This is a genomic window from Streptomyces sp. NPDC001292, assembly GCF_042896465.1.
Lineage (GTDB): Bacteria > Actinomycetota > Actinomycetes > Streptomycetales > Streptomycetaceae > Streptomyces.
Map to the genome: position 1 here is coordinate 113283 of NZ_JBIAXG010000005.1, position 56683 is coordinate 169965.

The following is a 56683-nucleotide window of genomic DNA, read 5'->3' on the forward strand; positions in this document are numbered from 1 at the left end:
GGGCGAGTCCGCCGAGGCCCGAGGCCAGCAGCATCGACTCCGCGCGCGAGAGCCCGGTGTCCTCCGCGATGACGTCGCAGATCGCCTCGGCGCACTCGTTGGTGACCTTGTCGACGCGCTCGCGCACCGCCGGCTCGTTGGTCAGGTCCGACTCGAAGACCAGCCGGAAGGCGCCGCCGTCGTCCTCGACGTAGGCGAAGTACGCGTCCATCGTGGCGCGCACGCGCTGCTTGTTGTCGGTGGTCGAGGCGAGCGCGCCCCGTACCGACTGGATGAGCGACTCGCAGTGCTGGTCCAGCAGTGCGAGGTAGAGGTCGAGCTTGCCCGGGAAGTGCTGGTAGAGCACCGGCTTGCTGACGCCGGCGCGCTCGGCGATGTCGTCCATGGCGGCCGCGTGGTAGCCCTGTGCCACGAAGACTTCCTGGGCGGCGCCCAGCAGCTGGTTCCGTCGGGCACGGCGCGGCAGGCGCGTGCCTCGCGGGCGTGCCGCCTCTGTCTGCTCGATGGCTGTCACGCCGCCTCCCAAAGTCGTCCACATGCGGTGTGCGCCGCGCCGCCATCGTACTTTTCGGTAACCGTGGTGTGCGCGGTGCGAGCGCAGGATTTCACGGACCGGACGGCGACAAAAGCGGCATAGAAGGTTTTAAACGGGCTCAAGGTGGGCACAAAGCTTTGCTCCTGCTCAGCGGCGGTCTCTCCCGTCATGCGTCCCCAGCGTCGCCTCACGCGCCACCTTGCACGCCTCGTCCCTCACCGGTAGTCGTCCTCGTCGATGGAGACGACCCGCGCCTGTTCGATGAGATCGGCCTCGTTGGCGCGGTCCGGGTCCCCGGTGAGGGGTTCGTCGTGGTCCGGCGCGACGTCCGCGTGCTGCTCGGCGGCGTCGCCCTCCGGGGCCTCGACAGCGATCTCCGTGGCGTCGTCGTCCTCGAACGTCTCGGGATCGGTGGGGTCGAATGCCATGCTGGGCTCCCTTCCTGCGGAATGCTGCGGAATGTCCCTGCGGGTGTCCCTGAAGGAGCAGGGGCCATGTGCGGGTGCCCTCTGTATGAGCGTAGGAGACACCCGATCGCGACGCTATGCGATCCGCGACCCGATCGGCGGTCCTGTGCGCGCACAATCTGTGACGGCGGACACAGGCGAACACATGAGTCACTACGTGATCGTCTCGTAACATTGCCCGCATGTCTTCGACCGAGCTGCCCTTCGTGCCGCCCGCCAACGTTCTTCCGAGGGTGACGCCCGTCGGGGTCGAGGAGGGCGAACGGCTGCGCTCGGTCGAACTGCCCGGCATCACGCTGACGGTGCGCTCGCGGCCGCCCGTGCGGGAGGGACTGCCGCCCGCGCTGTACGTGCACGGTCTCGGTGGCTCCTCCCGGAACTGGTCCGCCCTGATGCCGCTGCTCGACGGTGTCGTCGACGGCGAGGCGGTCGACCTGCCGGGCTTCGGCGATTCCCCGCCACCGGACGACGGCGACTACTCCGTCACCGGACACGCGCGTGCGGTGATCCGCTTCCTGGACGCCTCCGACCGAGGCCCGGTGCACCTGCTGGGCAACTCGCTGGGCGGCGCCGTGTCCACACGTGTCGCGGCGCTGCGGCCCGATCTCGTGCGGACGCTCACGCTCGTCTCGCCCGCGCTGCCCGAACTCCGGGTGCAGCGCACCGCCGTGCCGACCGGCCTGCTCGCGGTGCCCGGCGTGACCGCCCTGTTCAACCGGCTCACCCGGGAGTGGACGGCGGAGCAGCGGGTCCGCGGGGTCATGGCCCTGTGCTACGGCGACCCGGGGAGGGTGACGCCCGAGGGGTTCCGCAACGCGGTGTGGGAGATGGAGCGGAGGCTCCGACTGCCATACTTCTGGGACGCGATGTCGCGCTCCGCGCGCGGGATCGTGGACGCGTACACGCTGGGTGGTCAGCACGGCCTGTGGCGGCAGGCCGAGCGGGTCCTCGCGCCCACGCTGCTGATCTACGGCGGCCGTGACCAGCTCGTCGGCTTCCGCATGGCCCAGCGTGCGGCCCGTGCCTTCCGCGGCTCCCGTCTCCTCACCCTGCCGGACGCCGGCCATGTGGCGATGATGGAGTACCCGGAGACCGTGGCTACCGCGTTCCGCGAACTACTGCTGGACACGGGAGAGTTGGAGGCCGGATCGATGACGGAACCGGGAGCGGCCACCGGGGCCGAGGGCGGCGCACGGACCGGCGTCGAGTCCGCCGGGGCCGAAGCCGAGCGTGGGGCTTCCACGGGCGAGACGGCCGGCCGGGCCTCCGGTGCGGACACCGGCGGTGGCGCTCCGGGTACCGGGACGGTCGGCGGTGCTTCCGGCTTGGAGGCCGGCGGTGGAGCCTCCTTCCGCGCGGGTGCGGGGGGCTGAGGGCCGACGTGGGACGCCACAGCCGCCGCGGGCCCGCGCCCAAGGGCACGACCGCGAACACGAGCACCGGCCGGGACGACAGCGAACCCCAGGTGGGGTACGGGCCACGGGACGGCCGCGAGTACGGGGGTGACGCCGAGCCCTGGCGCGGCCCGGGCGGGCGGCCGGGGCAGGGGTCGGGGGCGAGGCTGGATTCCGGCCCGGTGCCTGGACAGCGGACCGAAGCCCCAGGCCCGGCCTACGGAGGGCCCCGCTTCCAGGACGGCACGCCGGCCCACGGCACACCGCGCTTCGACGGCGGAACCCCTCCCCATGGGATGCCGCACTTCGCGGACGGGACGCCGGCGCGGGGAGTTCCGCGGGCGGCGGGCAGGGCCCCTGGGCCTGACGGAACCCCGGCCGGCGGGACTCCGCGGGTACGGGGTGGGCACCCGGAGCAGCGCGAAGCCGGTGGTGGCTGGGGCCGGTTGGGAGCGCATGCCAAGGAGGGGAACGGAGCGCAGGGGCCGACGGCCGCCGGTCTCGGCAGCTCGAGGGGTCTCGATGGCTCCGCCGCTCCCGCAACCGCCTCCGTGCGTGCCGGCGCTCCCATTCCCCGGCAGCGGCGGGCGTCACCCCCCGGGCCGCGGCAGGACTATCTCGACGCCTTCGACGAGGACGACGACGTCTTCGCGCCCCGGCCCCGCGGTGGCGCGCGCACCACGAACCCGGCCGTGGCTCCGCCGCCCGCCCCGGCCGGGCGGGCCGAGGTGGTCGGCGTGCAGGACGACGCCGCGCGACCGGGCGGCGAGCCCGCGCGGGACACCGCGACCAAGGGGAAGACGTTCACCGGCATCGCGGCCGCCGCCGTCACCACCGTGCTCGCCGTCGTCGTCGCCGGACAGGTCGCCGAGGACCAGTCCGGCGCCGGGGTGCTGTCCCAGTCCGCCACCGACCAGGCGGAGCCCGACGCCGCTGACACCGCCGGTGCCGCGGGCACGGACGGCAAGGCGTCCCCGCCGAAGGTGTCGGCACTGACGTACGACCAGAAGATGAGCACGAAGTACCCGCTCAGCCCCACTCTCGAGGGCTCCGGCCGGTTCGACGCCGTCCCGGGCCTCGCCAAGGCGCCCGGCAAGGGGCGCAAGTACACCTACCGCGTCGACGTGGAGCAGGGCCTCGGCCTGGACGGCGAGCACTTCGCCGCGGCGGTGCAGAAGACGCTCAACGACGACCGCAGCTGGTCCCACGACGGCGCCCGCACCTTCGAGCGCGTCTCCTCCGGCAGACCCGACTTCGTCATCACGCTCGCCAGCCCGGGCACCACCGCCACGTGGTGCGCCAAGTCCGGCCTGGACACCACCGTGGACAACGTCTCCTGCGACTCGGCCGCCACGGAGCGCGTGATGATCAACGCCTACCGGTGGGCGCAGGGCTCCCGGACCTACGGCGACGAGATGTACGCCTACCGGCAGATGCTGATCAATCACGAGGTCGGCCACCGGCTCGGCTACGGCCACGTCACCTGCGACAAGGACGGGATGCCGGCGCCCGTCATGCAGCAGCAGACGAAGTTCCTGGACCACGACGGAATCCACTGCCTGCCCAACGCCTGGCCCTACCCGGGGAGTTGACCTCGGGCCTGCCGGACCGGCCGCCGGCGTGACGGTTCGTGTCCGGTTGACCTCTTTGATCTCCTGACGCGACGGAACGCCGCCCGCACGGGAAAGTTACGACCGTTCACCCCTTTTGGTGGCGCGATGGACAACCGTCCATCGCGCCACCGCCATGTCCGCATACGTTCGTCCCGCTGCGAGCCGTCGGTGCGACGGCGGCTCCCCATACGGGACAGACGGGAGATCGGGGGTGCACGCGTGCGCATCGGATTGGTGACGGAAGGTGGCTATCCGTATGTGAGCGGTGACGCCGGACTCTGGTGCGAACGGCTCGTGCGCGGGCTCGAACGGCACGAGTTCGACCTCTACGCGCTCAGCCGCAGCCGGCAGCAGGAGGACGAGGGCTGGGTGCCCCTGCCGCCACAGGTCAGCAGGGTCCGTACCGCGTCCCCGTGGGCGGACGAGGACGACGGGGCCACGTACGGACGGCGTGCGCGCCGGCGCTTCGCCGAGTGCTACGGGGAACTGGCGTCGGCGCTGGTCGCGGCGAGTGGCGGCGATCTGCGCGAGTTCGGCGAGCCCGGCAGGGCGGCGGGCGCGGACGGCGCCGGAAGTGAGGCGGACCGTTTCAGCAGCGCGCTGTACGGGCTGGCCGAACTCGCCCGCGACGAGGGCGGCCTGGCGGGCGCACTGCGCTCGGAAGCCGCTGTCCGCGCGCTGGAACGCGCCTGCCGCGCGCCCGGCGCACCGCGGGCGGCGCGTGAGGCCCGCGTCCCCGATCTGCTCGCGGTCGCCGCGCATCTGCGGCAGGCGCTGAACCTCCTGTCGCTCGACTGGTACGAGGACGACGGCCTCGGCGCGGCCGACCTCTGCCACGCGGCGGCCGGCGGCACGGCGGCCCTGTCCGGACTGCTCGCCCACCACTTCACCGGCGTGCCCCTGCTGGTCACCGAGTACGGCGTACAACTGCGCGCGCACTACCTCGCCGCCGGTGCCGACGGGACCGCCCCGGCCGTACGGGCCCTGCTCGCCGCCTTCCACGGCACTCTCGCCGCCGAGATCTACCGGCGGGCCGCCGTCGTCACCCACGGCAACGCGCACGCCCGCCGCTGGCAGGAGCGCTGCGGCGCCGACCGCGCCAAGCTGCGCACCGTTCACCCCGGCATGGACGCGGCTCCCTTCGCCGAGGCCGGGGAGTCGCCGGAGGCCGCCGACCCCGACACCCTCGTGTGGGTCGGCCGCGTCGGGCCCGCCAAGGACCTGGTGTCCCTGCTGCACGCCTTCGCGGAGGTCCGCAAGCAGGAACCGAAGGCACGGCTGCGGATCGTGAGCGCGGGAACCGGCTCCGACGGAGCCGCCTACCTGGGCCACTGCAGAGCGCTCGCCGCCCAGCTCTTCCCCGACGAGGCCGAAGGACCGCACACCGTCGGGGACAACCCGGTGTCCTTCGAGGAGATCGGCGGCCCGGAGGTGCCGAGCCTCGCCGACGCCTACGCCTCGGGCGCCGTGGTCGTCCTGTCGAGCGTGGTCGAGGGCTTCCCGCTCGGCCTGGTCGAGGCCATGCTCTGCGGCCGTGCGACGGTCTCCACCGACGTCGGCGCGGTCGTCGAGGTCGTCGGCGGCACCGGAGTGGTCGTGCCCCCGCGCAATCCGCGGGCGCTCGCCGAGGTGTGCGTGAACCTGCTTCGCGACCCCGAGCGCCGTGCGCGCCTGGGCGCCGCCGCCCGCACCCGCGCGCTCGAACTCTTCACCATCGAGCAGAACGTCGTGGCATTCCACGGCATCTACCTGGAGGTCGTCTCGCACTGTCCGGTCCAGCGGGTCCTTCTCGACGAGACCGGCGAGCCCCTTCCGTTCGCCGCGCCCGCCGAGGCCCACGTGCCCGGCCGCTGGACCCGGGCCGCGGACCGCGTCGCGGCACGCTCGCGCCCCAGCTGGGCCACCACCGGCTCACCGACGGGGTGCGCGGCCCCCACGACCACCACGGAGGCTCCCCGATGACCGGCCCGCGAACCGGAGACCACCTCGGCACCCCGACCGGCCGGAGCGGTACGGGCGACGGCTTCGGCGGGCCCGCCCTCGACCAGAGCCCCTCCGTGCCCTCCCGGCGCGGTGCGGCCGACCCGGTCAAGGTGCTGATGCACCGTCACCGCGAGATGTGCGAACGGGCCGTCGACCCCCTGGAGATCGCCGCGGGCCTGGAGGCGCACGGAGTCACCGACCGCACCGCCGCCCGCTTCCGCCACCGTGACGTCTTCTCACTCGCCGAGGAGATGTACGCCCGGATCAGCCGAGACGCCGAGACACCACCGCGGCACGAGGCCGCGGCCGTACCCCGGCTGGGCCTCGGCCTGGTCGCGTTCGGCCTGCTGCCCGGCGCCCTGTGCGCGGCCGCCGTGGCCGGGCTGCGCCTGACCGGGGGCCGGACGCGGCTGGGCGTCGCCGCGCTCGGCGTCGTGGCCATGGGCCTGGCACTGCGCGCCGTACTGCGCCGCGGCCCGCTGAGCGCCGAACGGCGTACGTCCCCCGGCCCGCACACGCCCGGCACCCGCACATGGACGTGCTGGCTCCTCGGCTACGCCCTCCTCGGCGACGGCCTGCTCGGCGCGGCCGTCGGCGGCGGGCCCGACGGACTGCCCGACGGCACCGCGGCCGGGGCCTGGCCCCTGACCACCGCTCCCGTGCTGGCCCTCGCCCTGGCCTGCGGACCGGCGGCCTGGACCGCGCACCTCTTCGCCGTGGGCGCCCGGCGCAAGGTGACGGTCAGCCGGGGCCTCGAGGAGTTCGCCGCGTCCGTACGTCCCCTGCTCCTCGGCACGTTCGGCCTGTTCCTGTGCGCCCTGGCCGTCCTGCTCGCCGCGTGCGGCGCGGTCCTGAACGAGCCCGTCGGCTACGCCCAGGCCCTCACACTGGGCGCGCTGCTGCTGCTCGCGCGCCTCCTCACCACGCACGGCTTCACGCACGCCCCGGCCGTCGCCCTCGGCGCCGCGGCCGCGGCCGAAGTGACGGCCCAGGCCACCGTCCTCACCGCCCGCCTGCCCGGCTGCGGTGCCCTCGCCACCCCGGTCGACACCCTCGTGGCCGCCTGGGGCCCCGGTGGCGTACCCGCCATCGCCTGCGGAGCCGCCGCCGTGGCCCTCCTCCTGCACGCGACCCGCACGCTGACCCGGGCCTCCGCCCATGCGGGAGCGGAGCGGCAGCCGTGAGGAACGCGGGGCCGGTCCCGGCCACCCCTGCGTGCCCCTCGCAAGGCCGCAGCCACGGGCGCCGCCCGCGTTCGCCCGCCGGCCACAGGCGCCCGACCCAGTGCAGGCCCGCGACCCACCGCCGGAGCCCGTCGCACCATCCCCTAGAAGGAGAACACCAGATGATCACCGCCCGATCCGGAGCGTCCGAAGCATCCGGAGCCACCGGAGCGCACACCCCGGGAGCCGCCCGATGAGGGTTCTGCTGATCGGAGCCAACGGATACCTCGGGCGTTTCGTCGCCGATCGCCTGCTCGCCGACCCGGCCGTCCAGCTCACCGCGCTGGGCCGCGGCGACGACGCCGACGTCCGCTTCGACCTCGCGGCAGGCAGCCCCGGAGCGCTCACCCGCTTCCTGGACGCGGTCCACCCCGGCGTCGTCGTCAACTGCGCGGGCGCCACCCGCGGCGGCGCCCGCGAGCTCACCCGCCACAACACCGTCGCCGTCGCCACCGTCTGCGAGGCCCTGCGACGCAGCGGCTGCGGTGCCCGCCTGGTGCAGATCGGCTGCAGCTCCGAGTACGGCCCCAGCCAGCCCGGCTCCTCCACGGCCGAGGACGCCGTGCCCCGCCCCGGCGGCCCGTACGGCGTCAGCAAACTCGCCGCCACCGAACTGGTTCTCGGCTCCGGCCTCGACGCCGTCGTGCTCCGGGTCTTCTCGCCCGCCGGACCCGGCACCCCGGCCGGCTCGCCCCTCGGCCGGCTCGCCGAGGCCATGCGCCGCGCCATGCAGTCCGGCGACAGCGACCTCAAACTCGGCGGTCTCGGCGTCCAGCGCGACTTCGTCGACGTCCGCGACGTGGCCCGCGCCGTCCATGCCGCCTCCCTCTCGGCCGCCCAGGGCGCCATCAACATCGGCTCGGGCCGCGCCGTCCGGCTGCGTGACGCGGCGGCGATCCTCGCCCGCGTCGCCGGATACGGCGGCGCCCTCCACGAACTCGACGGCCCGCCCGGCGGCCACCTCAGGCCCGCCATCGGGCACCCCCGGACCGAGTCGGACCACCCCGCCCCGGTCGCGTACCCGTACCCCGACGGCTGCGGCAGCTGGCAGCAGGCCGACGTGCGCACCGCCCGCGACCGGCTCGGCTGGCGGCCCCGGATCAACCTCGAAGAGTCCCTCGCCGACATCTGGATGGAGGCGGCATGCCGTATCTGACCAGCACCGCCATGGGCATCTCGAGCACTGGACTGCGCACCGGACTCGGAGTCCCCGGCTGGGCCCACCCCCTTCTCGCCCGGGCCGAGTGGGGCGAACCCACCCGGCCCGGCACGCCCCTGCACTGGGTCGTCCTCAACGTCGCCGACGGCCCCGGCGTCCAGCCCGACCCGCACTGCCTGGAAGCGGCGGGACGGCTGCGCAACGCGGGCGTCCGCGTCCTCGGCCACCTCGAAGCCGCGTACGGCGCCCGGTCCTTCACCGATCTGATCTCCGAAGCGCGGCGGTACGTCGAGTGGTACCGCGCCGACGGCTTCCTGCTGGACCGCTGTCCCGCCGACCGCGCCGGGCTGCCCGAGGTCCGCCGTACGATCGGCGCGCTGCGGGCCGTGCGCGACGATGCCCATATCGTCCTCGGCCACGGCACCCACCCGCATCCCGGCTACGCCGAGAACGCCGACCAACTGGTGACCTTCCGCGGCCCGTGGTGCGACTACCGCTGGTCGCAGGCCGCGGAGTGGACCGCCGACCATCCGCCCGAGCGCTTCTGTCACTTCGTGCACGGCCTCCCGCGCGGTCACCTCGACGAGGCGCTGCGCATCGCCCGCTGGCAGGGGGCGGCGACCATCTGGTTCACCGACCGCTCCGACCGCGACGGCACGGCTGGCCCCTGGGAGGACATGCCCGGTTACTGGGACGAAATCGTCTCGCGGATCGGACGAGGTGTCTCGGAATGAAGAAGGCCGTGGCAGTGTTACGACAAGAACAACCGTAGTGTTTGACCGACCAACGGAGTCCCCGTGTCGCTGCCACCCCTGGTCGAGCCGGCTCCCGAGCTCACCGTAGACGAGGTCCGCAGGTACTCCCGCCACCTGATCATCCCCGATGTGGGTATGGACGGGCAGAAGCGGCTGAAGAACGCCAAGGTGCTCTTTGTGGGTGCCGGCGGGCTGGGTTCGCCGGGTCTGATGTACATGGCCGCGGCCGGCGTCGGCACGCTCGGCATCGTGGAGTTCGACGAGGTGGACGAGTCGAACCTGCAGCGCCAGGTGATCCACAGCCAGTCCGACATCGGCCGCCCCAAGGCCGAGTCCGCGCGCGACACCATCAAGGGCGTCAACCCGTACGTGAACGTGGTCCTTCACCAGGAGCGGCTCGAGGCCGACAACGTGAAGGAGATCTTCAGCCAGTACGACCTGATCGTCGACGGCACGGACAACTTCGCGACCCGGTACCTGGTCAACGACGCGTGCGTGCTGCTGAACAAGCCGTACGTGTGGGGTTCGATCTACCGCTTCGACGGCCAGGCCTCCGTCTTCTGGTCCGAGCACGGCCCCTGCTACCGCTGCCTCTACCCGGAGCCGCCGCCCCCCGGCATGGTCCCCTCCTGCGCCGAGGGCGGCGTCCTGGGCGTGCTGTGCGCGTCCATCGGCTCCATCCAGGCCAACGAGGCCATCAAGCTCCTTACGGGCATCGGCGAGCCGCTGGTCGGCCGCCTGATGATCTACGACGCCCTGGAGATGCAGTACCGCCAGGTCAAGGTCCGCAAGGATCCCGACTGCGCGGTCTGCGGCAAGAACCCGACCGTCACCGAGCTCATCGACTACGAGGCCTTCTGCGGCGTCGTCTCCGAGGAGGCCCAGGCGGCCGCCGCCGACTCGACGATCACTCCCAAGCAGCTCAAGGAGTGGATCGACGACGGTGAGAACATCGAGATCATCGACGTCCGCGAGCCGAACGAGTTCGAGATCGTCTCCATCCCGGGCGCCCGGCTGATCCCGAAGAACGAGTTCCTCATGGGCTCCGCCCTGGAGAGCCTCCCGCAGGACAAGAAGATCGTCCTGAACTGCAAGACGGGTGTCCGCAGTGCGGAAGTTCTCGCCGTGCTGAAGTCCGCGGGCTTCGCGGACGCCGTGCACGTCGGCGGCGGCGTGATCGGCTGGGTCAACCAGATCGAGCCGCACAAGCCGGTCTACTGATCACGGGTCTCGCTGACCAGCGAGGCTGAGGAAGCCCACGGCTCTGACCAGTTCAGATGCCGTGGGCTTCTGTCGTTGTTGGTTGGCGTCGGCTGACCTTGGACGGCCCAGAGACGGCCCGGGCCCAGGTAGTCCCACGGGAAACCGCAGTGCGGCAGCACTCAGCCCTGATCTACGATTACCCTGCCTGCGTCGGCCGGCAGCTGTAGACCCGCAGCACCGGCCCGTTGTGGAGGGGGCCAGCCCGTTCGAGCCGGGCCAGGTGGGCTGACATCCGCTTTAGGAGTTCGATCAACGGCCTCGCGCCGCCCTGCTGGACCGGGCCCATCTCGCGACGAAGGGGCCGTCCCGATACGCCCGCTGCCACGGTCATCCGCTGTCGTTGATGTCATCCGTGGATGTCAATTGCAGACGTGACCTCCTTGGATGACCTGCAGACGCCTGGAGTTCGCCAGCGCACCCCGGTCATCCGAGCGACGAGAACAGCCGGTCAGCCCCCAACAGCCCCAAAGCCAACCCGGCGGCGTTGGCACACACGAAGAGTACGTTCTGCCCCGTGGACAACGGCTCCCCCTCGGGATCGGTCGCCAGCACCCTGAGCCGGTCCCGGTTCAGCCCCCACACCATCCCCCGAACACCGACTGGCTTGCGGAAGGCGAGGAGAACCCCAACAGCCGCCAGCAACTGGGCTGCGCCACCCAGTGGGACATCCGCTGCGAACAATTCCACAGCGCCAGACGCGAGCAGGAGCGGCATGACGAGCCGGTACGCCTCGTGCCCTCGGCGGTAGGGACGGAAGACAACCCCGTTCAGGAACAAGACACACGCGATTGAGGCCGGCAGCAGTACGAGGGCCGCGATGACGTGCGCTGACTGCTTTGCAGAACAGGTCACGCCGTACCGTGATCCGCAGCCCCCGGCGATCGCCATGTCCCGGTAGATCAGGTAGAGCGTCGCCAGCAGCAGGGCCGCGACGCCGGTGCATATCGCCATGAGCACATACGTGCCGACCGTCGGCCGCATGGGCACAGTCTGGACCGGCATACCTGCTCCCCCGCCTTCAACATGGGCCAACCCGCCCTCCACCCCACCGCCGATCATTAAATCCAGGGGAGGGCGGGGTGTCGACCTCTTCGTCCCGAAGCAACTTGGGTAAGCGTCTGCCCTTGGGGCGCTGTGCCCCTCACCTGCTGCAATGGTTCGCAGGCGTCCGCGCGTGTCCGCCGCTGTGCGCCTGCGTTGTCACGCAGTTAGACACTCAGCGACGCTGCCGGACCGTCCAGTTATCGATTGTCGACGATGACCTCGATCGCCAGGAGCCGCACAAGTTCAATGTCAGGATAGAGCCTCAGTGCCTCGTGGCTGAGCGGTAGCAGCACCTTGGACTCGGCGTAGCGAACGTCATCCTTCGCATGCACAATTCTATTTCTGAGGGCGTAAATCCTTTTAGCCACCTGGGAAGCCAAAGACTCTCCGCTCTTCGGATGGATGGCAGGAATTCCGGATATCGGGCCGCTCTTGCCGAAGTGGCCACCATGATCCAGTGAGAAGAATTCTTGGAGCTTGCTTTCCGAGATGCACTCCTCGATTAGGGTTTGGAGTTGCTCGCCCTCGCTCGCTCCGCGCGATCGTTCCACGGAATTAAGGATCTGCAGCACGGACGAGTCTTTTTCTTCGTCGAAATCCAGCGATCGCAATATCCTGCGCACTTTTCTCACTGTCTCCCGTTTGTGAACCGCAGGTAGATAATGCTCCAGGATTTGATAGTAGGAGAGGTGGAACAGGGTGTGGTTGCCGCGCATTGCGAAATCGCTAGGTATGGAGAATAGTGTAGCGATATTGTCAGGTATCGGGGTTTTTGGAAATCTAACCGTGTAGCTTATCGGTGTGCCGCGGCGCCTATAAGAAGGGCTTTCCAGTCTGGGGCGCAAAGAGTATGGGCACCTGTGGCGAACGTTGAGCTCGAAAAGGAAAGAATTTGCCAACTCCCGAGATTTGCGTACGAGTTCCGCTTTCTCTGTGGCCCCTGCGAGGTAGACCTTCAGGGTTGTCTGGGTGCGGGTGCGTCCTCTGGCCTCTACGTTCAGGGGCATCAGGGGGAAGCAGAGGGCAGAGTTTCGTGATATTTCGATGCAGGTTGAGCCGTCATTTGAAGAGACGCGAATTACTGTAGAAACGAGGTCGCGGTCTTCGTTGTGCATGAATGGCGGAACAAATGCGTGTGTGTGGGTGCATGGATGAAGCTCAAATGTGAACTGATCGATGGTGGAACTTCTAAAGGCGGTCATCCCTTGTTGTCTGACCTCGAATTCAGCGAACCCTCTTTGGGGGTCGATCCATCCTTCATACTCTTCCATCCTCTCAGCCCCACGTTCAATTGCTTCAAGGATTTCTGAGGCCACATCGAAGGGTATGGCTGCCTCCCGCTGACGCAGCCCGTTCCTTTCTGGAGAGTCGAAGACCAGAAAACCTTCGTCTGTGTCGACGTGCCTCAGGTTAAGAGACCGTTCAATCTTGGAGATTTCGTCTGGTTCGAAAGGCATCGACTGGTTCTCGGTTGCTTCCGACATGAGAGCCCCCTCGCTGCTCTGGCGTTCAGTAACAGCAGGCTAAGGGATCATCCGCCTGCGTAAGGCGAACTTGCGTAGGTCGGTGGAGCGGCTTTGGGCTGGAGCTGCTTTGGGGCGAGTGATCATGGCCCCGTAAGCTTCCGGCGAGTCGGGCAGTCTGTGGACCTGCCCGTTAAAGCACGACGTTGGGGCCATGATCTTCGAGGCTCGCCCCAAAGTGGCTGCCTAAAGCCGTGGAGCCGACCGCCCCAGCCACAGAGGGTGTCTCCCGCTTCATGCCCGTGTGCCTGCCTCTTGGGCGGGGGCGGGCGGCCGGCGGTGCCGAGCGGGGCGGAGACATGAGCGCGGGCGCCGCCGGCCGCCCGCGCCCGCCCGGAGGAGCGAAGCGACGACGGGTGCTTGATGAAGTAGAGAAAGTCTTACCGCGCTTCTGGCTGTTGGCCGTCTCCATCGGGGCTACCTCCTCACGTGAGTAGGTGGCTACGCTTGGATCGACCAAGACAACTAGGCAACGGGAGCGTGCTCAGCGGATGGGACCCAAGTCGGAGCGGGTGTACCGCACGATTCGCGAGTGGATCGCGACGGGCAAGTACTCGTCAGGTTCCAGGCTCCCGTCCGAGCGGACCCTGTCAGAAGAGTTGAGCATCGGCCGTACGGCACTGCGCCAGGTGTTGGCCAAGCTCGTGGCTGAGCACGTCGTCGAGGTGCACGGCCGCAGTTCCTACCGTGTCCCTGATCGGTCCGTGACGACCGAGGCGCCGACAGATGTCGAGCCCTGGCAGATCCATGGTGAGCGGACGCTGTACGACAACCGTTGGGTGAAGCTCGCACTCGTCGACGTCGAGCCGCCCGGCGTGAACCGCTTCGAACATCACGTCGTACGCCTGCACCACGTGGCCATCGCCGCCGTCATCGACGACCAGGACCGCGTCCTGATGATGTGGCGCTACCGCTTCGTCCCGCAGTCCTTCGGCTGGGAGCTCCCCGGGGGGATCGTCGACGAGGGAGAAGATCCCTTGCAGACGGCCATGCGTGAGTTCGAGGAAGAGACCGGCTGGCGGCCCAACTTCCTGGAGCACGTGGTCACCTATCAGCCCATGGTCGGCATGGTCGACTCACCGCATGAGATCTACGTGGGCCAGGGCGCGAAGCTGGTAGGCGAACCGACCGACCTCGAGGAAGCCGGGCACATCGCCTGGGTACCCCTCGCCGACATTCCCGGTCTGATGGCACGCGGCGAACTCATGGGCTCGGGCACCCTCGTCGCCCTGCTGCACGTGCTCGTCTCCCGAGGCGCCGGCGCTTCGCCTACAACCACTGCGTGAGCTGCTCGATCCGCCGTCGATGGCGCACTGACCCGGTCCGGCTCGCCACCAATCGGGCCTGCCGCAGATGCTCGTGCGCCTGGTCGTACTCGCCGCGGGCAAGGTGGGCCTGCGCGAGATCGCAGCGCAGTCCGGCCGATGCCCGTATGAACGTCGGGTCGGCCGTCTCCAGCGCGGAGTAGAGGTTGCTTACCGCGTCGTCATCACCTATCAGCGCCAGCGCGTTACCGCGCCACCTGGCAAGGTGCCCCGCGTTCAGGAAAATGCTCAGCATGTCTGGGTCCCGGGCCTCCTCTCCCGGCGGCAGGCACCGCACTGCGTTGTCAAGCGCCCGTCGGCACTCGTCCTGGAGCCCGGACCGGGCACAGATCTCGGCTTCGGCGGCATACAGCCAGGCCCTGAGACGTGGGGACATGGCCTTGCCGCCGAGTCGCTGCGCGTCCCGTATCAGCCCGATCGCCAGGGATGGGCGTCCGGCGTCGCAAAGTACGTACGCCTGCTCTGCCGTGGCGTGGGCCAGGTACATCGGTTCTTCGGCTTCCTGAGCCGCTCGCTTGCCCAGCTCGTAGTGCCGCCAGGCTCGTTCAACCGCGCCGACGTCGAGCGCCTGCCAGGCGGCCAGGGTCGCCGCCCCGGCCAACGCTCGGGCGACCGGGCGTCGAGCCTCGGGAAGCACGGCGAACGTGAGAGCGTCCTCAAGGGTCGACAGATGCGCGGTCATCTGGTCGACCAGACTCGCGGCACCCAGCTGCCGGTCCATGGTCCGGAGTAGCTCTGTTTGGTCCATGAATGCCTCGACCATCGTCAGACTGACGCTGCGGGCCGCATCGATACGGCTCATGAGTTCGTCGTAACCGTCAGCCGCGGGGACGGCAGGCGACGCCTCCGGCTTGCCGGTCAGCTCGTTGTCCGTGACACCGAGCAGGACACGAAGGATCTTCGCGTACCGCGCGGAGATGGGGCGCCGGCCGTTCTCCCACTCCGAGACGTACACCCGCAGACTCGCCGTCGATGCCACGGTGAGCATGTGTTGGCGCGCATGGCGTTCGATCTCTCGAACTAGGCGCTCCTGTGACCACTCACGCGCGGTCCTTGCTGACTTGAGCCCGTTCATCGCCTAGTGCCGTCCTGCGTATGGGTGTTGAGCCGTAACAGCAGCATGCCTCACATCAACGCAGGTCGTCAGGGGTTAACCGGACTCCTGTTAACCCCTGTTGGCTACCGGGGCGTTGGCGTGAGCGCTTCCCTGGAACTGTCGCAGCAAGGGCAGTTGAAGCGCCCGAGCTGCGACAGCGCTTGACTTCTGGCGCGCACCAGATGCAACCTACTGGTGCGCACCAGATGAGAGCGCGCAAAGCCTGCGGCTGCGCTGCGGGCTTCCGCCAACGCACAGGAGCGGCGACCCACCGCCAAGCAAGTACGCCGCTCCCACCCCTCCGAAAGGGAGTTCCATCATGCGTCAGATTCCCGTCGACACCTCCAACGCCACCGTGATGGTGGCCAAGGCCCCGCAGCCCAAGGTCAAGGACCGCCGGACCGGTGAGATCGCCACCGACAAGGACGGCGTCACCCTGATGGTCGTCGAGGTCATGTTCTCCACGCCCGACGAGGTCGAGATCCTCAAGCTCACCGTCCCGCAGCCCGGCGTCTCCGAGGACCTGACCATGGGCACTCCCGTGGCCCTGACCGGCCTGGTCGCCTCGGCGTGGGAGAACGAGTTCAACGGCCAGAAGCGGCACGGGATCGCCTTCCGTGCGGTCGCTGTCACCTCGCTGGCCGCTGCGGGCTCGGCCTCGAAGGCGGCCTGAGCCGTGACGTGGCCGACGGTCTTACTGCTGGTGGTCGTCGCCGCTGCGGGTCTCCTGCGGTGGCGGCACCCCGCCTGGTACTGGCTGACCTTCGGAGTTACCCTCGCCGTCCTGCGGGTCCTGATCCGCTACGCCACGGTCATGGACGCCTGCGGCCTGACGGTCCCGCCCCCGCGCTGGCGCCTGACGCTGGCCCGGATGACCAACCGTCCCGCGCCGGAGTCCCGTCCGCCGCGCATCCTGCGGCTGCGGCCCACCCGCACCGGCCTGGTCCTGCGGCTGGGACTGCGCCCGGGACAGGATGCCTTCGACGTCGCCGCCGCCTCGGACCGGCTGCGCCACTCCTTTGGGATGTACGGCGTGACCTCCCGTGAGCTGCGCTCGGGCATCGTCGAGGTACGGATGACCGGCTACGACGTGCTCAAGCGGGTCCAGATGCCCGCCCGCCTCGACACCCGCCCGATGCGCGTCCCGGTCGCGCTGCGGGAGGACGGCTCGGTCCACTACCGCGACTACCGGGCCGTCCCGCACGGCCTGACCCTCGGGGCCACGGAATCCGGCAAGTCCGTCTACCAGCGCAACCTCGTCGCCGGTCTCGCCCCGCATGATGTCGCCCTGGTCGGCATCGACTGCAAGCAAGGAGTCGAGCTGTTCCCGCTGGCCCGCCGGTTCTCCGCCCTCGCCGACAACCCGGACACTGCGCTGGAACTGCTGGAGGCACTGGTGTCCCACATGGAGAGCGTCTATCAGCTCATCCGGGCCGAGCAGCGGATCAGTGTCGCGGTGCCGGATGCGGAGATCGCCGCCGACATCTGGGACCTGCCCGAAGATGTGCGGCCGGTGCCGGTGGTCGTCCTGGTCGACGAGGTCGCCGAACTCGCCCTCTTCGCCAGCAAGGACGAGGAGAAGCGGCGGGACCGGATCATCACCGCCCTGGTTCGCCTGGCCCAGCTCGGCCGCGCCGCTGGCATCTACCTGGAGATCTGCGGGCAGCGCTTCGGCTCCGAACTCGGCAAGGGCATCACCATGCTCCGCGCCCAGCTCACCGGCCGCACCGCCCACCGCGTCAACGACGAGACCTCCGCCAACATGGCCTTCGGCGACATCGCCCCGGACGCCGTCCTGGCCGCCATCCAGATCCCGGCCGAGACGCGCGGTATCGCCATCGCCGGGGACTCCACCGGCGGCTGGCACCGCATCCGCGCCCCGCACACCTCGCTGCGCCAGGCCGTCAACATCTGCAACAAGTACGCCGACAACACCCCCGACCTGCCCGCCCTGGCCGCCTACCGGCCCGTGGCCGCCTCGCTGCCCTCGGCCCGCGTGCCGCTGTCCAAGACAGCCCCCGCCACCGCCTGACCCATCCCCTTCCACGGTCGGCGCGACCGCCCTTCGCGCCAAGTCCCTACCCCCGCCATGCCTCATCACAGGAAGGAGCCGTGATGACCCGCCCCGCTCTCCGCGTCGACGCCGTGCTCGTCCAGGCCGTCATAGCCGGGGCGCTCTCCTTCGCCCACCTGCACGACCTTGCCGCCGCAGCCGGACAGGACGGCTGGAAAGCCTGGGCCTACCCCATCTCGGTGGACCTGCTGCTGGTCGCCGCCTGGCGTCGGCTGCGCACCGACGGGCCGTCCCGGCTGGCCTGGTGCTGGTTCCTCATCGCCCTGGTCGCCTCGCTCGGCGCGAACGTCGCCACCGCCGGACTGCTCGACCTGAACGACGTTCCCGCCTGGCTGCGCATCCTCGTCGCCGCCTGGCCCGCCCTGGCCTTCATGGGCGGCACCCTCCTCGCCCACTCACCCACGGACCGCTCCTCCACTCCGCCGGCACCCGCCACCCCGGATCCGGACCCCGTGCCCGAGGTGGAGCCCGGACCGGCCGCCGTCGCCGAGCCGGACCCGGTGCCCGAACCCGTCGCGGTCCCGGCGCCCGGGGAACCCCCGGCCCTGCCCACAGCCGAACCGCCCCCGGCCGTGCCGGTCCCGGCCGCGCTGGTCGACCACGCCCGCAAGGTCGCCGACGACCACCACGCCCGCACCGGCGCCCGGATCGATACCGACACGCTGCGCGTCCGCCTCGGCGTCCCGCCGCACCTGGCCGACGCCATCGCCGCCCAACTCGCCTGACCCAAGGGAGGAACAGCTGATGGTCCGTGACCCGGCCGACCTGACCGCCGCCGACTACCTCGACGGCGCCCGCGAGATGACCGCCGCCAACCGGCCCTACCTCGCCCACCTGCTCGCCGAGGAAGCCGCCCAGCGCACCACCGACCCGGCCACCGCCGCCGGTATCCGCGCCAGCTTCCCCAACCCGGCCACGACCCGAGAGGAGACCGACTGACATGCCCGCCCGCGACTTCTTCCACTCCGTGATGCGGATCGGCCCGGTGCAGATCGGCACCCACCGCGACCGCCACGGCACCACCAAGCACGCCGCCGTGTGCAGCTCCGACGGCTGCGGCTGGTCCGCCGACTACACCAGCCAGTCCGCCGCCCAGCTCGCCGCCCGCACCCACCGCTGCAAGGTCCGCTAGGAGGCCACCGCCATGCAGGTCCCGCTCTGGCTCGCCCTGCTCTGCGTCGGAGCCCTGGGCGTCAAGCTCATCCGCCCGCCCTGGTGGCTCGTCGCCGTCCTGCTCCTCGGTGGCTACCTCCTCGCCGACAGCCTCCTGGCCCCGGTCATCGACACCGCCGTCAAGTAACCCGCGAAAGGAGACCCGCTCATGCTCCGGCCCAAGCTCCCGACCATGCCTCAGCCCACCGGCACGGTCACCCCGCCCGTCGTCGTCGAGCCGACCACCATCACCCCGGGCACCCCGCCCCCGCCGCCCGTGGTAGCCCCGGCGCCGTCCCGCCCGGTCGTGCAGTTCACCCCGGGCACCGTGCTCGCCCTGGTCGGCGGCGGCACCGCCGTGGTCCTGGTCGTCGGCGCCGTTCTGGTCTCCATGCTCCTCGCGGTCGCCGTCACCGGCGCCTCGGTCGCCGTGTGCGCCCTGGTTGTCCGCTCGCTCGCCTCCGCCCAGCACCGCCGCTGACCGGCCGCCGGGTGGCGCACAAGCCGCCAAGCACGCCGCCACTCGGGGCCGTTCCTTCCAACCGCCATCGCCAAGGGAGAGCACCCATGGACTTGCAGCTCGCCGCGAGTCTCGCGCCGTTACTGGGCTGGGCCGTGCACAGCGGCATCCTCACCCGCCGCCTCGCCTCCGCCCGCCGTGACCCGCTCACCGGCCTGCACACCCGCGCCGGATGGACCGCCCGCGCCGAACACTGCATCCGTCGGCACCCGCACGCCGCCGTCCTCCTGGTCGACCTCGACCACTTCAAGATCCTCAACGACACCCACGGCCACGCTGCCGGGGACGCCGCCCTCGTCGCCACTGCCCACCGGCTGCGCGCCTGGTGCGGACGCCACGGCACCGCCGGACGCCTGGGCGGAGACGAATTCGTCGCTGTCGTCCAGGACCTGACCGCCGCCGACTTCGACACGCTCACCACGGCACTGCACCGGCCGCTGGACTACGAGGACGCGTCGCTGCCGCTGGCCGCCTCGGTCGGCACCTGCCTCGTCGCCGAACTGCCGGTGCCCGCCCTGACCGATGCCCTCGCCGCCGATGCGGCCATGTACGCGGCCAAGGGCCGTGGCCGCCGGGGCTCCCGCGCCCCTCGCTGACCGGCCGCCGGGTGGCGCACAAGCCGCCAAGCACGCCGCCACCCGGGGCCGTTCCTTCCAACCGCAATCGAAAGGAACCACCATCATGACCCAGCACACCCCGCCCGCGCCGAGGATCTGCCCGGCCTGCGACGGCTTCGCCTCCGTCGCCATCACCCTCGGCGGCCGCGACCCGCGTGGCCACCTGCGCACCATCACGGCACACTGCCCGGCCTGTCAGGGCACCGGCACCGTCCCCGCCCGCCGCGACCGGGAGGGCGCCCGTGCCTGATCTGCTGCTCGACCCGACCACCCTCGGCGACCTGCTGAGGGTGGCCTCGGCCTCCGACTACCACCGGTGGGAAGACCAGATCCGCCGCACCGGCGGCTGCGCCGACCCCATCCACCTGCGCGGCTGGGTCCTGCACAAGGACAAGACCACCGGCGAGGTGCTGCACCACTACTCCACCGAGAACGAGCCGGGCGGACGGCTCCGCGTCGCCTGCGGCAACCGCCGCGCCTCCCGCTGCCCCGCCTGCGCCTGGACCTACGCGGGCGACACGTACCACCTCATCCGCGCTGGCCTGGTCGGAGACGACCGCCGCGACATCCCCGCCACCGTCCGCGATCACCCCCGTGTCTTCGCCACCCTCACCGCGCCCTCGTTCGGCCCGGTCCACAACCGGCCCGACCGGGGCGCCTGCCGCTGCGGCACCCGCCACCCCCCGGACGCCCGGGAACTGGGCACCGCACTCGACCCAGCGACCTACGACTACGCGGGCGCCGTGCTGTTCAACAACCACGCTGGGCAGCTGTGGCAGCGCTTCACCAACCGCCTGCGCCGCGAGATCGCCGCCCGCGCCGGCATCACCCAACGCGAGCTGAAGGAATCGGCCCGGCTGTCCTACGGCAAGGTCGCCGAGTTCCAAAAGCGCGGCGCCGTCCACTTCCACGCCGTGATCCGGCTCGACGGAGCCGACGGGTCGGACACCCCGCCACCAGCGTGGGCGACCGTGGACCTGCTCGCCGACGCGATCCGCGCCGCCGCCGCGCACTCCTACACCTCGGTCTCCCTCCCCGCCGCCGACGACCAACCGGCCCGGACCTTCCGCTGGGGCCGACAGCTCGACGTACGGCCGGTCAAGGCGTTCGGGGACGGCTCCGACATCACCGAGCAGGCGGTCGCCTCCTACGTCGCCAAGTACGCCACCAAAGCCGCCGAGAACACCGGCACCCTCGACCGCCGCATCGGCGAGCTGTCCGAGCTCGACCGCCACGGCGTCCCCGACCACACCCGCCGCCTGATCGAAGCCTGCAAGAAGCTCGACCCCCTCTACCCGGACCGGCGGCTGTGGGCCTGGGCTCACATGCTCGGCTTCCGCGGCCACTTCTCCACCAAGTCCCGCCGCTACTCCACCACCCTCGGCGCCCTCCGCCAGGCACGCGCCGACTACCGCGCCGCCCAGGAACACGAAGCCCTCGGCCTCGACGACACCGAGCCGGACACCGTCCTCGTCCTCGCCGACTGGCAGTACGCCGGACACGGCCACACCCCCGGCGAATCCGCCCTCGCCGCCACCATCGCCCGCGACCTCCAGCTCAACCGCGAAACCGCCCGCGAAGCCCTACGCGACCAACTCACCGACGAAAGGGAGTCCTGACCATGGCCGCAAAGCTGCCGAACCGGTTCCTCACCCCTGAGGACCTGGTCGAGATGTTCGAGCTGCCCAGCGTCGAGACGGTCTACCAGTGGCGCCGTAAGCGCACTGGTCCCCGCGGCTTCCGCGTCGGCCGGCACCTCCGCTTCGATCCGACCGACGTACGGTCATGGATTGACTCCCAGCTCGGGGAGGCCGCCTGATGGCTGGCCACATCCAAGACCGCTGGTATCGGACCGAGACCGGCCCGGACAGCAAGACCCGCAAGGTCAAAACCGACCGCCACGGCGTCGGCCTGCGTTACCGCGCCCGGTACGTCGGCCCGGACGGCACCGAGAAGTCCAAGAGCTTCCCGGACCGCCAGAAGCGGCTCGCGGAGCAGTGGCTTGCGCAGGTTGAGGCGGACATGGCGCGCGGGCAGTACATCGACCCGCAAGCCGGTCGCCTCACGGTTCGACAGCACGCGGAGCGGTGGTTGGCGTCGCTCACCATGGATCCCGGTACCTTCGTGGGTACCGAGCGGCGCATTCGCCTGCACATCCTGCCGTACCTGGGGAGTCGCACCCTGGGCTCGCTTCGGCCGACGCACATCAGGGAGTGGCTGCGGAAGCTGCAGGATGGGGGAGTTGCGCCCGCCTATCAGCGGGTGATCTTCGCGAATCTCTCCACGATGCTCACGGCGGCTGTCGATGACCGAGTGATCGCCGAGAACCCTTGCCGTTCGTCGTCGGTACGGGCTCCGAAGCTCGATCCCCGCCGGATCGTTCCATGGTCGCGTGACCGTGTGTTCGCGGTTCGCTCGGCTCTACCGGAGCGTCACCGGGCCATGGTGGATCTGGCCGGTGGTTGCGGCCTGCGTCAGGGTGAGGTGCTGGGACTGGCGGTCGAGGACGTGGACTTCATCGAGGGAACGGTTCACGTGGTTCGGCAGGTCAAGCTCATCCGTAACCGCCCGGTGTTCGCGCCGCCCAAGGGAGGCAGGACACGCACAGTCCCGCTGCCCGAGAGCGTCGCCCGATCGGTCGAGGAGCACATCAGCCAGCATCCGCCGGCCGCTGTGACCCTGCCATGGCGGGCGGTCGACGGAGAGCCGGTTACGGCATCACTGCTCTTCCATCGAGATGGCGGCCGCCCGGTCAACCGCAACGACTTCAACCGCTGGGCTTGGCGACGGGCTCTCGAATCGGCGGGTGTGCCCCACGGCCGGGCGAGCGGGATGCACGCGCTGAGGCACTTCTACGCGTCCGTCCTCCTGGACGCGGGGGAGAGTGTCAAGGCTCTGTCCGAGTACCTCGGGCACCACGACCCGGGCTTCACGCTGCGCACGTACACCCACCTGATGCCCAGTAGTGAGAAGCGGACCCGGGAGGCAGTGAACCGTGCCTTCGCGGACGGCCCCGACACCGATGACGGCCCCACGACGGCCCAGGAGGGGTGAGGATGTAGGAAACGCACAGGTCACACCACAAGTGGCCTGACTTGCCGGTCTACTGAGCCCCGGCTCGCCCTGTTCGTTCGACGGCGAGGGCTTCGCGCACCACGGGTGTCCGGAGTCCCCGCCGTCGTCATGAACAGACCTTGCCGTCCTTCGGCACCGTGCCGTGCAGCAGATACGCGTTCACCGTCGAGTCCACGCAGTCGCTTCCGCTGCCGTACGCCCCGTGGCCCTCGCCCTTCCAGGTGAGTTCCACGCCGACGCCCTTGCCGAGTTCGTCCGCCATCCTCCGGGCCCCCTCGTAGGGTGTCGCCGGGTCGCCGGTGTTGCCGATCACCAGGATCGGCGCCGCGCCCGGCGCGCTGACCCGAGGGGTGTCGTACTGACCGGGCACCGGCCAGTCGTGGCACCAACCGGCCGTGTCCCAGGCCATGAAGGTGCCGAACACCGGCGAGATCCTTTCGAACTCGGGCAGCAGCTTCCTCGCCTGCTCCGGCGTCGGCCGCTGCTTGGCGTCCAGGCACGATATGACCCGTTGGGCGTGGGTTGTCGTGCCGTAGTGGCCCGAGCCGTCACGGTCGTTGTAGGCGTCGGCGAGGGACAGCAGCTCCGAGCCGTCGCCCTGTTCGGCCGCGGTGAGGGCACTGGTCAGGGCCGGCCAGCCGCTCTTGCTGTACAGCGGCAGTGTGATGCCGGTGAGTGCCAGCGTCTGCGTCAGCTTCCTTCCGGAGGAGGTGGGCAGCGGTGTGGCGTCGATTCGCCGCAGCAGGTCCGCGATCTTCCGCGAGCCGCGCTCGGGATCCTGCCCGGTGGACTTCAGGTAGGCGTCCAGCGCCCGCTGGAAGCCCTTGGTCTGATTCAGCGCGTGGCCCACGGAGTCCGCGGTCGGGTCCACCACCGCGTCCAGTACCAGCCGCCCGACGCGCTGCGGGAACAGGTGGGCGTACACACCGCCGAGTTCGGTGCCGTAGGACATGCCGAAGTAGTGGAGCTTGGTGTCGCCGAGGACGTGACGGATCAGGTCCATGTCCCGGGCGGTGTCGGTCGTCGAGACGTGCGCGAGCAGCTTACGGGCCGCGTTCCGGCAGCCCTGGCCGAAGTCGGCCGCGTCCTGGAAGTAGGCCCGCACCTCGGACGCGGTGTCCGGTGTCACGTCGATCGCCTCGGCGGCCTGGATTTGCCGGTCGCCGCGGCAGCGCACGCCGGAACTGCCGCCGACCCCGCGCGGATCCCAGCTCACCAGGTCGTATCGCTGCCGCAGGGCGGTGACCTCTGAGGCGTACGACGGCAGTGCGGCCACGCCCGAGCCGCCGGGTCCGCCGAAGTTGAACAGCAGGGAACCGGTGCTCTCCGCGGTGGCGTTGGCGCGGATGAGGGCGAGGCCGATGGTCTCGCGGTCCGGCCGGGACCAGTCCAGCGGGGCCTTGAGCGTCGCGCACCGCCACTCGTCTCCCGGCGCGGGGGAGCCGGCCGTGGCCTCGCAGCGGCCCCAGTCGAGCCGCTGCGAGGTGAGCGAGGAGGGCAGCCGCGCGGACGGCGTGCCGTCCGGTGCGGCCGGCGCCGCAGCGGACCGGTCCATTCCGTCCTCCGCGCTTCGGCCTCCCGGCCCGCCGCCGCACCCGGCCAGCAGCACCGCGGCGGCGACCGCGGCCGCCCACTGCGTCAGACGCGCCATGCGTTTCCCCCCTCACCGGCTCTCCGCGGATCGGCCGCAGGAAGCGTTCAGGCCATGGTAGGCAGATCCCACCACCCTCGTGGGATCCTGTGGATAACCATCTGACCTGCAGCTTTACCGGTAAGACCGGTGAGATGCGGGAGGATGCGGCCGTCGGCGGCTACGTGCAGACCGTCCCGGCCGGTGGCACCTTTCCATCGAGCAGATAGCTGTTCACCGCGTTCTGCACGCACGGGTTCTTGCGGTTGTACGCGCCGTGCCCCTGCCCCTTCCAGGTGAGTTCGACGCCTACGCCCTTGCCCAGCGCTTCCGCCATCCTCTTGGCGCCCCCGTACGGAGTCGCCGGGTCGCCGGTGTTGCCCACCACGAGGATCGGCGCCGAACCGGCTGCGCTCACGTTGGCGTGCGTTGCCGCACCCGGCACCGCCCATTGCGTGCAGCTGAGCATGCCCCAGGCGAGGAAGTCCCCGAACACCGGCGAGGCGGCCCGGAACTCGGGCAGCTTCTGCTCCACGAAGGCGGGCGTGTACCGCTGCTTCTGGTCGGCGCAGTTGATGGCGGCGTTCGCGGCGGTGAGGTTGCTGTACTCGCCGTTGGCGTTGCGGCCGTTCAACGCGTCGGACAGCAGCATCAGGATCTGGCCGTCGCCGGCGTAGGCCCGCTGGAGCCCCTCGGTGAGCGGGGCCCAGAGCTCCTTGGAGTACAGGGCCTGGGCGATGCCGTTGGTCGCGGCGGTCCGGGTCAGGCGGCGCGGGAAGATGCCGGGGATCGGATTGCTGTCGAGCTTCTTGAGCAGAGCGGCGATGCGGTCCTCGACGTCCCGGACGCCGCTGCCGATCGCGCACTTGGTGCCCTTCGAGACGCAGTCCTTCGCGAAGTTGTCGAGAGCGAGCTGGAAGCCCCTGGCCTGGCCGAGCGAGGTCTGCTCGGGGGTCTGGGTGGGGTCGACGACCGCGTCGAAGACGGCGCGGCCCACGTGCGTGGGGAACAGATGGGCGTACACGCCGCCGAGTGCGGTGCCGTAGGAGATCCCGAAGTAGTGGAGCTTGGAGTCGCCGAGTACCTGGCGGATCAGGTCCATGTCGCGGGCGGCGTCGGTGGTGCGCACATGCGGCAGGATCTTCCCGGAGTTCTTCTCGCAGGCGGCGTTGAACTGCTTGGTGTTGTTGACGAACGTGGCACGTTCGGCGGCGGTTTCGGGTACCGCGTCCTGCTGGAAGTACTGGTCGAGCTGTGCGTCGGTCTTGCATTTCACGCCGGCGCTGCGCCCCACCCCGCGCGGGTCGAAGCTCACCAGGTCGTAGCGGGTGCGCAGCTTGGCGTAGTCCTGGGCGAACGCGGGCAGCGCGGTGATGCCGGAGCCGCCCGGACCGCCGAAGTTGAAGAGCAGCGAGCCGATGCGCTTGCCCGGCCCGGTCGCCTTCGCGCGGATCAGCGCGATGCCGATCGTGTCGCCCTGCGGTTTGCTCCAGTCCAGCGGCGCCTTCAGGGTGGCGCACTGCCACTTGCCGCCGTTGGGCGGCGCCGAGGGTGCCGCTCCGCCGCCCTCCGCCGCGGACGGCGCCGGGCAGTCCTTCCAGTCCAGCCCCGGGTCCGTCGCCCCCCCGCCGACGGAGAGCCCGCCGCAACCCGCCGTCAGGGCGCTCAGCAGGACGGTGGTCGTGGTCAGGGCGGCGGCGCGCAGCCCGTGGCGCTTGTGCATGCCCCCATCCTCACGCCGTCGGCGGCCTCCCGCGCGGGACGCGGGCCGTTCGGGGTACGTCCGGGACGTGCCCTACAGGGCGCCCTTGCGGGTCAGATGGTTGAAGGCCAGCCAGCCGGGCAGGACCGGCAGCCACAGCGTCAGCAGCCGGAACATCAGCACCGCGGGTGCGGCCACTTCCTTCGGCAGGCCCACCGCGATCAGGCCGACGGTGAGGGTGGCCTCGACCGCGCCCACGCCGCCCGGGGTCGGGGCGGCCGAGCCGAGTGCGTTGCCGGCGAGGAAGACGACGGCGACGCTGGCGATGCTGAGCGAGGTCGACTGGTCGCCGAAGGCCCGGATCGAGGCGTCCAGGCACATCACGAAGCAGGCCGTCAGCAGCAGCATGCCGCCGATGCCGGTGACGAGCTTCTGCGGCCGCTGGAGGACGTCCAGCATGCGCGGCACGACACCCGCGAAGAGTGAACGCACGCGCGTGACGACGAACTTCCGCAGGAACGGCACCGAGGTGACCACCAGCACGAGCACCGCGACCGTCAGCAGGCCTGCGATGACCGTCCGGGAAGGCGACAGGGACGGCGTCTTCTCGGTGCCGGTCAGATAACCGAAGGACAGCAGCATCAGGATGTGGCAGCCGAGCCCGAACAGCTGCGAGGCGCCGACACTGGCCACCGCGAGCCCGGGGCGCACGCCCGCGCGTTGCAGGAAGCGCGTGTTCAGGGCGACGCCGCCGACCGCGGCCGGTGCCACGATTTTCACGAACGAGCCGGCGACCTGCGCCGCCACGGTCCGCACGAACGGGACGCGTTCCGGCACGAAGCCCAGCAGCGCCATGGCCGCCGCGACATAGCTGAGCGCCGAGAAGAGCACCGCCGCGATCACCCAGCCCCACTGGGCGTGGGCGAAGAGCGTGCCGAACTCGATGTGCGTGAGCTGGGTCAGCAGGTAGTAGGCGCCGATGGCACCCGCGATGAAGCTGATCAGCGTGCGGGGCCGGACCCGCTCCAGCCGGGCCGGTTCGACCGGTGCCTGCGGCCTGATCCGCAGCACCTGGTGGCGGATCTGGGTGAGCAGATCCTCTTCGCGGGCCTCCTCCAGGGCCTCGCCGATGGCCCGCTTCTCCGCCCGCGCCTCGGCACGCTCGGCCTTTTTGTCCTTCTTGTCTGACCTCTCCGGCCTTTCTGGCTTCCCCGGCTTCTCCGGTTTTTCCAAGCCGACCGGGCCGGTGCCGCCGGTGGCACCACTGTCCTGGGCGGCCTGTTCCAGGCGGGCCTGCCCGGCCTGCCGGGACGCCTCCAGAACTGCCTCGCGTTCCCGCTGCGCCCGCTCCCGGGCCAGCCTGCGCAGTGTCGCGCGCGTGGAGCGCGTCAGAGCGATGGGCTGGAGCATGGGCAGACAGTCGGCGACCGCGTCGGGTCCCAGGACGCCGACCGCGGAGGCCACGGAGCGCTCCGCGCCCACCCGCAGGCCGAGCGTCGTCAGCAGTTGGGCGATGTCCATGCGCAGCAGCAGATCACCGGCCGCGATCTCGCCGCCGCGCAGATCGGTGAGAATCACCCTGCCGGAACGATCCACCAGAATCGCGTCACCGGCCAGCCTGCGGTGCGCGATGCGTCGTGACTGCAACGCCCGCACCTGCTGCCAGGTGTGGTGCAGCAGCTCGTCGGTGATCTCCTCGTCCGCCAGCGCATCGAGCGTGCGCCCGCCGGTGTGCTCGTAGACGAGCATCACGGCGTCGGGGCCGAGCTCGGAGGTCGCGATCAGCTTGGGCGCGTTGGCGCCGGCCGCGATGGCCGCGTAGGCGAGCAGCGCTTCCTGCTCCAGGGCCTGGCGCAGCGACTGCAGGCTGCGGCGGGTGGCGAAGCCGCGCAGCGTGAGGTTGCGCCACACGCGGTAGAAGAAGCCCTGCGCCTGCTGCTCGCGGTCGACCACCGTCACGTCCAGCGGCGGTCCGTCCTCCAGGGTGACGAAGTAGCGCCGGCCGCGGTCGCCGTTGTCCGCGGTCTCCGCCGCGTCCTCCCGGGCCGCGCTGACCGGGTGGAAGCCGACGGTCCGCAGCCCCGCCACCAGGGTCCGTCCCGTGGGGCGGACGTTCGGTGAGCCGACCGCGTACAGGGTGCCGTAGGCGATGGTCCAGCCGATCAGCACCGTCAGGATGATCGAGAACGGCGTTGTGTAGCCGGTGACCAGCATCGAGAAGGCGTCGAGCAGCAGCACGATCCACAGCACCGCGCGCCAGCGCGGTCGGCGGGACATGCCGACCGCCGTCATGTACGCGATGACGGGGGCGAGGTAGCCGTGCACCGGATCGGTGAGCGCGTGGACGTTACTGGGGGAGGGCTGGGTGAGCGCGTCCTGGATCGAGTGCGGGGCGCCCTTGGCGACCCACAGGTCGGTGGCGAGCGTCACCCCGTGGGCGAGGACGGCCGCGAGCACGCCGTCGGCGATCCGCAGCCCGTCTCGTTTGATCAGCCGCTCGATCGCGAAGGCGACCGGAACCAGCAGGATCGCGATGCTGGACGCCAGCCCGGCGATCTTGATGAGCAGGTCGGGGGCCTGACCGGTGCCCTTGGTGATGTCCTGTTCGAGGCCCGAGGTGGTGCCGTGCGCGAACCCGGCGATCGACAGCAGTACGACGATGGCGAGCACGCCCACCAGCAGCCGCATCAGGTCGGAGGGACGGTGCACGCGCGCGGGGAGCAGCGGCTCGTCGCCCTCGAGCTCGTCGGCGTGCGTCACGACGTCCTCCTCCGCGGGCTTCCTGCCCGCCTTCGGAGCGTCCGTGCCCCCCGCCTTCGAAACGTTCGTACCGCCGGTGCCGGGGCGCGACGAAGCTCCGGAGGTGCCCTCCGCGTCATCGGGGTGCACGCCCTGCTGCTTCATGGTCTCTTCTTGGTCTCGAATCACCGGTCACCGCCCGCACGATGGTGGCATGTCCCACCGACACACAGGGGCATGAGGGTGCATATGCGGGGCCGCACAGTCTGCCCGAGGCGCCGCCCGGGAGCGAGGGGCCCGCCCCGAACGCGGCGCGGTCCGCTGTCGGTGAGGTGGGGCAGGATGGGACGGATGAGCGAAGTGAGCCCTCCGGACGACGGCCGCCCCGAGCACCCCGACGCGCTGCCCGAGTACGCCGAGCGGGTCCTGGAAGTCGCCGAGATGATCCCGCCCGGGTGCGTCATGACGTACGGCGACGTCGCCGAGTGGCTGGAGCGGGGAGGACCCCGCCAGGTGGGCCGCGTGATGGCCCTGTACGGCGGCGCCGTCCCGTGGTGGCGGGTCGTACGCGCCGACGGGGTCCTGCTCCCGGGCCACGAACTGCGCGCTCTCGCCCACTACCGCACGGAGGGCACACCCCTGAGGGAGGCGGGCAGGGCGGCCGAGGGCCACCTGCCCCGTCTCGACATGAGACGGGCCCGGTGGGACGGCGGCGAACGTGCGCAGGGTCACACCTGACAGCTTCCGCCATTCGAGGGGGCCGTGGGGAGCCCATGGCCCGTACGGGGGAATCGGGGCACTTCCGTGGCATGCCGTACGTTCGTGGGTCGAGGGACACATGCGACGGCGGTGCCGGGGGAGGACCGGGAGAAGCAGGGGAAGAAGGCGAAGCCCTCGTTCCGCGCCCGGCCGCGGCGTAGCGTCGGCTCCGCGTGTCCCCCTCACCCCACCGGCCTCCGCGCTCCCTCTCGGGACGTCCGTTCCCGCGACGACGGCGCTGCGGGCCGGCCGTGACAGATCCCAGCACACCCACCAGGACCGGCGAACCACGTGAGCTCCTCTTCCTCCACCAGGCGCCTGCCGCACCCCCGGGTGCGGCAGGGGGACCGTGGCGCCTACCGACTGGTGCGTACCCCGCCGACCAGACCGGATCCCCCTCGTCTGGACGCCGCACAGCGCTCCGTGGTTGACCACCGGACCGGTCCGCTGCTCGTCCTCGCAGGTCCGGGCACGGGCAAGACCACCACGCTGGTCGAGTCGGTGGCCGCGCGGATCGCCCGCGGCCAGGACCCCGAGCGGATCCTGGTGCTGACGTTCAGCCGCAGGGCCGCCGCCGACCTGCGCGACCGCATGGCGCTGCGCACCGGGGCGGCCCACGTCCCGCAGGCGACCACCTTCCACTCGTTCTGCTACGCCCTGGTCCGCGCCCACCAGGACAGCGAACTGTTCGTCGAGCCGCTGCGCCTGCTGTCCGGACCCGAGCAGGACGTGACCGTCCGCTCGCTCCTGGCCGGCCAGGTCGACCTGGAGAGGCTGGGCCTGGCGCACGTGCGCTGGCCGGACGAGCTGCGCGCCTGCCTGACCACCCGCGGTTTCGCCGACGAGGTCCGCGCGGTCCTCGCCCGCAGCCGCGAACTGGGCCTCGGCCCCGACGCCCTGGCCGCCTTCGCCCGCCGCATCGGCCGCCCCGACTGGCAGGCCGCGGCCGCCTTCCTCGCCGAGTACCTCGACGTTCTCGACCTGCGGGGCGTCCTCGACTACGCCGAACTGGTCCACCGCGCGGTGCTCCTCGCCCGCCGCCCCGAGGTCGCCGAACGGCTCGCCGCGCGGTACGACGCGGTCTACGTCGACGAGTACCAGGACACCGACCCCGCCCAGGTACGGCTGCTGCGCGCGCTGGCCGGTGGCGGTCGCACCCTGCTCGCCTTCGGCGACCCCGACCAGTCGATCTACGCGTTCCGGGGCGCGGACGTGAACGGCATCCTGCAGTTCCCGCAGACGTTCCCGCGCGCGGACGGCACTCCGGCGCCCGTACAGGTCCTGCGCACCTCCCGGCGCTCGGGCGCCGCTCTGCTGGCCGCGACCCGGCTGCTGACCCGGCGGATGCCGCTCACCCGCCTGCCCGCCGACAAGGTCCGCGCCCACCGGGAGCTCACCCCGGTGCGCGACGGCGGCCGCGTCGAGGTCCACACGTACCCGACGCCGGGCACCGAGGTGGACAACATCGCCGACATCCTGCGCCGGGCCCACCTGGAGGACGGTGTCCGCTGGGGCGAGATGGCCGTCCTGGTGCGCGCCGGCGCCCGTTCCATCCCGGGCCTCCGCCGGGCCCTGACGGCAGCCGGAGTGCCCCTGGACGTCGACGGTGACGACCTGCCGCTGCGCCACGAGCCCGCGGTGGCGCCGCTGCTGACGGCGCTGCGGGCGGTGGCCACCGCGGAGGCGGCGCGTCGCTCGGAGGAATCGGAGAAATTGGAGGAACGGGAGGAAGCGGTCGCCGGGGACCAGGCGGCCGGCACCGAGGAGCGGGCCGCCCTCGCGCAGGCCCCGGAGCGGCCCGAGGAGGGTCCGGAGGCGGACGCGTGCTGGCTGGGCACCGAGACCGCGCTCACCCTCCTCGCCTCGCCGCTGGCCGGCGTGGACGCCGCCGACCTGCGCCGCCTGGGCCGCGCACTGCGCGAGGAGGAACGCGCCGCCGGCAACGCGCTGCCCCCGCCCTCGGACGAGCTGCTCGGGAGGGCGCTGGCGGAACCCGAACGGCTGGTCGCGCACGACCCCACGTACGCGCGTGGCGTCCAGCGCCTCGGCGCGCTGCTCGGGAAGGCGCGGGAGCGCCTGGCGGGCGGAGGGACCGCCGAGGAGGCGCTGTGGGACCTGTGGGACGGCACACCGTGGCCCTCCCGCCTGGAACGGGCGGCCCGGCGCGGCGGCGCGGCGGGCCGCAACGCGGACCGGGACCTCGATGCCGTGTGCGCGCTGTTCGCGACCGCCGCGCGTGCGGAGGAGCGCACCGGCGGCCTGGGCGCACTGAACTTCCTGGCCGAGATCGAGGCCGAGGACATCGCCGCCGACACGCTCACCCGGCGCGCCGTGCGCCCCGACGCCGTACGTCTGATGACCGCGCACCGGTCCAAGGGCCTGCAGTGGCGCCTGGTCGTCGTCGCGGGCGTCCAGGAAGGCCTGTGGCCGGACCTGCGGCGCCGCGGCTCCCTGCTGGAGGCCGACCGCATCGGCCGCGACGGACTCGCCGCCCCGCTCACCCCGGGCGCGCTGCTCGCGGAGGAGCGGAGGCTGTTCTACGTGGCCGCCACGCGCGCGTGTGAACGCCTCGTGGTGACCGCGGTGAAGGCTCCCGCGGACGACGGCGACCAACCCTCCCGCTTCCTCGCCGAGCTCGGTGTCGAACCCAGGGACGTCACCTCCCGACCGCGCCGCCCGCTGTCGGTGGCGGCACTCGTCGCCGAGCTGCGCGCCACGACCGTCGACCCGCGCGCCTCCGCCACGCTCCGGGAGGCCGCCGCGCACCGGCTGGCCCGGCTGGCCGCGCTCGCAGACGACGAGGGCCGTCCGCTGGTGCCCGCGGCCCACCCCTACCGCTGGTGGGGCATGGCCGACCCGACCGTGAGCAAGGTGCCGCTGCGCGACCGCGACCAGCCCGTGACGCTGTCCGGCAGCGCCCTCGACCAGCTCGCCAACACCTGCGCCCTGCAGTGGTTCCTCAGCCGCGAGGTCAAGGCGGACGCCCCGGCGACCGCCGCCCAGGGCTTCGGCAACGTGGTGCACGTCCTCGCCGACGAGGTCGCCTCCGGACGCAGCCCCGCCGACCTCGCGGTCCTCATGGAGCGCCTGGAGACGGTGTGGAACGCGCTCGCCTTCGACGCGCCGTGGAAGTCTGCGCAGGAGAAGGAGCACGCGCGCGTGGCGCTGGAACGCTTCCTGAACTGGCACGTCCTGGAGCGCGCCGGCCGCACCCCGGTGGCCGGCGAGCACGACTTCGACGTGACCCTGGAAGCCGGCGGCTACCAGGTGCGCATCCGCGGCTCCATGGACCGGGTGGAGGCCGACGGCGAGGGACGTGCCTACGTCGTCGACTTCAAGACCGGCAAACAGGCGCCCACCGGAGCCGAGGTGGCCCGCCATCCGCAGCTGGCCGTCTACCAGCTCGCCGTCCGCGAGGGCGCCGTCGACGAGGTCTTCGAGGGGGCACGCCCCGAGCCGGGCGGCGCCGAGCTCGTCCAGCTGCGCCAGGGCGCGGCCAAACGGGACGGCGGAGACAGCCTGCCCAAAGTGCAGACCCAGGAACCGCTGGAGGGGGAGTGGGCCGGCGAGCTGCTGGCCACCGCCGCCGGAAAGGTCCTCGACGAGCGGTTCACGCCGACGGCCGGGCAGCACTGCGCGCACTGCGCCTTCCGGGCGTCGTGCAGCGCGCGGCCGGAGGGGCGCCACATCGTCGAGTGACCCGCGTGACGAACGGCACCACCCGTGCTGACCTGCGCGTCTTTCGACCCCCGAGGCCGTCTGGCACGGATTGTCAGCGCCCGCCGCTAGCCTCTGTCAGGTGCCCGCCCGTATCACCGATCCCGAGCAGCTCAAGGAGCTCCTCGGGATTCCGTTCACCCCGGAGCAGACGGCCTGCATCACCGCGCCGCCCGCCCCGCAGGTGATCGTGGCCGGCGCCGGCTCCGGCAAGACGACCGTGATGGCGGCCCGCGTGGTGTGGCTGGTCGGCACCGGACAGGTCGCCCCCGAGCAGGTCCTCGGGCTGACCTTCACCAACAAGGCCGCCGGCGAGCTCGCCGAACGCGTCCGCAAGGCACTGATCAGGGCCGGCGTCACCGACCCCGAGGCCATCGACCCCGACAACCCGCCGGGTGAGCCGCTGATCTCCACGTACCACGCCTTCGCGGGCCGTCTCCTGAAGGACCACGGACTGCGCATCGGGCTCGAACCCACCGCCCGCCTGCTCGCCGACGCCACCCGCTTCCAGCTGGCCGCGCGCGTGCTGCGCGAGGCGCCCGGCCCCTACCCGGCGCTGGCCCGCTCCTTCCCGGACCTGGTGAGCGATCTCCTGGCCCTGGACGCCGAACTCGCCGAACACCTCGTACGCCCGGAGGACCTGCACGCCTGGGACACCGGGCTGCTGGGCACCCTGGAAGGCGCCAAGCTCACCAACGCCGACCTGCGCAAGGTCCCGGAGACGGCCGCCGCCCGCCGGGAACTGGCCGAACTGGTGCTCCGCTACCGGGCCGCCAAACGCGAGCGCGACCTGCTGGACTTCGGCGACCAGATCGCCCTGGCCGCACGGCTCGCCCGACTGCCGGAGGTCGGCCGCGTCCTGCGCGAGGAGTTCCGGGTGGTCCTGCTCGACGAGTACCAGGACACGTCCGTCGCCCAGCGCATCCTGCTGGCCGGCCTCTTCGGCGACGGCACCGGCCACCCCGTCACCGCCGTCGGCGACCCCTGCCAGGCGATCTACGGCTGGCGCGGCGCCTCCGTCGCCAACCTCGACGACTTCCCCGAGCACTTCGCGCACGCCGACGGCCGCCCCGCCGCCCGCCAGGCCCTGAGCCAGAACCGCCGCAGCGGCGGCCGCCTCCTCGACCTCGCCAACGGCCTCGCCGAGCCGCTGCGCGCCATGCACGCGGGCGTGCAGGCCTTGCGCCCGGCCCCCGGCGCCGAGCGTGACGGCCTGGTGCGCTGCGCCCTGCTGCCCACCCACGCCGAGGAGATCGAGTGGGTCGCCGACTCGATCGCCCACCTCGTGGGGACCGGGACGGCACCCGGCGGGATCGCCGTCCTGTGCCGTACGGCAGCCGACTTCGCCGAGATCCAGGGCGCCCTGGTCGCCCGTGACGTCCCGGTCGAGGTGGTCGGCCTGTCCGGACTGCTGCACCTGCCCGAGGTCGCCGACCTCGTCGCCGTCTGCGAGGTCCTTCAGGACCCCGGCGCCAACGCCGCGCTGGTACGGCTGCTGACCGGCCCGCGCTGGCGCATCGGCCCGCGCGACCTCGCGCTCCTGGGCCGCCGGGCGAGGCTGCTCGTCGCCCACACACGCGTGGACGCCGCCGACGACCCCGACAGCCGGCTCGCCGGGGCCGTCGAGGGCGTCGACCCGGCCGAGGCGATCTCGCTCGCGGACGCCCTCGACACCTTCCTCGAAACGCCCCTGGACGGTGCCGGGGACGACGACCGGCTGCCGTTCTCACCGGACGCGCGCGTGCGGTTCGCCCGGCTCGCCGCCGAACTGCGCGACCTGCGGCGTTCGCTGTCCGACCCGCTGATGGACGTGCTGCACCGCGTCCTGGCCGTCACCGGTCTGGAGGTGGAGCTGTCGGCCTCCCCGCACGCCCTGGCCGCCCGCCGCCGCGAGACCCTGGCGAACTTCCTGGACATCGCCGCTTCCTTCGCTGCGAACGAGAGCGAGGCGAGCCTGCTGGCCTTCCTCGGCTTCCTTCGCACCGCCGCCCAGTACGAGAAGGGCCTCGACAACGCGCTGCCCGGCGGCGAGAACACCGTCAAGGTGCTCACCGCGCACAGGTCCAAGGGCCTGGAGTGGGACGTCGTGGCCGTCCCCGGCCTGGTCACCGGCACCTTCCCCAGCGGGCAGGGCCGGGAGAAGTGGACCAGCCAGGGCAAGGTGCTGCCGCACGCCCTGCGCGGCGACGCCGACACCCTCCCCGACGTCGACGGCTGGGACGCGCGCGGCATGAAGGCCTTCCACGAGGCCATGAAGGACCACCAGCACACCGAGGAGCTCCGCCTCGGCTACGTCACCTTCACCCGTCCCCGCTCCCTGCTCCTCGGCTCCGGCCACTGGTGGGGCCCGAGTCAGAAGCGGCCCCGCGGCCCGTCCGCGTTCCTTCGGGCCCTGTACGACCACTGCGCCGCCGGCCACGGCGAGATCGAGGCCTGGGCGGACGAGCCCGGGGAGGGCGAGGAGAACCCGGCCCTGCACCGGGCCACCACCGACCAGGTGTGGCCCCTGCCCCTGGACGAGGCCGCCCTGGCCCGCCGCCGCGAGGCCGCCGCGATCGTCCTCGCCCACCTGGAGGACCTCGCCACCGGCACGAACGGCCACCCGGAGGCCACGCACGACCCCGCGTCCCACGACGACCCCGACTGGCCCGCGCCACCGCAGGACGACGTACTTCCGCGCGACGACGCACCTCCGTACGACGACGTGCCGCCCTTCGACGAGGACGACGCCTTCGAGGATGACGACCCTTTCGGCGAGGACGACGACCCCTTCGAGCAGGGCGACGCCTTCAAGGACGACGACCTCTTCGAAGGCGACGACCCTTTCGAGGGGGGCACCGACGACTGGGACTCCTGGAGCGGCGACCGCCCGACCGTCCCGCACCAGGCGAGCCCGCGCGACCACCACACCGCGCCCCCGCCCGCGGGCGAGCGCCCGACGCACCCCGAGCCGGACCGTGGACCCGGATCCGGTCCCCTCACTCCGGAGGAAGCCCGCATGGTCGCCTCCTGGGACCGCGACCTCGAAGCACTGACCGGAGAGCTCCGGCGCGCCCGGCAGACCGTCACCGAGGTACCCCTGCCGACCACACTGACCGCATCGCAGCTGCTGCATCTCGCCGCCGACCCCGACGGGTTCGCGCGGGAGCTCGCGCGCCCCATGCCGCGCCCCCCGCAACCGGCCGCACGCCGTGGCACCCGCTTCCACGCCTGGGTGGAAACGCGCTTCGAAGAGCTGACGCTGCCCATGCTGGAGCCCGGGGAACTGCCCGGCGGCGACGCCGAGATCGTCGACGAGCGCGACCTCGAAGCCCTCAAGGAGGCCTTCGAACGCACCCCGTACGCCCACCGCACGCCCCACCGCGTCGAAGCGCCCTTCCAGCTCGCCCTCGCCGGCCGTGTGGTCCGGGGCCGCATCGACGCCGTCTACAAGGAGGGCGACGGCGAGCGGGCGACGTACGAGATCGTGGACTGGAAGACGAACCGCTCCCGCACCGCGGACCCGCTCCAGCTCGCCGTGTACCGGCTGGCCTGGGCCGAGCAGCGGGGCATCCCCCTGGACCGTGTCACGGCCGCGTTCGTCTACGTGCGCACCGGCGAGGTGGTACGGCACGACGACCTCCCGGGCCGCGCCGAGCTGGAACGGCTGCTGACGGAGGAGCCGCAGTCCGAGCCGCAGTGTGACGAACCGCCCGAACGGGAAGCCACCGCGGGCCGATAGTCTCGGAGCCATGAGCCAGACCCCGGACAGCGCCGTCCGCACGTACATCGAGCAGCACCGCACCGCCTTCCTCGACGACCTCGCCGAATGGCTGCGCATCCCGTCCGTGTCGGCCCAGCCCGACCGCGCGCCCGATGTACGGCGCAGCGCCGACTGGCTCGCCGGCAAACTCCAGCAGACCGGTTTCACCAGCACCGAGGTCTGGCAGACCCCGGGCGCCCCCGCCGTCTTCGCCGAGTGGCGCTCCGACGACCCCGAGGCCCCCACCGTCCTCGTCTACGGCCACCACGACGTCCAGCCCGCCGCACGTGAGGACGGCTGGGACAGCGAGCCTTTCGAGCCCGTCGTGCGCGAAGGCCGTCTCTACGCGCGCGGGGCGGCCGACGACAAGGGCCAGGTGTTCTTCCACACACTCGGCGTCCGCGCCCACCTCGCCGCCACCGGCCGCACCGCCCCTGCCGTCAACCTGAAGCTGCTGATCGAGGGCGAGGAGGAGTCGGGCTCCCCGCACTTCCGGGCGCTCGTCGAACAGCACGCGGAGCGCCTGGCCGCCGACGCGGTGATCGTCTCCGACACCGGCATGTGGTCCGCGGACACCCCCACGGTGTGCACCGGAATGCGCGGCCTCGCCGAGTGCGAGATCCGGCTGCACGGACCCGACCAGGACATCCACTCCGGCTCCTTCGGCGGCGCGGTGCCCAACCCGGCGACCGCCGCCGCCCGCTTGGTCGCCGCCCTGCACGACGAGCACGCGCGCGTGGCCGTCCCCGGCTTCTACGACGGCGTCGTGGACCTCACCGACCGCGAGCGCCGGCTCTTCGCCGAGCTGCCCTTCGCCGAGGAGCAGTGGCTGCGTACCGCCAAGTCGTACGCCACCCACGGCGAGGCCGGATACACCACCCTGGAGCGCATCTGGGCCCGCCCCACCGCCGAGGTCAACGGCATCGGCGGCGGTTACCAGGGCCCCGGCAGCAAGACGATCATCCCCTCCACGGCGATGGTCAAGCTGTCGTTCCGCCTGGTCGCCGGCCAGGACCCCGATCACATCGAGAAGGCCGTCCGCGCCTGGGCCGCCGAGCAGGTGCCCGCTGGGATACGGCACGAGATCGTGTTCGGCGCGGCCACGCGCCCGTGCCTGACGCCGCTGGACCACCCGGCCCTGCAGTCCGTGGTCCGCGCCATGGGCCGCGCTTTCGACGCCCCCGTCCGCTTCACGCGCGAGGGCGGGTCGGGACCGGCCGCCGACCTCCAGGAGGTGCTCGGCGCGCCCGTTCTCTTCCTGGGCATCTCCGTCCCCTCCGACGGCTGGCACGCGCCGAACGAGAAGGTCGAGCTCGACCTCCTGCTCAAGGGCGTCGAGACCAGCGCGTACCTGTGGGGCGATCTCGCGGAGTACTGGCACGATGCGCCCTGACGGGCGCCCACCGGCCCGGGCGGTGTCGCGCCGGGCGCACACTGGAAAGGCCGTCGCGCGCCCCCAGGCCCCTCCGGACGCGGACGCCTCCTGCCGCACGTCCCGCTGAACCGCCGCCGAAACAACCGTTGCACCGGGGGAGTTGGAAGCACCCGTGACCACCTGGACCGACCACACCGCCGACCGACCCATCTCGCTCACCGCGCCCAGCGGCATCGACCGGGCCGCCCACCACCGGCTCGACGAGGCCTGGCTCGCCGCGGCATGGAGCCACCCCTCGACGCGCTGCTTCGTGGTCTCCGGCGGTCAGGCTCTGATCGACGAGACCCCCGACGGCCGGACCGAACTGGTCACGACGCCCTCCTTCGAGGCCCCTCTCACCGAGGCGCACCGCTACTTCCTCGGCACGGACGCGGAGGGCGTCAGCTACTTCGCCCTGCAGAAGGACTCGCTGCCCGGCCGCATGGACCAGTCCGCCCGCCCGGCCGGCCTGCGCGAGGCCGGCCTGCTGCTGTCACCCCGGGACGCCGGCCTGATGGCGCACGCGGTGGCCCTGGAGAACTGGCAGCGACTGCACCGTTTCTGCTCCCGCTGCGGCGAGCGCACCGTGATCGCCGCGGCCGGGCACATCCGCCGCTGCCCGGCCTGCGGCGCCGAGCACTACCCGCGCACCGACCCCGCCGTGATCATGGCGGTCACCGACGAGGAGGACCGGATCCTGCTCGGCCGCCAGGTGCACTGGCCCGAGGGCCGCTTCTCCACGCTCGCCGGCTTCGTCGAGCCCGGGGAGTCCATCGAGCAGTCGGTGCGCCGCGAGGTCCACGAGGAGGTGGGCGTCGCCGTCGGCGAGGTCGAGTACGTCGCCAGTCAGCCCTGGCCGTTCCCCTCCAGCCTCATGCTGGGCTTCATGGCGCACGCCACCTCGACCGAGATCGCCGTCGACGGCGACGAGATCCACGAGGCCCGCTGGTTCTCCCGCGAGGAACTGCGCTCGGCCTTCGAGTCCGGCGAGGTCCTGCCGCCCTACGGCATCTCCATCGCGGCCCGGCTCATCGAGCTCTGGTACGGCAAGCCGCTGCCGACGAGGAGCACCGTCTGAGGCCCCGGAACGACGAGAAGGCGGCCTCCCCGGGGGTTCCGGGGAGGCCGCCTTCCGTCTCTGTCGTGCGACGCGCCGCGATCAGGCGCCGACCTTCTCCTTGACCTGAGCCAGCGACGGGTTCGTGAGAGTCGAGCCGTCTTCGAAGAGCACGGTGGGAACCGTCTGGTTTCCGCCATTGGCCTTCTCGACGAAGGCCGCGGAATCCGGGTCCTGCTCGATGTTGATCTCGGTGTACGCGATGCCCTCGCGGTCCATCTGGCTCTTCAGCCGGCGGCAGTAGCCGCACCACGTGGTGCTGTACATCGTCACAGTGCCCGGCATGTCTCTCGCGCTCCTTCGGCGGCTCGGGGACGTATTCGTCGCAGGGAAGGAACGTACGCCATCGCTCCGGCATTCCCACCGGGGGTATCCGGCCGGCGTGACGCGCTGCACGAGGACCGCGGCGTTGACGCGCGGCAGGGGGACGCGCGGCATCAGTACGACCGCCGGGGGCTCCCTGTGGACAACCGGCTCATGGGTCCCACGGCGACCTGGCAGCATGGCTGTGTGACAGCAGCAACGCACTCCCCGCTCTTCCCTCGTGTCCCCGACTCCGCCGACGCGGTGCTCGACGGACTCGACCCCGAGCAGCGCGAGGTGGCCACCTCGCTGCACGGGCCGCTGTGCGTCCTGGCGGGCGCCGGCACGGGCAAGACCCGGGCGATCACCCACCGCATCGCCTACGGAGTGCGCGCGGGTGTCCTCCAGCCCTCCAGCGTGCTGGCCGTCACCTTCACCAACCGTGCCGCGGGGGAGATGCGAGGCCGGCTGCGCCAGCTCGGCGCGCACGGCGTGCAGGCCCGCACCTTCCACTCCGCCGCCCTGCGGCAGTTGCAGTACTTCTGGCCGAAAGCGATCGGTGGCGCCATGCCCCGGCTCGTCGACCGCAAGATCCAGCTCGTCGCGGACGCGGCCGCCGCCTGCCGCATTCGCCTGGACCGGGGCGAGCTGCGGGACGTCACCGCCGAGATCGAGTGGTCCAAGGTCACCCAGACCGTCCCGGCCGACTATGCCCTCGCGGCCGCGAAGGACGGCCGCGCCGCCCCCCGCGATCCGGCCGAGATCGCCCAGCTGTACTCGGTGTACGAGGACCTCAAGCGGGACCGCTCGGTCATCGACTTCGAGGACGTCCTGCTGCTGACCGTCGCCATCCTGCAGGACCGGCCCGACGTCGCCGAACAGGTCCGCGCGCAGTACCAGCACTTCGTGGTGGACGAGTACCAGGACGTCTCCCCGCTCCAGCAGCGCCTGCTGGAGCTGTGGCTGGGCGACCGCGACAGCCTGTGCGTCGTCGGTGACGCCAGCCAGACGATCTACTCCTTCACCGGAGCGACCCCCGACCATCTGCTCGACTTCCGCACCCGTCATCCCGGCGCCACCGTCGTCAAGCTGGTCCGCGACTACCGCTCCACCCCCCAGGTCGTCCACCTCGCCAACGGACTGCTCGCCCAGGCCCGGGGCCGGGCCGCCGACCACCGGCTGGAACTGGTCTCCCAGCGCGCCCCCGGCCCTGAGCCCGCCTACACCGAGTACACCGACGAACCCGCAGAGGCCGAGGGGGCCGCCCACCGCATCCACGACCTCATCGCCTCCGGCGTTCCGGCGAGCGAGATCGCCGTCCTGTTCCGGACGAACGCCCAGTCCGAGACCTACGAGCAGGCCCTCGCCGACGTCGGCGTGCCCTATCAGCTGCGCGGCGCGGAGCGCTTCTTCGACCGGCCCGAGGTGCGCAAGGCCAGTGTCGCGCTGCGCGCCGCCGCCCGTTTCGGCGGCAACGACTCCCTCCTCGACGACGCCGTCGACCTGCCCTCACAGGTCCGTGCCGTGCTGTCGGGGGAGGGCTGGGCCTCGCAGCCGCCGGCCGGCTCCGGCGCGGTCAGGGAACGCTGGGAGTCGCTGGCCGCCCTGGTGAACCTCGCGCAGGACTTCGCCGCCGCCCGGCAGGGCGCGACGCTCACCGACCTCGTGGCGGAACTCGACGAGCGGGCGAACGCCCAGCACGCCCCGACGGTCCAGGGCGTCACCCTCGCCTCCCTGCACTCGGCCAAGGGCCTGGAGTGGGACGTCGTCTTCCTGGTCGGTGTCGCCGAGGGCATGATCCCCATCACCTACGCCCGAACAGACGAACAGATCGAGGAGGAACGCCGCCTCCTGTATGTGGGCGTCACCCGCGCCCGCGAGCGGCTGCACGTCTCCTGGTCGCTGTCCCGTTCGCCCGGCGGCCGTCCCAGCCGCCGTCCCAGCCGCTTCCTCGACGGGCTGCGCCCCGGCTCGGCCGGCAGCAGCGCGGGCCGCACCGCGCCCGGCGGCTCGGGGGGCGTCGAGCGCGGCTTCACCGCGGCCGTGGGGACGCGGGGAGCGCCCGCCCCGCGCACGCAGCGCACCCCGGCCCGGTGCCGGGTCTGCGGCCGCACGCTCACCGACGCCGGCGAGATGAAGCTGATGCGCTGCGAGGGCTGCCCCTCCGACATGGACGAGGGCCTGTACGAGCGGCTGCGCGAGTGGCGGGCGGTCCAGGCGGGGCGCAGCGGGCAGCCCGCCTTCTGCGTCTTCACCGACAAGACGTTGATGGCGATCGCCGAGGCCGTCCCGGACGACGAGCGCGAACTGGCGCACATCCCCGGAGTGGGGATGCGCAAGCTCCGCCGGTACGGATCGGATGTTCTCGCGATCTGCGCAGGCCGGGAGCCCGGGGGAGAGGGGGCCGAAGACTGATGGGAACTCGTCGAAAAAATAGTTTGCGCACCCGCCGTCCGTCCCCATAGGTTCTTGGTCACGGGAACGGTGGCCTTCCTGAGGCCCCGGTTCCGTGTTGTACTTGCATATCCGTGCGGACTGGCTCACCCCAGTCCCCCCAGACGCCGAGAGGAGGCGAGTCCAGTGATCAGCATCAAGAGCAGCTCCTTCAGCACCGCCAAAATGACCGATCGCTCGGTCGTCTCCCTGTGCATGCTCGGCGCCTTCAACCAGGGCACCGGTCTGTCCGGCATCGCTGCCGTGCGTCCGGCGTCCTTTGTGTCCCTCGCGGGTCTTCCTGTCCGTGAGCGTGACGAGCGACCGACCAAGGCACTGGAAGCAGTAGCGGCACAGGCGCAGGCCTATGCCGTTGAGGCGGCCGGTGCCGGCAACCGGGAGCAGACGAAGCAGCACCACCTGACGTGGGCCTTCCGTGGGCCAGACCCCTGGAGTGATCCAGCCTGATCGCCGATCAGGCCGGCGCCTTCAGGGCCGCGGAACCCCATCCGGGATCCGCGGCCCTTCTGTTTTCCCCGAACGGGGACGGCGGAGCGAAGGGGCCTCGGGACAAGAGAAGAACCCGGTAGCCAGCCGACACCCGGCCGACCGGCCGACCCGACCAGACGAGGAAGACGAACCGTGCAACTCGAAGCGCACGCCCCGTCCGTACCGCCTTCCGACACGATCCCCAAGCCCGGTCTCACGGAGGACCCCGCCTTGACCCCGCTCACCGCGCTCACCGCGCTCGACGACGCCATCGAGAACCTCGGCGTGCCCGTGCCGTGCCGCTCCTACGACCCGGAGGTCTTCTTCGCCGAGTCGCCGGCGGACGTGGAGTACGCCAAGTCCCTCTGCCGCACCTGCCCGCTGATCGAGGCCTGCCTCGCCGGCGCCAAGGAGCGGCGCGAGCCCTGGGGCGTCTGGGGTGGCGAGCTGTTCGTCCAGGGTGTCGTCGTCGCCCGGAAGCGGCCGCGTGGCCGCCCGCGGAAGAACCCGGTCACGGCATGAACACCGCAGGAACGATCGACCGCCCCCTCACGCACGACCCCCAGAAGCAGGCCCCGATGAAGCCGTCCGCCAGCGAGCCCGCAGGCTCCGCGACCGAAGACGTCACCACCACCGGCGCGAACGACTCGCGTCAGAACAGGAACCGAGAGATGCAACTCATCCCAGAAGCGCTGGCCCGTGCGCATATGCACGAGCGGCTGCACGAGGCGGAGAGGGAACGCCAGGCCGTGCGCCTGGCGGCCGCCCGCCGGATGCAGCGTCGCGCCGAGCGTGCCTCGCTGCGCGCCCGCCGCGCGCTCGCCATGGCAGTGATGCACTGACCGACAACGCCGTTCCACACCGCCTGGCGGTGGCCTCCCGGCCCGGGAGGCCGGAACTCTCCCCGCGGGGGCCGGTCCGTCCGCACGGACCGGCCCCCGCGGTGCGTTGTTCCCGCCGATCCGCGGCCCGGCGGTATGGTCGCGGGGTGACGAGTCTTCCTGGGAGCAGGAACCACGCGAGCGCGGCCCGCGCAGGCACGGCGCATGACGGTACGGACCGCGGCGGCGCGAGCGCGGAGTGTCCCGCCCTGGTGTGCGCGCGCTGCGGCACCTCGGCCGAGGGCCTGCCGCCCACCTGGACCTGCTCCGTGGAGAACGGCGACCGGCGCTACTTCTGCGACGCCTGCTCCCGCGAGAACCTCCGCTCGATCGAGGGGCGCCTGGACTCCGCCTGGTGGTAGTCCCCCTCCGTGCTCACGCCTCGGCGGCCGACTGCTCGTCGTCCGGCTCCTCGCCTTCCGGACGGGCGGCGAAACCCGGCAGCCACTCCTCCAGCTCCTCCCGCAGCCGCACCGTGGACCCCAGCTGGCACAGCACACCGATCGTGCTGAGCGTGACCCGGTGGATGAGCAGGTACGACGGGGGCAGATTCAGCTGCTTGCCCAGCTGGTAGGCGGGGGAACGGGGGTCGGCGATCCGGGCCGCCTGACTGCGCATCCAGCCGCGGGTGAAGGTGAACTCCTCCACCAGGGCCGGTTCGATGATCGGCACGAGGTAGTCGAAGACGGCGTCCGGGTCCAGCTCGATGGACTCCTTCACGAAGCCCTCCGCGCAGAGCATCTCGTAGACCGCTTCCGCCTGCCCGTCCAGCGCCATGCGCAGGGATGCGCCGATGGGCGTCGGCAGGCCGCCGGGAAGGCGGTCGACGGTGCCGAAGTCCAGCACGCCCAGGCGCCAGTCGTCCTCGCCGTCCGGGCCGCCGGGCAGGAGACGGAAGTTGCCGGGGTGCGGGTCGGCGTGCAGCAGGCCGGTGCGGGCCGGGCCGGAGAACAGGAAGCGGGCCAGCAGCTGGCCGGCGCGGTCGCGCTGGGCCTGGGTGCCGTCCGCGATCACCTCGGACAGCGGAACACCGTCGATCCACTCGGTGACCAGGACCTGGTCGCGCTGGTGGACCACCGCCGGGACCAGGACGTCCGGGTCGTCGGCGAACTCCTCGGCGTGAGCCTGCTGGGCCTGCGCCTCCAGGCCGTAGTCCAGCTCCTCGGAGACGCGGTCCTTGAGCTCGGCGATCAGCGGCTTGATGTCCACGCCGGGAACCAGCGGCCCCAGAAGACGGGCGAACCTGCTCAATTGGGTCAGGTCGGATACGAGGGCCTCGCCGGCGCCGGGGTACTGCACCTTGACCGCGACCTCGCGGCCGTCGTGCCACACCGCCCGGTGCACCTGCCCGATCGAGGCCGCCGCGGACGGCTTGTCCTCGAACTCCTCGAACAGTTCGCGCCAGTGCGTGCCGAGCCGCTCCTCCAGTACGGAGTGCACCGTGCGCGTCGGCATCGGCGGCGCCGCCTCCTGGAGCTTGGTCAGCGCGACCCGGTAGGGGCCGGCGACCTCCTCGGGCAGCGCCGACTCGAAGACGGACAGCGCCTGCCCGAACTTCATCGCGCCACCCTTGAGCTCGCCGAGCACCTTGAACAACTGGTCGGCTGTGCGTTGCTGCAGCTCACGGCCGACGAGATCGGCGGACTCGCCGACGATCCGTTTGCCGAGTCCCCAGGTCGCTCTCCCGGCGAAACCGAGCGGGAGCGCGGCGAGCTTGGCGGTCCGGGTGACCGCCTTCCGGGGAAGATCAGACATGCGTCCTCCAAGTCCCAGCAAGCCGCGCCGCCTCTGCCCGGCGGCAGGGCGTCGATGACGGCCGTTGCCCAGCCATTGTCGCGCGTGCCTCCCCGTTCTTTGAGGCCTGCTCCCCCTCGGCTTTCCCGGCCGCGCCGCACGGACAGGACGGATGCGGCCACACCGGTCGGGCGCGCCAGTTCAGGCCGGGCAGGGACACCTCCCAGCGGGCGCCCGCACTGGAGGGCGACTCCCCGTCCAGGAAGGCGAGTGCGTGCGCGGCCGACAGGGCCGCCACGGTCGCGGCGAGAGCCAGATCACACGGACGTACATGACGGGGTCTGCCCGAGCGCCACTGCGCCACCAGACGCGGCCAGGTCCCGTCCCGGTCCGTGCGCCCCCGGTGCAGACAGCCGGCGCAGCCGGTCTCGCCGGGCAGGACGAGCGGACCCACGACGCCCGTGCCCTCCACCACCCCGGCGTACAGATGAGGGGTGCCGGACTCGATCAGGGCGGCGGCAGCGGACGGGTCGGGCGCGTGCACGGCGATGTCGTCCCTCGGGGCGAGGACCACCAGGGAGAATCCCCGCTCCTCCCGCTCGGACGGCGTCCGGGGGGTGCGGCGGGCCGGACGGTCCGGGGCCGCCGCGCGCACGGCCCGCCGCGCCGCGATGTCCCGGCGCTCGCCGACGGCCCCGGCGGACAGCCCGCCCGGCGCGACGTCCCACGGCTCCACGCAGCCGCCGTCGCCCACGTCGACCTCGCCGACCCCCGCCCCGGACAGCAGCGCGGCCAGGACGGCACCCACCCGGCCCGCGCCTTTGACCTGCACCCGCGCCTCTCGTCGGGCGGCGAGGCGCCCCATCGCCTCGCCCGGTTCGCGCGTCGTCAGGGAGAGGGAGGCGAGATCGGGCCCCAGCCGGTCCATGGCCTCCTTCCGCTCCCGCAGCGCGTCGGCCGCCGCGCCGCCGCCCCGGGCGTCCTCCAGGAGCCCGGCCTGGGCCAGCCGCTCCACCAGGCGGTCGACATGGCCGTCGGGCAGATCCATGCGGCGCGCCTCCTCCCGCAACAGCGGCAGCCCGCGCGTGCCGTTGAGCAGGTCCAGGAAACTGCCCGTCGCGGTGTCCAGCGGACCCAGGGTCATCGCGTGCGCGGGAGTCATCCCGAACTGCACGGTGCCGAGATCACGCCAGCCGCGCCTGAGCGCGGGTTTCACCATCGGATGCATGCGAGCCCCCGTAGCCCGGAGAAGGAACCGGAGAAGGAAAGTGCCGAAACGTCCTCGTCTGCCGGTGGAGCCGGTCCGAGCCGCCGCCGACGAGTGCCAGGATGCCCAGCCCGGACGGCGGGTGCCGGAAGTTGTCCACAGGCGGTGGGCACTCGTCGTACGAATCGGCCCCTGGGCCGGATCGGATCCTCGGCGGGGTGATCGGCGCGCAACCGTTCCGGGCCCGGGACTTCTCGTCCCCGCACCCGGTAACGTCGGGGCGTGTCCGCCGACCCACTGCACCGTGCCGGAACGCCACAGCGCGGCAAGACGAGCCGGCCGCCGGACGGCGCCGCGGCGAGCGAGATCGAGGTCCGCAGGAGCGCCCGGCGCCGCCGGACGGTCTCTGCGTACCGCGAGGGCGGTCGCACCGTCGTGCTCATCCCCGCCCGGATGTCCGAGGCGGAGGAGCGGCGCTGGGTGACCGTCATGCTCGACAAGCTGGCCGCCCAGGAGACCCGGCGGGCGCCCGGCGACACGGAGCTGGCCGAACGCGCCGAGCGGCTGTCAGCCCAGTTCTTCGACGGCCGCGCCCGGCCCGCCTCTGTCCGCTGGGTCGCCAACCAGAACACGCGCTGGGGCTCGTGCACTCCGGCGGAGGGCAGCATCCGTCTCTCCCACCGTCTTCAGGGGATGCCGGAGTACGTCGTCGACTACGTGCTGCTGCACGAGCTGGCCCATCTGCTCGTCCCGGGACACGGCCCCGACTTCTGGCGGCTGCTGGAGGCGTACCCGCGCACCGAGCGGGCCCGGGGCTACCTGGAAGGGGTGGCCGCGGCCGCGCGGCTGCCGCATCCGCCGGGAACACGCGGCGAGTGACGGAGCCGCCGGGGGCGTCCGGTACCGCCGGACTGTGTTTGTGTACCGGGTCTGTACCGACTTCGTCCGGTGCCGGAGTTTGCCGTTAGCCTGGCGCGACGCACTCGCACTCGGGACGGGGGACGGTCGTTGCGCATGCCCAGGGAATTCCAGCGCGGCCACAAGGCCAGGATCAGTGATCTGACGGCGGGTACGGATCTGTACGTAGGCGTGCAGATCTCGGCCCCCGGACTGACCGTCGACATCAGCTGTTTCGGTCTGGACGCCGACGAACGCCTCTCGGACGACCGGTACTTCGTCTTCTTCAACCAGCCGAAGTCCCCCGAGGAGGCCATCCATCTGCTGGGCGCACAGGCAGGCGACACGGAGTCCTTCCGGGTCACCCTGGAGAAGATCCCGCCGCACATCCGGAAGCTGTCGTTCACGGCCGCCATCGACGGCGCCGGGCAGATGTCGCAGATCGACTCCGGGTACCTGCGCATCGTGGCGGGCGGCGAGGAAGTGGCCCGGTACGCGTTCGACGGCTCGGAGTTCTCCACCGAACGGGCCGTGATGCTGGGCGACTTCTACCTCAAGGACGTGTGGCGGTTCGCGGCCGTCGGCCAGGGCTTCGACGGAGGCCTCGAGGCGCTGCTGAAGAACTTCGGCGGCGAGGTCCTGGAAGAGGAGGAAGACCCCGCCGCGGGCCAGGACCCACAGCCCGGTTCCGCTCCGGGCTTCGCCCCGCCCGCCCAGGCCACCGCGCCCCCGGGGTTCTCCGTCCCCTCCGGGACGGCCGCACCGGCCGCACCCGCTCCGGCCCCGGCCGCCCCCGTGTCGCCGCCCGCGGCGCACGGTTTCGCGCCGCCCCCGGGAGCCACCTCGCCGCCCCCGGCGCCGGGGCCCGCGCCCTCGGTGCACGCGGCGCCGACCATCATCGCCCCCCTGACCCCGCCCGGCGGCCCGGTCCCGCCGCCCGCCCCGGCGCCCGCGCCCCACGGGCAGCCGCCGTACGGCCAGGCGCTCGGCCAGACTCCGCCCCCGCCGCCCGCCCAGTACCAGGCACCGCTGGCCCCGCCCCCCGGCTACGGACACCAGCCGCCGTTCGGCCAGGTCCCCGGTCAGCCCGCGCCCTACGGAACGCCGCAGGCCGCTCCCCGGGCCGCCGGGGTGTCCGCCGCGCTGAACCTGTACAAGGAGGCGCCCACCGGCCGGCGCTGGACCTTGCAGAACAGCAAGCTGATCCGCGCCGACCTCGGCACCGAAGGAGGCCGGCCCGTGCTGGCCCGGCAGGGCAGCATGGTGCTCTACCAGGGCAAGGTCGACTTCACCTACAAGGGCGCCGGCTTCGCGGGCCGGATCACGGGCAACGCCACGGGCCAGGAGATGCAGCTGATGCGCTGCACCGGCCAGGGCCAGGCGTTCTTCGCCGAGAACTCCGACCATCTGCACCCGGTCGAGCTCCAGGGCGACGCGATCTGCGTCTCCGCCGAGAGCGTCCTCGCCTTCGACGAGAGCCTGGAGTACGAGGTCCGCCGCGTCGAGGGACACGGCATCCCCGGCGGTGCCCTGTTCACCATGCAGTTCCAGGGCACCGGCACGATCGTCGTCAAGACGCACGGCACACCGGTCGTCCTGCCCGTGACGCCGACGACGTTCGTCGACTCCAACGCCGTGGTCGCCTGGTCGGCCGCCGCCCAGGTGATCGTCTCCAGCCAGGTGCGGATGCGCCGCAACGCCTATCCGGGCGACACCGGAGAGGGCGTCAACCTCCAGTTCCGCGCCGCCCCCGGCAATTTCGTCGTCGTCCAGCCCTACGAGGTCTGAGGGAGCCCGTCATGAACCAGCCGCTCGCGGGCTACGCCCCCGCACCCGTCACCGCCCGCATGGAGAACCACGGCAGCCACATGCTGAAGGTCGCCATGCAGACCGGGAACGACCTCTTCGCGCGCGTGGGGTCGATGGTCGCCTACGAAGGCTTCATCCAGTACGAGCCCAACCCGTCGGCCGTGCGCCAGATCGCGCGCGACTGGGTCACCGGCGAGGGCGCCCCGCTGATGAAGTGCTCCGGCGACGGACTGCTCTACCTCGCCGACTACGGAGCCAACGTCGTCGTCATCAACCTGGGCGGTGACGCGATCTCCGTCAACGCCACCAACCTGCTGGCCTTCGACGCCGGCCTGAGCTGGGGCGTCGAGCGGGTCAAGGGGCTGGCGAAGTTCGCCGGGCAGGGCCTGTGGAACACCAGGATCTCCGGACAGGGCTGGGTGGCGCTGACCTCCCGGGGCGAGCCGATCGTCGTCGACTGCGGCGACGGCGAGAACGAGACCTACGTCGACCCGGACGCGCTCGTCGCCTGGTCGCCGAACCTGAAGGTGAAGGGCAAGCGCAGCTTCAGGGCGCAGTCCCTGATCGGCCGGGGCAGCGGCGAGGCCTACCAGATGGCCTTCTCCGGTCAGGGCATCGTCGTCGTACAGCCCAGCGAGGACAGCACCGACCGCCTGCGGATGCGCGGCTGAGGGGAGTCAGGAGACCATGCAGAGCCCGCTTTTCGCCTTCAACGAAGCCCAGACCCAGGAGCGCTGGAGCCTGCAGAACGAGCAGATGCTGCGCGTCACCCTGGAGGGCCACGACGACATCCTCGCCCGCAAGGGCACGATGGTCGCCTACCAGGGCATGATCGAGTTCGACGCCGAGTACCAGAGCGGCAACCAGGCACGTACGCGCGCGTACACCGGCGAGGGCCTGGACCTGATGCGCTGCCACGGACAGGGCACGGTCTACCTCGCCAACCTCGCCCAGTACGTGCACATCGTGGACGTCGAACAGGAAGGTCTGACGGTCGACAGCAGCTATGTGCTGGCGATGGACTCCTCGCTGCACCACGAGGCCGTCGCCGTCGACAGCACGTACGGCATCTCCGGCTCGGGGAAGTACCAGCTGAACATCACCGGCCACGGCAGGGTCGCCCTGATGACCTCGGGCGCGCCGTTGTCGATGCAGGTCACACCGGACAAGTACGTCAACTGCGACGCCGACGCGATCGTCGCCTGGTCCACCGGACTGCGCGTGCAGATGCAGGCCCAGACGCACTCCAGCGGGGTGTGGCGGCGCCGCGGCAACACCGGCGAGGGCTGGGAGCTCAGCTTCATGGGCAGCGGCTACGCGCTCGTCCAGCCCAGCGAGCTGCTGCCGCCGCAGAACGCGGTGATCGGGCAGGGTCTCGCCGCGCAGTTCGGCATGGGACAGCAGGGGGCGCGGGGGCAGAACCAGGGGAACGTCTGGGGCTGAGCCGAGGCCGCCGGCGAGGGACGGCCACCACCGGCGGTCGCCCCTCGCACGGTCAGAGCCTGGCGCGCGTCGCCTCCAGCAGGAGGACGACCGACTTGTCCGCCACGTCCGGCACGTCGTCGTAGGCGAACCAGCGCAGGTCCAGGGACTCGTCGCTGATGGCCGCCACCGCCCCGCTCGGCGCGAGCGCGGCGTACTGGACGTCGAGGTGCCAGGCGCACGGCGTGTGGTGGCGGTCGAGGCGGACGGGACCGCCGGGCAGCAGGGTCAGCCCCTCGATGCCCGACTCCTCGGTCGCCTCGCGCAGGGCGGCGTCCGCCAGCGTGGCGTCCTCCGGCTCGCAGTGGCCGCCCATCTGAAGCCACATGCGCATCTTCCTGTGGAGGGTCAGCAGCACCCGGCCGCGCTCCGCGTCGATCACCAGGGCGCTCGCTGTGATGTGCCCGTCCGCGCAGGCCTTCCACATGCCGTCCGGATGCGTCCGCAGGTGCTCCAGGTAGAGCGGGCGCAGTTCCTCCTGGCCCCCGTACTCCCGCAGGACGAGGACCGCGTCGTCGTGGAGGCTCACTCGGCGTCGTCGCCCTTGTCGTCCTCGTCCTTCTTGCGCAGGTCCGGCTTCGGCGCGGAACCGCCCGCCGCCTCGCCGAGCATCCTGTCCAGCTCGGAGAAGTCCAACTGCTCGCGGTGCACGAAGCCGTCCGGGTCGTCCAGGTCGGCGGCGGTGGGCAGCATGTCCGGGTGCGCCCACAGGCCGTCGCGGCCCTCCACCCCGCGCGCGTCGGTGAGCGAGGCCCACAGCCGGGAGGCGTCCCGCAGCCGGCGCGGGCGCAGCTCCAGGCCGATCAGCGTGGCGAACGTCTGCTCGGCCGGGCCGCCCGAGGCCCGGCGGCGGCGCAGCGTCTCGCGCAGCGCGTCGGCGGACGACAGACGGGGCTTGGCCGCCGCGTGCACCACGGCGTCCACCCAGCCCTCGACGAGGGCCAGAGCGGTCTCCAGGCGGGCCAGGGCGGCCTTCTGCTCCGGGGTGTCCTCCGGCTGGAACATGCCCTGCTGGAGGGCGTCCTGCAGCTGCTCGGGGTTCTGCGGGTCGAACTGGCCGACCACGTCCTCCAGCTTGGCGGTGTCGACCTTGATGCCGCGCGCGTACCCGTCGACCGCGCCGAACAGGTGCGAGCGCAGCCACGGCACGTGCGAGAACAGGCGCTGGTGGGCGGCCTCGCGCAGGGCGAGGTACAGCCGCACCTCCTCCTTGGGCACGCCCAGGTCCTTGCCGAACGCCTCGATGTTCACCGGCAGCAGCGCGGCCTTGCCGGCCGGGCCGAGCGGCAGACCGATGTCGGTCGAGCCGACGACCTCGCCGGCCAGCACGCCGACGGCCTGGCCGATCTGCGTGCCGAACATGGCGCCGCCCATGGAGCGCATCATGCCGATGAGCGGGCCGGCCATGGCCTGCATCTCCTCCGGCAGCACGTCGCCCATGGCGGTGCCGACCCGCTCGGCGACCGGGTCGACGAGCTCCTGCCACGCCGGCAGGGTGGCCTCGACCCACTCGGCGCGGGACCACGCCACCGAGGAGCCGGCGCCGGACGGCAGGGACGTCACATCGTCCAGCCACAGGTCGGCGAGCCGGACGGCGTCCTGGACCGCGTTGCGCTCGGCGGGGCCGACGCTGGCGTCCTTGGTGCCGTCCGAGGTGCCCTGGGAGACCGTCTGGCGGGCGATCTGCTTGGCCATGTCCCAGTTCACCGGGCCGCCCTCGTAGGAGAGCATCTGGCCGAGCTGCTGGAACGCCGCGCCCAGGTCGGTGGGGTTCAGCGAACCGAACATGGCTGCGAGCGGATTGTCGGCGCCGGGCCCGCCAAAGCCCCCGGCTCCGGGCAGTCCGAAACCGAACGGGTTGGCCGGTCCCTGCTCACCGCCGCTCTGCTGGTCCTTCTTCTTGCCCTCGTCGCCGTCGTCCGGCTCCTCCGGCGGAAGGCCGAATCCGAATGGGGTGTCACTCACGGGGTTCCTCGGCTGGTAAGGCCACCGGTTCTCTCCGGCGGCGCGGCTGCCCGACAACACCACCCAGCGTAGACACCGTGAGCGGTTCGGGCCTCGGTGCTTCGCCGACAGAACGCCTGCGGCAGGATGGATGCCACCTGGTACGTACGCGTCATTCGCGCCCGTATGTGACGACAACCGCTGGAGACGCCCGGTGAGTTCCCCAGATCCACAGGTTCGCGCAGCGCGAAACCACGAGAGCACTCCCGCCGTGCGCGGGCCCGTCGTCGCGGTCACCGGAGCCGCGCGCGGGGTCGGCGCGCTGCTCACCGAGCGGCTGGCCGAGTCCGCCGAGGTCGGGCAGGTCGTCGCCATCGACGAGCGGCGCGGGGAGTGCGCGGCGGCGCAGTGGCACATCCTCGACGTGCGGGATCCGGCGATCGCGGAGAAGCTGCGCGGCGCGGACGTCGTGGTGCACCTGGCGCTCGACCTCGACCTGGAGACCGATTCCGCCGCCCGGACGGCGTACAACGTCCGGGGGACGCAGACCGTGCTGACCGCGGCGGCCGCGGCCGGGGTGCACCGCGTGGTGCTGTGCACCTCCGCGATGGTCTACGGGGCGCTGCCGGACAACGAGCTGCCGCTGTCGGAGGACGCGGAGCTGCGGGCGACCGCCGAGGCGACCGGGGTCGGGGACCTGCTGGAAATCGAGCGGCTGGCGCGGCGCGCTCCGCGGGCGCACCCCGGGCTGAACGTCTCAGTGGTCCGGCCCGCGGTGCTGGTCGGCGGCACGGACACCGCGCTGACCAGGTACTTCGAATCGCCGCGACTGCTGGTCGTGGCCGGGTCGCGGCCCGCGTGGCAGTTCTGCCACGTGGAGGACCTCTGCAGCGCCCTGGAGTACGCCGTGCTGGAGAAGGTCGACGGGGAGCTGGCCGTCGGGTGCGACGGGTGGCTGGAGCAGGAGGAGGTCGAGGAGCTCAGCGGGATCCGCCGGATGGAGCTGCCGTCGGCGGTCGCGCTGGGGGCGGCGGCCCGGCTGCACCGGATCGGGCTCACGCCGTCTCCGGCGGGGGACCTGGCGTACACGATGTACCCGTGGGTGGTGAGCGGCAGCCGGCTGCACGACGCCGGATGGCGGCCGCGGTGGACCAACGAGGAGGTCCTCGCGGCGCTGCTGGAGGAGGTGTCCGGGCGGCACACGGTCGCCGGGCGGCGCCTGGGCCGCAAGGACGCGACGGCGGCGGGCGCGGCCGGGGCGACGGTGGCGCTGCTGGGCGCGGCGGCGGTGGTGCGGCGGGCCCGGAAGGCGCGCCGGCGCTGAGAGGCGGGCCACGGGGCTCTTCGGGCGCGGCCGTCTCCTGTACGAGGTGGGCCCTCTACGAGGCAGTCCCTGTACGAGACTCCGAACGCGCACGCGCGCGTGCCGGGTGATCGTGCTATTCCCCGTCCTTCCGCGTGTGCGGCACGATGGACGCATGGCAGCCACCAACGATCATCCGGGCGAGTACGCCGCCGAGGACCCCATCAAGCTGATCGGCGTCAGGCAGACCCCCCTTTCCCTGGACGAGGTGTTCGAGGCGCTCGGGGACGACGCCGCCGGCGGGACCGCGCTGTTCGTCGGGACCGTGCGGAACCATGACGGGGGCGCCGGTGTCGACGCGCTCGGGTACTCCTGTCATCCCAGCGCGGAGGCGGAGATGCGCCGGGTCGCCGAGAAGGTCGCCGCCGGGTACCCGGTCCGGGCGCTGGCGGCCGTGCACCGCGTGGGCGACCTGAAGGTGGGGGACCTCGCGGTCGTGGTCGGGGTGTCGTGTCCGCACCGGGGCGAGGCCTTCGAGGCCTGCCGGAAGCTGATCGACGACCTCAAGCACGAGGTGCCGATCTGGAAGCACCAGAGGTTCTCGGACGGCACCGAGGAATGGGTCGGCGCCTAGACGTATTGATCACGAGCGCCGTATTGATCAGGAGCGCTGTATCGATCACGAGCGCTGTATCGATCAGGAGCGTCGTCGACGGGCGGGAGGCCCGGCGCACAGCGCTTCGCCCCCATTGCCGCAGCTCCGGTTGCGTAACCGAACCCCTGGCGTGAGCGTTGTCAGTGCGGATGGTTAATCTGCTGATCAGTCAGTTGCGGTCGCTCAATTGGGGTTGGGAGGTCGGCATGGCGGCGCTCGCCTGGTTGCTGATTCCGTTTATGGCTGCGATAGGCGCCGGACTGTGGGGGAGCTGGGCGAACCGGACCCGCAGGACGCGCGGCGACGGTCCCGAGCTGGACGGTTACGCCCGTTTCCGTGAGGCCATGGAGAGGTCCCACTCCGGTACGTGAGCGTCCCGCCCTGACGGTGCGCTGACAGAACCGTCCCGTACTGTCGAGTCATGCCACGCCGCACGGCGACGATGCTCGCCTCCACCCTGATGATGATCGCGCTCCTGTGCGCGGGAGTCCTCTTCCCCGTGCCCTATTCGGAGATGTCACCGGGGCCGACGGTCAACACCCTGGGCGACCACGGCGGCGAGCCGGTGCTGCAGATCTCCGGCCGCAAGACCTACCCGGCGGACGGCCACCTCAACATGACCACCGTCCGGGTCACCAGCGCCGACTACCACATGAACCTCGTCGAGGCCGTCTACGGCTGGCTGTCACACGACAGCAAGATCGTCCCGCACGACACGCTCTATCCCGACGGCAAGACGGAGGAGCAGTCGACCCAGGAGAACGCCGAGGAGTTCACCCTGTCCCAGGAGAGCGCCAAGGTCGCCGCCCTGAAGGCACTTCGCATCCCGGTGCGGTCCTGGGTGATCGTCTCCACGGTCGTCAAGGACACCCCGGCGCAGGGCAAGCTGCACGCGGGCGACGTCATCAGGGCCGTCGACGGCACGGCGGTCAAGCAGCCCTCCGACGTCGCCAAGCTGGTCACCAGGCACGAGCCCGGGCAGGACGTGGTCTTCACGATCGTGCCGGCCAAGGAGCAGGCCGCCGCCGAGAAGCAGCACAAGACGGCGACCGTCACCAAGGACGTCACCATCACCACCACGCAGTCCGCCGACACCGGGGCCAAGCGGGCCATCGTCGGGATCTCCGCCGGGACCGATCACACGTTCCCGTTCGAGATCAACATCAAGCTCGCCGACGTCGGTGGCCCGAGCGCGGGGCTGATGTTCGCGCTCGGCATCTACGACAAGCTCACGCCGGGCAGCCTGACCGGCGGGAAGTTCGTGGCCGGCACCGGGACGATAGACGACGACGGCAAGGTCGGCCCGATCGGCGGGATCGAGATGAAGACCGTCGGCGCGCGCAGCAGGGGTGCCCAGTTCTTCCTCACCCCCGCCGAGAACTGCGCCGCCGCCGCCAAGGACACCCCCTCGGGGCTCACCCTCGTCAAGGTGCACACGATCGGCGACGCGCTCACCGCCCTGAAGGACATCCGCGGCGGCAGGACCGCCGATCTGCCGAAGTGCACGGCCAAGGGCTGACGGGCAGCACCCCGGCCGTGTCGGACGGGTACCGAAGGGGGCGGAGCTCAGTCCTCGAAGGTCGCGGCCAGGGCCTCGGCCAGCCCCGGCACCAGGTCGGCGCCCGTGAGGACCTCCGTGGCGGAATCCTTCTCGCGCAGGCGCAGGGCCGACTCCCGGGCGCCGTCGCGCAGGACCGCGACCGTCATGCGGACCTCCTGGCGCTCGGGGTGGCCGGCCACCCACTTCGCCAGCTTCGCCCCGTCCAGTCCCTGCGGGACCTGCGATTCGGCGGACGGGGGCAGCATCAGGCGCTCCACGGTCAGCGCGCAGCCGGCCACCGCCGCGGGCCAGGCGATGGTGGCGAGGAAGTCGTCGAGAGGCCGGTCGGCCGGGACCTCGTCCTGCTC

The 56683-nt window shown here is 71.8% G+C and carries 52 protein-coding genes (2 of these 52 only partly in view); 37 read left to right on the forward strand and 15 right to left on the reverse strand.

The genetic code is table 11. The features are described from left to right. The 3 genes in view from ACFY4A_RS08395 to ACFY4A_RS08405 are tightly spaced (at most 45 nt apart) and all read right to left on the reverse strand, a layout consistent with a single transcriptional unit that may run on beyond the window. Window positions 1-514, reverse strand: the 5' portion of a protein-coding gene (locus tag ACFY4A_RS08395) for a TetR/AcrR family transcriptional regulator (protein ID WP_390828628.1). Its footprint begins 131 nt before the window's first position; 514 of the gene's 645 nt are visible here — the first part of the coding sequence; it begins with the start codon at window positions 512-514; its stop codon lies off the left edge, out of view. Then, a complete protein-coding gene (locus ACFY4A_RS08400; RefSeq protein WP_390828629.1) occupies window positions 511-705 on the reverse strand; it encodes a hypothetical protein in 195 nt (64 codons plus the stop codon). Before ACFY4A_RS08400 ends, ACFY4A_RS08395 begins: the two co-directional genes overlap by 4 nt. Window positions 706-750: 45 nt before the next feature. Continuing rightward, window positions 751-963: a hypothetical protein gene (locus ACFY4A_RS08405; RefSeq protein ID WP_376396741.1), complete on the reverse strand. Its 213-nt coding sequence runs from the start codon at window positions 961-963 to the stop codon at window positions 751-753. Window positions 964-1184: 221 nt separating this feature from the next. On the opposite strand from ACFY4A_RS08405, the gene ACFY4A_RS08410 reads away from it, so the two are divergent. From ACFY4A_RS08410 to moeZ, 7 genes are all read left to right on the forward strand, one after another. After that, window positions 1185-2375, forward strand: coding sequence for an alpha/beta fold hydrolase (locus ACFY4A_RS08410; RefSeq protein WP_390828630.1), 1191 nt, complete (start codon window positions 1185-1187; stop codon window positions 2373-2375). 8 nt (window positions 2376-2383) lie between these two features. Beyond that, complete coding sequence (locus ACFY4A_RS08415; RefSeq protein WP_390828631.1) at window positions 2384-3988, forward strand: DUF3152 domain-containing protein; 1605 nt, start codon at window positions 2384-2386, stop codon at window positions 3986-3988. A 240-nt stretch (window positions 3989-4228) separates the two neighbouring features. Further along, on the forward strand, window positions 4229-5971 hold the full coding sequence (locus ACFY4A_RS08420; RefSeq protein WP_390828632.1) for a DUF3492 domain-containing protein: 1743 nt from the start codon (window positions 4229-4231) through the stop codon (window positions 5969-5971). After that, complete coding sequence (locus ACFY4A_RS08425; RefSeq protein ID WP_390828633.1) at window positions 5968-7176, forward strand: hypothetical protein; 1209 nt, start codon at window positions 5968-5970, stop codon at window positions 7174-7176. Before ACFY4A_RS08420 ends, ACFY4A_RS08425 begins: the two co-directional genes overlap by 4 nt. A gap of 232 nt (window positions 7177-7408) precedes the next feature. Further along, window positions 7409-8371, forward strand: coding sequence for an NAD-dependent epimerase/dehydratase family protein (locus ACFY4A_RS08430; RefSeq protein ID WP_390828634.1), 963 nt, complete (start codon window positions 7409-7411; stop codon window positions 8369-8371). Continuing rightward, window positions 8359-9108: a spherulation-specific family 4 protein gene (locus ACFY4A_RS08435; RefSeq protein WP_390828635.1), complete on the forward strand. Its 750-nt coding sequence runs from the start codon at window positions 8359-8361 to the stop codon at window positions 9106-9108. Before ACFY4A_RS08430 ends, ACFY4A_RS08435 begins: the two co-directional genes overlap by 13 nt. A 63-nt stretch (window positions 9109-9171) precedes the next feature. Beyond that, window positions 9172-10350, forward strand: a complete 1179-nt coding sequence (moeZ, locus tag ACFY4A_RS08440) for an adenylyltransferase/sulfurtransferase MoeZ (RefSeq protein WP_390828636.1) — start codon at window positions 9172-9174, stop codon at window positions 10348-10350. A gap of 465 nt (window positions 10351-10815) precedes the next feature. On the opposite strand, the gene ACFY4A_RS08445 is transcribed toward moeZ, so the two are convergent. Together ACFY4A_RS08445 and ACFY4A_RS08450 are read right to left on the reverse strand one after the other, a co-directional pair. Beyond that, window positions 10816-11373: a hypothetical protein gene (locus ACFY4A_RS08445; RefSeq protein WP_390828637.1), complete on the reverse strand. Its 558-nt coding sequence runs from the start codon at window positions 11371-11373 to the stop codon at window positions 10816-10818. Between the two features lie 260 nt (window positions 11374-11633). Then, a complete protein-coding gene (locus ACFY4A_RS08450) occupies window positions 11634-12920 on the reverse strand; it encodes a hypothetical protein (protein ID WP_390828638.1) in 1287 nt (428 codons plus the stop codon). Window positions 12921-13450: 530 nt separating this feature from the next. Here ACFY4A_RS08450 and ACFY4A_RS08455 point away from each other — a divergent pair. After that, complete coding sequence (locus tag ACFY4A_RS08455; RefSeq protein WP_390828639.1) at window positions 13451-14245, forward strand: NUDIX domain-containing protein; 795 nt, start codon at window positions 13451-13453, stop codon at window positions 14243-14245. Here ACFY4A_RS08455 and ACFY4A_RS08460 read toward each other — a convergent pair. Continuing rightward, on the reverse strand, window positions 14229-15272 hold the full coding sequence (locus ACFY4A_RS08460) for an XRE family transcriptional regulator (RefSeq protein WP_390828762.1): 1044 nt from the start codon (window positions 15270-15272) through the stop codon (window positions 14229-14231). The genes ACFY4A_RS08455 and ACFY4A_RS08460 overlap by 17 nt on opposite strands. A 427-nt stretch (window positions 15273-15699) precedes the next feature. On the opposite strand from ACFY4A_RS08460, the gene ACFY4A_RS08465 reads away from it, so the two are divergent. From ACFY4A_RS08465 to ACFY4A_RS08520, 12 genes are all read left to right on the forward strand, one after another. After that, a complete protein-coding gene (locus ACFY4A_RS08465) occupies window positions 15700-16053 on the forward strand; it encodes a hypothetical protein (RefSeq protein WP_390828640.1) in 354 nt (117 codons plus the stop codon). 3 nt (window positions 16054-16056) lie between these two features. After that, window positions 16057-17412 carry an FtsK/SpoIIIE domain-containing protein gene (locus ACFY4A_RS08470; RefSeq protein ID WP_390828641.1) on the forward strand — a complete coding sequence of 452 codons (1356 nt, stop codon included), beginning with the start codon at window positions 16057-16059 and terminating at the stop codon, window positions 17410-17412. 83 nt (window positions 17413-17495) lie between these two features. Then, window positions 17496-18179, forward strand: a complete 684-nt coding sequence (locus ACFY4A_RS08475) for a DUF2637 domain-containing protein (protein ID WP_390828642.1) — start codon at window positions 17496-17498, stop codon at window positions 18177-18179. Between the two features lie 19 nt (window positions 18180-18198). Beyond that, window positions 18199-18393, forward strand: a complete 195-nt coding sequence (locus ACFY4A_RS08480; RefSeq protein ID WP_390828643.1) for a hypothetical protein — start codon at window positions 18199-18201, stop codon at window positions 18391-18393. A 1-nt stretch (window position 18394) separates the two neighbouring features. Further along, window positions 18395-18586 carry a mobile element transfer protein gene (locus ACFY4A_RS08485; RefSeq protein WP_344569109.1) on the forward strand — a complete coding sequence of 64 codons (192 nt, stop codon included), beginning with the start codon at window positions 18395-18397 and terminating at the stop codon, window positions 18584-18586. A gap of 12 nt (window positions 18587-18598) precedes the next feature. Then, window positions 18599-18754, forward strand: a complete 156-nt coding sequence (locus ACFY4A_RS08490; RefSeq protein WP_390828644.1) for a hypothetical protein — start codon at window positions 18599-18601, stop codon at window positions 18752-18754. 21 nt (window positions 18755-18775) lie between these two features. Next, the gene (locus tag ACFY4A_RS08495; protein ID WP_390828645.1) at window positions 18776-19087 is read left to right on the forward strand and encodes a SpdD-like protein; all 312 of its coding nucleotides are present in this window, start codon (window positions 18776-18778) and stop codon (window positions 19085-19087) included. 86 nt (window positions 19088-19173) lie between these two features. Next, window positions 19174-19722, forward strand: a complete 549-nt coding sequence (locus ACFY4A_RS08500) for a GGDEF domain-containing protein (RefSeq protein ID WP_390828646.1) — start codon at window positions 19174-19176, stop codon at window positions 19720-19722. 85 nt (window positions 19723-19807) lie between these two features. Continuing rightward, entirely contained in the window at window positions 19808-19993 is a 186-nt protein-coding gene (locus ACFY4A_RS08505) for a hypothetical protein (protein ID WP_390828647.1), read from the forward strand. Further along, window positions 19986-21362, forward strand: coding sequence for a replication initiator protein RepSA (repSA, locus tag ACFY4A_RS08510; RefSeq protein ID WP_390828648.1), 1377 nt, complete (start codon window positions 19986-19988; stop codon window positions 21360-21362). The genes ACFY4A_RS08505 and repSA overlap by 8 nt, the downstream gene beginning before the upstream one ends. Before the next feature lie 2 nt (window positions 21363-21364). Continuing rightward, complete coding sequence (locus ACFY4A_RS08515) at window positions 21365-21562, forward strand: helix-turn-helix transcriptional regulator (protein WP_390828649.1); 198 nt, start codon at window positions 21365-21367, stop codon at window positions 21560-21562. Then, the gene (locus ACFY4A_RS08520; RefSeq protein WP_390828650.1) at window positions 21562-22797 is read left to right on the forward strand and encodes a tyrosine-type recombinase/integrase; all 1236 of its coding nucleotides are present in this window, start codon (window positions 21562-21564) and stop codon (window positions 22795-22797) included. Before ACFY4A_RS08515 ends, ACFY4A_RS08520 begins: the two co-directional genes overlap by 1 nt. A 127-nt stretch (window positions 22798-22924) precedes the next feature. Here the strand turns inward: ACFY4A_RS08520 and ACFY4A_RS08525 are convergent, their stop codons facing one another. The 3 genes from ACFY4A_RS08525 to ACFY4A_RS08535 all read right to left on the reverse strand — a co-directional run bounded on the left by ACFY4A_RS08525 (window position 22925) and on the right by ACFY4A_RS08535 (window position 29054). Then, on the reverse strand, window positions 22925-24469 hold the full coding sequence (locus ACFY4A_RS08525) for an alpha/beta hydrolase (protein ID WP_390828651.1): 1545 nt from the start codon (window positions 24467-24469) through the stop codon (window positions 22925-22927). A 160-nt stretch (window positions 24470-24629) separates the two neighbouring features. Further along, window positions 24630-26171: an alpha/beta hydrolase gene (locus ACFY4A_RS08530; protein WP_390828652.1), complete on the reverse strand. Its 1542-nt coding sequence runs from the start codon at window positions 26169-26171 to the stop codon at window positions 24630-24632. A 72-nt stretch (window positions 26172-26243) separates the two neighbouring features. After that, window positions 26244-29054 carry a lysylphosphatidylglycerol synthase domain-containing protein gene (locus ACFY4A_RS08535; protein WP_390828653.1) on the reverse strand — a complete coding sequence of 937 codons (2811 nt, stop codon included), beginning with the start codon at window positions 29052-29054 and terminating at the stop codon, window positions 26244-26246. A 186-nt stretch (window positions 29055-29240) separates the two neighbouring features. Between ACFY4A_RS08535 and ACFY4A_RS08540 the strand changes: the two genes are divergently transcribed. From ACFY4A_RS08540 to nudC, 5 genes are all read left to right on the forward strand, one after another. Next, entirely contained in the window at window positions 29241-29627 is a 387-nt protein-coding gene (locus ACFY4A_RS08540) for an MGMT family protein (protein ID WP_390828654.1), read from the forward strand. A 312-nt stretch (window positions 29628-29939) separates the two neighbouring features. After that, window positions 29940-33347: an ATP-dependent helicase gene (locus ACFY4A_RS08545; RefSeq protein ID WP_390828656.1), complete on the forward strand. Its 3408-nt coding sequence runs from the start codon at window positions 29940-29942 to the stop codon at window positions 33345-33347. A gap of 100 nt (window positions 33348-33447) precedes the next feature. Further along, window positions 33448-37086, forward strand: a complete 3639-nt coding sequence (locus ACFY4A_RS08550) for a UvrD-helicase domain-containing protein (protein WP_390828657.1) — start codon at window positions 33448-33450, stop codon at window positions 37084-37086. Between the two features lie 10 nt (window positions 37087-37096). Beyond that, a complete protein-coding gene (locus tag ACFY4A_RS08555) occupies window positions 37097-38500 on the forward strand; it encodes a dipeptidase (RefSeq protein ID WP_390828658.1) in 1404 nt (467 codons plus the stop codon). Between the two features lie 154 nt (window positions 38501-38654). After that, complete coding sequence (nudC, locus tag ACFY4A_RS08560) at window positions 38655-39599, forward strand: NAD(+) diphosphatase (RefSeq protein WP_390828660.1); 945 nt, start codon at window positions 38655-38657, stop codon at window positions 39597-39599. Window positions 39600-39680: 81 nt separating this feature from the next. Here nudC and ACFY4A_RS08565 read toward each other — a convergent pair whose 3' ends face one another. Beyond that, window positions 39681-39923, reverse strand: a complete 243-nt coding sequence (locus tag ACFY4A_RS08565; RefSeq protein ID WP_390828661.1) for a mycoredoxin — start codon at window positions 39921-39923, stop codon at window positions 39681-39683. Window positions 39924-40148: 225 nt separating this feature from the next. On the opposite strand from ACFY4A_RS08565, the gene ACFY4A_RS08570 reads away from it, so the two are divergent. The 5 genes from ACFY4A_RS08570 (at window position 40149) to ACFY4A_RS08590 (ending at window position 44106) form a co-directional block, all read left to right on the forward strand. Further along, window positions 40149-42356 carry an ATP-dependent DNA helicase UvrD2 gene (locus ACFY4A_RS08570; protein WP_390828662.1) on the forward strand — a complete coding sequence of 736 codons (2208 nt, stop codon included), beginning with the start codon at window positions 40149-40151 and terminating at the stop codon, window positions 42354-42356. Between the two features lie 165 nt (window positions 42357-42521). Continuing rightward, entirely contained in the window at window positions 42522-42842 is a 321-nt protein-coding gene (locus tag ACFY4A_RS08575) for a hypothetical protein (protein WP_390828663.1), read from the forward strand. Between the two features lie 174 nt (window positions 42843-43016). Beyond that, window positions 43017-43385, forward strand: coding sequence for a WhiB family transcriptional regulator (locus tag ACFY4A_RS08580; RefSeq protein ID WP_028420407.1), 369 nt, complete (start codon window positions 43017-43019; stop codon window positions 43383-43385). Continuing rightward, a complete protein-coding gene (locus tag ACFY4A_RS08585; protein WP_361414421.1) occupies window positions 43382-43705 on the forward strand; it encodes a hypothetical protein in 324 nt (107 codons plus the stop codon). Before ACFY4A_RS08580 ends, ACFY4A_RS08585 begins: the two co-directional genes overlap by 4 nt. Window positions 43706-43851: 146 nt before the next feature. Beyond that, window positions 43852-44106, forward strand: a complete 255-nt coding sequence (locus tag ACFY4A_RS08590) for a hypothetical protein (RefSeq protein ID WP_390828767.1) — start codon at window positions 43852-43854, stop codon at window positions 44104-44106. A 13-nt stretch (window positions 44107-44119) separates the two neighbouring features. Here the strand turns inward: ACFY4A_RS08590 and ACFY4A_RS08595 are convergent, their stop codons facing one another. Together ACFY4A_RS08595 and ACFY4A_RS08600 are read right to left on the reverse strand one after the other, a co-directional pair. Beyond that, window positions 44120-45499, reverse strand: coding sequence for an ABC1 kinase family protein (locus ACFY4A_RS08595; RefSeq protein WP_390828664.1), 1380 nt, complete (start codon window positions 45497-45499; stop codon window positions 44120-44122). Continuing rightward, complete coding sequence (locus tag ACFY4A_RS08600) at window positions 45492-46706, reverse strand: TOMM precursor leader peptide-binding protein (RefSeq protein WP_390828665.1); 1215 nt, start codon at window positions 46704-46706, stop codon at window positions 45492-45494. Before ACFY4A_RS08600 ends, ACFY4A_RS08595 begins: the two co-directional genes overlap by 8 nt. 261 nt (window positions 46707-46967) lie before the next feature. On the opposite strand from ACFY4A_RS08600, the gene ACFY4A_RS08605 reads away from it, so the two are divergent. The 4 genes from ACFY4A_RS08605 to ACFY4A_RS08620 all read left to right on the forward strand — a co-directional run bounded on the left by ACFY4A_RS08605 (window position 46968) and on the right by ACFY4A_RS08620 (window position 50834). Continuing rightward, on the forward strand, window positions 46968-47564 hold the full coding sequence (locus tag ACFY4A_RS08605; protein WP_390828666.1) for a M48 family metallopeptidase: 597 nt from the start codon (window positions 46968-46970) through the stop codon (window positions 47562-47564). Window positions 47565-47699: 135 nt separating this feature from the next. Continuing rightward, window positions 47700-49370 (forward strand): TerD family protein, encoded by a 1671-nt coding sequence (locus tag ACFY4A_RS08610; RefSeq protein ID WP_390828667.1) that lies wholly within the window; start codon window positions 47700-47702, stop codon window positions 49368-49370. 11 nt (window positions 49371-49381) lie between these two features. Continuing rightward, entirely contained in the window at window positions 49382-50062 is a 681-nt protein-coding gene (locus tag ACFY4A_RS08615; protein WP_390828668.1) for an AIM24 family protein, read from the forward strand. A gap of 16 nt (window positions 50063-50078) precedes the next feature. Next, entirely contained in the window at window positions 50079-50834 is a 756-nt protein-coding gene (locus ACFY4A_RS08620; RefSeq protein ID WP_390828669.1) for an AIM24 family protein, read from the forward strand. A 52-nt stretch (window positions 50835-50886) separates the two neighbouring features. Here the strand turns inward: ACFY4A_RS08620 and ACFY4A_RS08625 are convergent, their stop codons facing one another. Together ACFY4A_RS08625 and ACFY4A_RS08630 are read right to left on the reverse strand one after the other, a co-directional pair. Then, window positions 50887-51402 carry an NUDIX hydrolase gene (locus ACFY4A_RS08625; RefSeq protein WP_390828670.1) on the reverse strand — a complete coding sequence of 172 codons (516 nt, stop codon included), beginning with the start codon at window positions 51400-51402 and terminating at the stop codon, window positions 50887-50889. Further along, window positions 51399-52838 (reverse strand): zinc-dependent metalloprotease, encoded by a 1440-nt coding sequence (locus ACFY4A_RS08630; RefSeq protein ID WP_390828671.1) that lies wholly within the window; start codon window positions 52836-52838, stop codon window positions 51399-51401. The genes ACFY4A_RS08625 and ACFY4A_RS08630 overlap by 4 nt, the downstream gene beginning before the upstream one ends. 193 nt (window positions 52839-53031) lie before the next feature. Here ACFY4A_RS08630 and ACFY4A_RS08635 point away from each other — a divergent pair, with 193 nt between their 5' ends. The 3 genes from ACFY4A_RS08635 to ACFY4A_RS08645 all read left to right on the forward strand — a co-directional run bounded on the left by ACFY4A_RS08635 (window position 53032) and on the right by ACFY4A_RS08645 (window position 56294). After that, window positions 53032-54141: an SDR family oxidoreductase gene (locus tag ACFY4A_RS08635; RefSeq protein WP_390828672.1), complete on the forward strand. Its 1110-nt coding sequence runs from the start codon at window positions 53032-53034 to the stop codon at window positions 54139-54141. Between the two features lie 154 nt (window positions 54142-54295). Continuing rightward, a complete protein-coding gene (locus tag ACFY4A_RS08640) occupies window positions 54296-54754 on the forward strand; it encodes a molybdenum cofactor biosynthesis protein MoaE (RefSeq protein ID WP_390828673.1) in 459 nt (152 codons plus the stop codon). 442 nt (window positions 54755-55196) lie between these two features. Next, entirely contained in the window at window positions 55197-56294 is a 1098-nt protein-coding gene (locus tag ACFY4A_RS08645; RefSeq protein WP_390828674.1) for a PDZ domain-containing protein, read from the forward strand. 47 nt (window positions 56295-56341) lie between these two features. Here ACFY4A_RS08645 and ACFY4A_RS08650 read toward each other — a convergent pair whose 3' ends face one another. After that, window positions 56342-56683 carry the 3' portion of a PPA1309 family protein gene (locus ACFY4A_RS08650; RefSeq protein ID WP_390828675.1) on the reverse strand. The gene runs 201 nt beyond the window's last position, so 342 of the gene's 543 nt are visible here — the last part of the coding sequence; the start codon falls outside the window, past its right edge; the stop codon is at window positions 56342-56344.

What these genes read in the sequence shown, in the direction of transcription:
- ACFY4A_RS08400 (WP_390828629.1), bottom strand. Translation starts at nt 705, where the DNA reads ATGACGGGAGAGACCGCCGCTGAGCAGGAGCAAAGCTTTGTGCCCACC.
- ACFY4A_RS08405 (WP_376396741.1), bottom strand. Translation starts at nt 963, where the DNA reads ATGGCATTCGACCCCACCGATCCCGAGACGTTCGAGGACGACGACGCC.
- ACFY4A_RS08410 (WP_390828630.1), top strand. Translation starts at nt 1,185, where the DNA reads ATGTCTTCGACCGAGCTGCCCTTCGTGCCGCCCGCCAACGTTCTTCCG.
- ACFY4A_RS08425 (WP_390828633.1), top strand. Translation starts at nt 5,968, where the DNA reads ATGACCGGCCCGCGAACCGGAGACCACCTCGGCACCCCGACCGGCCGG.
- ACFY4A_RS08430 (WP_390828634.1), top strand. Translation starts at nt 7,409, where the DNA reads ATGAGGGTTCTGCTGATCGGAGCCAACGGATACCTCGGGCGTTTCGTC.
- ACFY4A_RS08435 (WP_390828635.1), top strand. Translation starts at nt 8,359, where the DNA reads ATGCCGTATCTGACCAGCACCGCCATGGGCATCTCGAGCACTGGACTG.
- ACFY4A_RS08445 (WP_390828637.1), bottom strand. Translation starts at nt 11,373, where the DNA reads ATGCGGCCGACGGTCGGCACGTATGTGCTCATGGCGATATGCACCGGC.
- ACFY4A_RS08450 (WP_390828638.1), bottom strand. Translation starts at nt 12,920, where the DNA reads ATGTCGGAAGCAACCGAGAACCAGTCGATGCCTTTCGAACCAGACGAA.
- ACFY4A_RS08455 (WP_390828639.1), top strand. Translation starts at nt 13,451, where the DNA reads ATGGGACCCAAGTCGGAGCGGGTGTACCGCACGATTCGCGAGTGGATC.
- ACFY4A_RS08460 (WP_390828762.1), bottom strand. Translation starts at nt 15,272, where the DNA reads ATGCTCACCGTGGCATCGACGGCGAGTCTGCGGGTGTACGTCTCGGAG.
- ACFY4A_RS08465 (WP_390828640.1), top strand. Translation starts at nt 15,700, where the DNA reads ATGCGTCAGATTCCCGTCGACACCTCCAACGCCACCGTGATGGTGGCC.
- ACFY4A_RS08475 (WP_390828642.1), top strand. Translation starts at nt 17,496, where the DNA reads ATGACCCGCCCCGCTCTCCGCGTCGACGCCGTGCTCGTCCAGGCCGTC.
- ACFY4A_RS08480 (WP_390828643.1), top strand. Translation starts at nt 18,199, where the DNA reads ATGGTCCGTGACCCGGCCGACCTGACCGCCGCCGACTACCTCGACGGC.
- ACFY4A_RS08485 (WP_344569109.1), top strand. Translation starts at nt 18,395, where the DNA reads ATGCCCGCCCGCGACTTCTTCCACTCCGTGATGCGGATCGGCCCGGTG.
- ACFY4A_RS08490 (WP_390828644.1), top strand. Translation starts at nt 18,599, where the DNA reads ATGCAGGTCCCGCTCTGGCTCGCCCTGCTCTGCGTCGGAGCCCTGGGC.
- ACFY4A_RS08495 (WP_390828645.1), top strand. Translation starts at nt 18,776, where the DNA reads ATGCTCCGGCCCAAGCTCCCGACCATGCCTCAGCCCACCGGCACGGTC.
- ACFY4A_RS08500 (WP_390828646.1), top strand. Translation starts at nt 19,174, where the DNA reads ATGGACTTGCAGCTCGCCGCGAGTCTCGCGCCGTTACTGGGCTGGGCC.
- ACFY4A_RS08505 (WP_390828647.1), top strand. Translation starts at nt 19,808, where the DNA reads ATGACCCAGCACACCCCGCCCGCGCCGAGGATCTGCCCGGCCTGCGAC.
- ACFY4A_RS08515 (WP_390828649.1), top strand. Translation starts at nt 21,365, where the DNA reads ATGGCCGCAAAGCTGCCGAACCGGTTCCTCACCCCTGAGGACCTGGTC.
- ACFY4A_RS08520 (WP_390828650.1), top strand. Translation starts at nt 21,562, where the DNA reads ATGGCTGGCCACATCCAAGACCGCTGGTATCGGACCGAGACCGGCCCG.
- ACFY4A_RS08525 (WP_390828651.1), bottom strand. Translation starts at nt 24,469, where the DNA reads ATGGCGCGTCTGACGCAGTGGGCGGCCGCGGTCGCCGCCGCGGTGCTG.
- ACFY4A_RS08530 (WP_390828652.1), bottom strand. Translation starts at nt 26,171, where the DNA reads ATGCACAAGCGCCACGGGCTGCGCGCCGCCGCCCTGACCACGACCACC.
- ACFY4A_RS08535 (WP_390828653.1), bottom strand. Translation starts at nt 29,054, where the DNA reads ATGAAGCAGCAGGGCGTGCACCCCGATGACGCGGAGGGCACCTCCGGA.
- ACFY4A_RS08540 (WP_390828654.1), top strand. Translation starts at nt 29,241, where the DNA reads ATGAGCGAAGTGAGCCCTCCGGACGACGGCCGCCCCGAGCACCCCGAC.
- ACFY4A_RS08555 (WP_390828658.1), top strand. Translation starts at nt 37,097, where the DNA reads ATGAGCCAGACCCCGGACAGCGCCGTCCGCACGTACATCGAGCAGCAC.
- ACFY4A_RS08565 (WP_390828661.1), bottom strand. Translation starts at nt 39,923, where the DNA reads ATGCCGGGCACTGTGACGATGTACAGCACCACGTGGTGCGGCTACTGC.
- ACFY4A_RS08585 (WP_361414421.1), top strand. Translation starts at nt 43,382, where the DNA reads ATGAACACCGCAGGAACGATCGACCGCCCCCTCACGCACGACCCCCAG.
- ACFY4A_RS08595 (WP_390828664.1), bottom strand. Translation starts at nt 45,499, where the DNA reads ATGTCTGATCTTCCCCGGAAGGCGGTCACCCGGACCGCCAAGCTCGCC.
- ACFY4A_RS08600 (WP_390828665.1), bottom strand. Translation starts at nt 46,706, where the DNA reads ATGCATCCGATGGTGAAACCCGCGCTCAGGCGCGGCTGGCGTGATCTC.
- ACFY4A_RS08610 (WP_390828667.1), top strand. Translation starts at nt 47,700, where the DNA reads ATGCCCAGGGAATTCCAGCGCGGCCACAAGGCCAGGATCAGTGATCTG.
- ACFY4A_RS08615 (WP_390828668.1), top strand. Translation starts at nt 49,382, where the DNA reads ATGAACCAGCCGCTCGCGGGCTACGCCCCCGCACCCGTCACCGCCCGC.
- ACFY4A_RS08620 (WP_390828669.1), top strand. Translation starts at nt 50,079, where the DNA reads ATGCAGAGCCCGCTTTTCGCCTTCAACGAAGCCCAGACCCAGGAGCGC.
- ACFY4A_RS08640 (WP_390828673.1), top strand. Translation starts at nt 54,296, where the DNA reads ATGGCAGCCACCAACGATCATCCGGGCGAGTACGCCGCCGAGGACCCC.
- ACFY4A_RS08645 (WP_390828674.1), top strand. Translation starts at nt 55,197, where the DNA reads ATGCCACGCCGCACGGCGACGATGCTCGCCTCCACCCTGATGATGATC.